Source organism: Clostridium isatidis (assembly GCF_002285495.1).
Taxonomy (GTDB): Bacteria; Bacillota; Clostridia; order Clostridiales; family Clostridiaceae; genus Clostridium; species Clostridium isatidis.
Map to the genome: position 1 here is coordinate 2,449,187 of NZ_CP016786.1, position 40,814 is coordinate 2,490,000.

At 28.9% G+C, this 40,814-nt stretch carries 33 protein-coding genes, 1 tRNA gene and 1 rRNA gene (1 of these 35 cut by a window edge); 7 read left to right on the forward strand and 28 right to left on the reverse strand.

Annotation, left to right across the window (positions count from 1 at the left end):
- Positions 1–85: 85 nt before the first annotated feature.
- From BEN51_RS11580 to BEN51_RS11620, 9 genes are all read right to left on the reverse strand, one after another.
- The gene (locus BEN51_RS11580; protein WP_119866205.1) at positions 86–502 is read right to left on the reverse strand and encodes a YwiB family protein; all 417 of its coding nucleotides are present in this window, start codon (positions 500–502) and stop codon (positions 86–88) included.
- A gap of 175 nt (positions 503–677) precedes the next feature.
- On the reverse strand, positions 678–1,385 hold the full coding sequence (spoIIR, locus tag BEN51_RS11585) for a stage II sporulation protein R (RefSeq protein ID WP_119866206.1): 708 nt from the start codon (positions 1,383–1,385) through the stop codon (positions 678–680).
- 60 nt (positions 1,386–1,445) lie between these two features.
- Positions 1,446–2,288, reverse strand: a complete 843-nt coding sequence (gene ispE / locus BEN51_RS11590) for a 4-(cytidine 5'-diphospho)-2-C-methyl-D-erythritol kinase (protein ID WP_119866207.1) — start codon at positions 2,286–2,288, stop codon at positions 1,446–1,448.
- 112 nt (positions 2,289–2,400) lie between these two features.
- Positions 2,401–5,016 carry a cyanophycin synthetase gene (gene cphA, locus BEN51_RS11595; RefSeq protein ID WP_119866208.1) on the reverse strand — a complete coding sequence of 872 codons (2,616 nt, stop codon included), beginning with the start codon at positions 5,014–5,016 and terminating at the stop codon, positions 2,401–2,403.
- A complete protein-coding gene (locus BEN51_RS11600) occupies positions 4,997–5,833 on the reverse strand; it encodes a cyanophycinase (RefSeq protein ID WP_119866209.1) in 837 nt (278 codons plus the stop codon). The genes cphA and BEN51_RS11600 overlap by 20 nt, the downstream gene beginning before the upstream one ends.
- Before the next feature lie 254 nt (positions 5,834–6,087).
- Positions 6,088–7,671: a DUF3794 and LysM peptidoglycan-binding domain-containing protein gene (locus tag BEN51_RS11605; protein WP_119866210.1), complete on the reverse strand. Its 1,584-nt coding sequence runs from the start codon at positions 7,669–7,671 to the stop codon at positions 6,088–6,090.
- A 339-nt stretch (positions 7,672–8,010) separates the two neighbouring features.
- Entirely contained in the window at positions 8,011–8,247 is a 237-nt protein-coding gene (locus BEN51_RS11610) for a Veg family protein (protein ID WP_119866626.1), read from the reverse strand.
- Between the two features lie 332 nt (positions 8,248–8,579).
- Positions 8,580–9,470 (reverse strand): sporulation peptidase YabG, encoded by an 891-nt coding sequence (gene yabG, locus BEN51_RS11615; RefSeq protein ID WP_119866211.1) that lies wholly within the window; start codon positions 9,468–9,470, stop codon positions 8,580–8,582.
- 84 nt (positions 9,471–9,554) lie between these two features.
- Complete coding sequence (locus tag BEN51_RS11620; RefSeq protein ID WP_119866212.1) at positions 9,555–10,556, reverse strand: CotS family spore coat protein; 1,002 nt, start codon at positions 10,554–10,556, stop codon at positions 9,555–9,557.
- A 105-nt stretch (positions 10,557–10,661) separates the two neighbouring features.
- Here BEN51_RS11620 and BEN51_RS11625 point away from each other — a divergent pair, with 105 nt between their 5' ends.
- Complete coding sequence (locus tag BEN51_RS11625) at positions 10,662–11,780, forward strand: glycosyltransferase family 4 protein (RefSeq protein WP_119866213.1); 1,119 nt, start codon at positions 10,662–10,664, stop codon at positions 11,778–11,780.
- Between the two features lie 51 nt (positions 11,781–11,831).
- Here the strand turns inward: BEN51_RS11625 and BEN51_RS11630 are convergent, their stop codons facing one another.
- From BEN51_RS11630 to BEN51_RS11640, 3 genes are read right to left on the reverse strand one after another with little or no spacing between them, the layout of a single operon-like run.
- Positions 11,832–12,878, reverse strand: coding sequence for a CotS family spore coat protein (locus tag BEN51_RS11630; RefSeq protein ID WP_119866214.1), 1,047 nt, complete (start codon positions 12,876–12,878; stop codon positions 11,832–11,834).
- Positions 12,871–13,650 carry a hypothetical protein gene (locus BEN51_RS11635; protein WP_236906215.1) on the reverse strand — a complete coding sequence of 260 codons (780 nt, stop codon included), beginning with the start codon at positions 13,648–13,650 and terminating at the stop codon, positions 12,871–12,873. Before BEN51_RS11635 ends, BEN51_RS11630 begins: the two co-directional genes overlap by 8 nt.
- 5 nt (positions 13,651–13,655) lie before the next feature.
- Entirely contained in the window at positions 13,656–14,648 is a 993-nt protein-coding gene (locus BEN51_RS11640; RefSeq protein ID WP_119866215.1) for a CotS family spore coat protein, read from the reverse strand.
- A 148-nt stretch (positions 14,649–14,796) separates the two neighbouring features.
- Between BEN51_RS11640 and BEN51_RS11645 the strand changes: the two genes are divergently transcribed.
- Both BEN51_RS11645 and BEN51_RS11650 read left to right on the forward strand, forming a co-directional pair.
- Positions 14,797–15,918: a glycosyltransferase family 4 protein gene (locus BEN51_RS11645; RefSeq protein WP_119866216.1), complete on the forward strand. Its 1,122-nt coding sequence runs from the start codon at positions 14,797–14,799 to the stop codon at positions 15,916–15,918.
- A gap of 152 nt (positions 15,919–16,070) precedes the next feature.
- A complete protein-coding gene (locus BEN51_RS11650) occupies positions 16,071–16,943 on the forward strand; it encodes a LysR family transcriptional regulator (RefSeq protein WP_119866217.1) in 873 nt (290 codons plus the stop codon).
- Between the two features lie 140 nt (positions 16,944–17,083).
- Here the strand turns inward: BEN51_RS11650 and BEN51_RS11655 are convergent, their stop codons facing one another.
- The 4 genes from BEN51_RS11655 to BEN51_RS11670 all read right to left on the reverse strand — a co-directional run bounded on the left by BEN51_RS11655 (position 17,084) and on the right by BEN51_RS11670 (position 20,997).
- Positions 17,084–18,049 carry a polyprenyl synthetase family protein gene (locus BEN51_RS11655; protein WP_119866218.1) on the reverse strand — a complete coding sequence of 322 codons (966 nt, stop codon included), beginning with the start codon at positions 18,047–18,049 and terminating at the stop codon, positions 17,084–17,086.
- A 46-nt stretch (positions 18,050–18,095) separates the two neighbouring features.
- Positions 18,096–18,614: a Gx transporter family protein gene (locus BEN51_RS11660; protein ID WP_119866219.1), complete on the reverse strand. Its 519-nt coding sequence runs from the start codon at positions 18,612–18,614 to the stop codon at positions 18,096–18,098.
- A gap of 9 nt (positions 18,615–18,623) precedes the next feature.
- Entirely contained in the window at positions 18,624–19,004 is a 381-nt protein-coding gene (locus BEN51_RS11665) for a NusG domain II-containing protein (RefSeq protein ID WP_119866220.1), read from the reverse strand.
- A gap of 97 nt (positions 19,005–19,101) precedes the next feature.
- Entirely contained in the window at positions 19,102–20,997 is a 1,896-nt protein-coding gene (locus tag BEN51_RS11670) for an FAD-dependent oxidoreductase (RefSeq protein ID WP_119866221.1), read from the reverse strand.
- 473 nt (positions 20,998–21,470) lie between these two features.
- On the opposite strand from BEN51_RS11670, the gene BEN51_RS11675 reads away from it, so the two are divergent.
- Positions 21,471–22,526: an FAD:protein FMN transferase gene (locus tag BEN51_RS11675; RefSeq protein WP_119866222.1), complete on the forward strand. Its 1,056-nt coding sequence runs from the start codon at positions 21,471–21,473 to the stop codon at positions 22,524–22,526.
- Positions 22,527–22,621: 95 nt separating this feature from the next.
- Here the strand turns inward: BEN51_RS11675 and BEN51_RS11680 are convergent, their stop codons facing one another.
- The 3 genes from BEN51_RS11680 to tsaD all read right to left on the reverse strand — a co-directional run bounded on the left by BEN51_RS11680 (position 22,622) and on the right by tsaD (position 25,930).
- The gene (locus BEN51_RS11680) at positions 22,622–23,788 is read right to left on the reverse strand and encodes a S1C family serine protease (protein ID WP_119866223.1); all 1,167 of its coding nucleotides are present in this window, start codon (positions 23,786–23,788) and stop codon (positions 22,622–22,624) included.
- 92 nt (positions 23,789–23,880) lie between these two features.
- Positions 23,881–24,897 (reverse strand): alpha/beta fold hydrolase, encoded by a 1,017-nt coding sequence (locus BEN51_RS11685; RefSeq protein ID WP_119866224.1) that lies wholly within the window; start codon positions 24,895–24,897, stop codon positions 23,881–23,883.
- 22 nt (positions 24,898–24,919) lie between these two features.
- Positions 24,920–25,930: a tRNA (adenosine(37)-N6)-threonylcarbamoyltransferase complex transferase subunit TsaD gene (gene tsaD, locus BEN51_RS11690; protein ID WP_119866225.1), complete on the reverse strand. Its 1,011-nt coding sequence runs from the start codon at positions 25,928–25,930 to the stop codon at positions 24,920–24,922.
- A 188-nt stretch (positions 25,931–26,118) separates the two neighbouring features.
- Here tsaD and BEN51_RS11695 point away from each other — a divergent pair, with 188 nt between their 5' ends.
- Together BEN51_RS11695 and BEN51_RS11700 are read left to right on the forward strand one after the other, a co-directional pair.
- On the forward strand, positions 26,119–26,772 hold the full coding sequence (locus tag BEN51_RS11695) for a RusA family crossover junction endodeoxyribonuclease (protein ID WP_119866226.1): 654 nt from the start codon (positions 26,119–26,121) through the stop codon (positions 26,770–26,772).
- Positions 26,769–27,338 carry a GDSL-type esterase/lipase family protein gene (locus tag BEN51_RS11700; protein ID WP_119866227.1) on the forward strand — a complete coding sequence of 190 codons (570 nt, stop codon included), beginning with the start codon at positions 26,769–26,771 and terminating at the stop codon, positions 27,336–27,338. Before BEN51_RS11695 ends, BEN51_RS11700 begins: the two co-directional genes overlap by 4 nt.
- An 81-nt stretch (positions 27,339–27,419) precedes the next feature.
- On the opposite strand, the gene BEN51_RS11705 is transcribed toward BEN51_RS11700, so the two are convergent.
- Positions 27,420–28,370, reverse strand: coding sequence for an NAD(P)/FAD-dependent oxidoreductase (locus BEN51_RS11705; protein ID WP_119866228.1), 951 nt, complete (start codon positions 28,368–28,370; stop codon positions 27,420–27,422).
- 169 nt (positions 28,371–28,539) lie between these two features.
- Here BEN51_RS11705 and BEN51_RS11710 point away from each other — a divergent pair, with 169 nt between their 5' ends.
- On the forward strand, positions 28,540–30,396 hold the full coding sequence (locus BEN51_RS11710; RefSeq protein ID WP_119866229.1) for an LTA synthase family protein: 1,857 nt from the start codon (positions 28,540–28,542) through the stop codon (positions 30,394–30,396).
- 151 nt (positions 30,397–30,547) lie between these two features.
- On the opposite strand, the gene BEN51_RS11715 is transcribed toward BEN51_RS11710, so the two are convergent.
- The 8 genes from BEN51_RS11715 to BEN51_RS11750 all read right to left on the reverse strand — a co-directional run.
- The gene (locus BEN51_RS11715; protein WP_119866230.1) at positions 30,548–31,891 is read right to left on the reverse strand and encodes a TldD/PmbA family protein; all 1,344 of its coding nucleotides are present in this window, start codon (positions 31,889–31,891) and stop codon (positions 30,548–30,550) included.
- An 11-nt stretch (positions 31,892–31,902) separates the two neighbouring features.
- Positions 31,903–33,282 (reverse strand): TldD/PmbA family protein, encoded by a 1,380-nt coding sequence (locus BEN51_RS11720; RefSeq protein WP_119866231.1) that lies wholly within the window; start codon positions 33,280–33,282, stop codon positions 31,903–31,905.
- Between the two features lie 12 nt (positions 33,283–33,294).
- Positions 33,295–34,767, reverse strand: a complete 1,473-nt coding sequence (locus tag BEN51_RS11725; RefSeq protein ID WP_119866232.1) for a hypothetical protein — start codon at positions 34,765–34,767, stop codon at positions 33,295–33,297.
- Positions 34,764–36,173, reverse strand: a complete 1,410-nt coding sequence (locus BEN51_RS11730; protein WP_119866233.1) for a sensor histidine kinase — start codon at positions 36,171–36,173, stop codon at positions 34,764–34,766. Before BEN51_RS11730 ends, BEN51_RS11725 begins: the two co-directional genes overlap by 4 nt.
- Complete coding sequence (locus BEN51_RS11735; protein ID WP_119866234.1) at positions 36,161–36,835, reverse strand: response regulator transcription factor; 675 nt, start codon at positions 36,833–36,835, stop codon at positions 36,161–36,163. Before BEN51_RS11735 ends, BEN51_RS11730 begins: the two co-directional genes overlap by 13 nt.
- Positions 36,836–36,938: 103 nt before the next feature.
- Entirely contained in the window at positions 36,939–37,895 is a 957-nt protein-coding gene (locus BEN51_RS11740; RefSeq protein WP_236906216.1) for a polysaccharide deacetylase family protein, read from the reverse strand.
- Positions 37,896–38,085: 190 nt separating this feature from the next.
- Positions 38,086–38,160 (reverse strand) — tRNA-Asn (locus tag BEN51_RS11745).
- Between the two features lie 61 nt (positions 38,161–38,221).
- Positions 38,222–40,814: ribosomal RNA gene (locus BEN51_RS11750) — 23S ribosomal RNA — on the reverse strand (it continues 313 nt past the right edge of the window).

Genomic DNA, 40,814 nt, shown 5'->3' on the forward strand with positions numbered 1-40,814 from the left:
GCTTTTATTAATGATTAATGAGCTAAATCTTATAAAAAATGCACAATATAGAACAATATTATCTACTCTATATTGTGCATTAATACTAATTTATTTTTACACTTACTGTTAAATTTGTTTTAATAGGTGGTTGTCCACCAAGTGCCATTGAATATTTTGCAAAAATATCTCCGCCATTTTCATCAATATCTAGTTTTAATTCATCAGTATGAATTTGTAAATCTAAAACCCCATAAGGTGTATTGTACATTGATATAGAAGTCTCACCTTCTTTAAAATTCATTCTAGCACTTGTACTTCCTTCTCTTTCAAGAACTAATTCATTTTCTAATATTTTTAATGTAGTTGTTGTACCTTCCATACCAGATAATTCAGTTTCATTATATATAGCTTTATATCCATTTTCTATTTTTTCAAATTCACCAGGTGTAATAACTTCTATTACTTCATTAGTATCTAATTCATTAAAACTTTTTAATGATATAAATGCATTTTTCCCCATACTAATCCTCCATTATATTTTAATATAACCTTTATCTATATTAGTTCCTTATCTACAAAGAAATATCTTGCTTTTAGTTATTATATTATAATAAAATTCAAATTATTTATCAAATTATATATATTTTAATTATATTATCTATATAAATCAATAATAAGTTATTGTATTTTATAGTTTATTTATCCTTATTATTAAAAATATTTTTTATAAAATCAAAAATTTTAAATTTGAATTCTACTTTATTTTCCTGATCTTTATCATTTTTTTCATCATTTATTGTTTCCTTTTTTTCATTTTCTCCTTTTTTATCTTCATCTTCTAATGAATTTTCACCTTCATATTTTTCTATAGTTTCTTTAACATTATCAGTATCTATAGTTTCTTTAGTCTCATCTAAGAAGCACAAAGGCGGGAACATGACACACCACCAATTTTGTCCCTTTGCTTCGCCTATTAATATTCTATAAGCTTCATATTCCCCCTGTGGAAATATTACATCCCCATAAACTTTATCAGGAAAATTTTCCTTAGAAAGAGTACTAGTTACTACATAATTATATCCTTTTCCTTTAATAACTTCTTTAGCTACATTTTCTATTTTCCCTCTATTTTCGATAATGAATTTTCTTGATTCTTCAAGATTTTTACTATCCTTTAGTTTATCATATACATAATCGATAACTGCATCTCTTACTTCTAATTTAAGTTGCTGATCTTCTTCTGTGTCACTATTTGCTATTACATGAAATCTAATAATTTTATCTGCAATATCTTCATAAACTAATTCCTTATTCTCTATATCATTATTTTTATAGCTGCTTGTACAACCAAAAAAACTTAATAAACTAATTATAAATATAAAAACAACAAAAATTTTTTTCATAATAAAACCTCCATTTCATTCTAATTATTTACATATATTAGGAGGTTTATTCATTATATATTAAAATGTTCTTGTTATATGTACTTCTTCATACCTTTCTTTCATTTTCTCGAAGCATTTTTGAGCTTTCTGCATATCTTCAAAAAATGCAAAAATTGTAGGCCCGCTTCCACTCATCATAGTTCCAATTGCACCTAAACGTCTCATTTCTTCTTTTATATTTATCAATATTTTATATTTTCTTAAAGTAACATTCTCAAGTAAATTCTTCATATTCTTAACCACAAGCTTTAAATCATCTTGCTCAATAGCCTTAATTAATTCATCAGTATTAGGATGATTTCTAACTTTTTCTAAATCAAAAGCTTCATATACACTTCTAGTAGAAATACCAAAAGGCGGCTTAACAATCACTATTATTTTATCCTTAAATCTCTTTAGCTCTGTAATCTTTTCTCCTATACCTTCGCATAAAGCAGTTCCACCTTTTATACAATAAGGAACATCTGCACCTAATTGTAAACCAAGTTTCATTAATTCATCATCATCTACATTTATATTAAACATTTTGTTCATTATTTTTAAAACAGCAGCTCCATCTGTACTTCCACCTGCTAAACCTGCAGAAACAGGAATATTCTTTTTAATATATATATTAACCCCTTGTGATATATTATATTTTTCCATAAATAATTTCGCTGCTTTATAAGCTAAATTTCTTTCATCACGTGGCACATAACCTTTATTACACCCTATAGTAATGCCTTGTTCTTGTTTTTCTATAGTTATTTCATCATATAAATCTATGGTTTGCATTACCATTTCTAATAAATGATATCCATCTTCTCTTTTTCCTATAATATCTAAAGATAAGTTAATCTTTGCATAGGCTTTTGCTCTCATATTATTTTTCCTTTCAACTATAAACATCATTTTAAAATAAACTTCAGAATATAACTTCTGAAGTTTATTTTAATTATATATTTTTTTGATCTTATAGTAAACCAGGAAATCTTTAAGCTTTTAATTCTATATTTTCATTTTTATAACCTTCAATTATTTTTATTAAAGGATCTATTTTTTCATAAAAAACTATTATATAGTCACCTTTCGAAGCAAGACTAATAGCCTTAGTTAAGGCCTCATCTTCCCCTAGAATAATTTCATATTTTTTATTTCTACTATATTGTTTAACCCCCTTTTCTATAAGTTCTGCTATTTCGCCCCTTTTTCTTCCTCTCAAACATCTATCTTCTTTTATAATAATATAATCTAAAAATTCGCTTGATATTTCTCCTATTTTTATTGCAACATCATCTTTTCTATCCCCTGGTATTCCTATTACTCCATATAATTTAGCAGTACATAAATTTTTAATAGAAGATAATACTGCCTTATATCCATCGATATTATGGCCATAATCTAATATTATATTTATGCCATTTACATTGTGGCAATTAAATCTTCCTAAATTCTCTTTTGAATTTAATTGGTAACTTGTTATTCCATTTCTTATCATAGAATAATCTACATTCAACCCAATTAAAGCACTACAAGCTGCTAAAATGTTTTCTATATTAAATTTTAATTTTCCTTTCAATGTAATCGGAACATCATTTAAATGACATATTTTATATCTTTTATTTTTATTTATTGCTATTATTTCATCATTATCTACATAAACGCAAATAGAATCAGACTTATTTTTTAATAAAATTTCATTATTAGCATCTATGCTAAAAAATATTTTTTGGGCTTTTATTCTATTTAAAATTGTATTACTCCAATAATCTTCTGCATTTATGACAACATATCCATCTTCTTTTACAGCTTCTCCTACTAAAGACTTAACAAAACATAAGTCTTCCATTGTATTTATACCATCTACACCCAAATGATCTTCTCTTATATTGGTAATTACAGCAACATCAGCTGTATCATATGCTAAGCCATTTCTAATGATTCCTCCTCTAGCAGTTTCTAAAACAGCTACATCAACATCAGGATTTAAAAGCACTGCCCTAGCACTTTCAAAGCCTGTATCATCCCCAATATCAATTGCTTCGTTATTTATAAAAATACCATCTGTACTAGTCATACCTGTACAATAACCCATTTTTTGAAGAGTATGACTTATTAATCTTGTAGTAGTAGTTTTTCCATTAGTTCCTGTTATTGAAACTACTGGTATATTAACAGGATTATTATTATATAACATATTTACTATATGTTTACCTATATCTCTTGCTTTACCTTTACTTGGGTTTAAATGCATTCTAAGTCCAGGTGCTGCATTTATCTCCATTATTATTCCATTTATATATCCCTTATCTATTATTGGTTTTGAAATATCCTCTGTACATATGTCTATCCCACAAATATCTAATTTTAATGCTTTTGCTGCTCTAATACATATTTTTTTATTTTCCTCACATATAATATCTGTACAGTCTATAGCTTCTCCTCCAGTTGAAAGATTAGCATTTTTTCTTAAAAAGATTTTTTTATTTTTTTCTAAAACTTCATTTAAAGACTTACCTTGTTCTTGTATATAATTAATAACTTCACTATCTATCTTTATTTTTGTTAAGTTATTTTCATGATCATTTCCTCTTTCTGGATTGCTGTTTAATATATCTATTAGCTCTTTAATAGTATTTTTTCCATTGCCAACAACATATGGAGGTATTCTTAAAGATACTGCTACTACTTCATAATTTATCATACAGACTCTATAATCTTTGCCTTTATGATATTTTTCAATAATTATATCCTTATATTTTTTTATTAAATTACTATATGCATTTAATAATTCTTTTTCATTTTTTATATTTAAAATTACACCCTTACCTTTATTTCCAAATTGAGGCTTTAAAACAACTGGATAACCTATTTTTTCAGCTGCTTGTAATAAATCTATTATATTATTAACTTTACTTCCTTTTGCTACTGGTATATTTTGAATTTTAAGAAGTTCTTTTGTTAAAAGCTTATCACAGGATATATCAACGCCAACACAATTAGTATTACTTCCTATCGAAGCTTCAATTATTCTTCCCTGCTTTCCGTATCCTATTTGATAAAAATCTCCCTTACCAAGTTTAATTACTGGTAAACCAATCTTTTCTGCATATTTACATATTGATTTGGTACTAGGTCCCATCATTTCATCTTTTAAAATTTTATCTAATAATTTTATTCTTTCATCATAATTTATTGGGACTTTATTTATTAATGCATTTATTATATCTATAGCTAAATTTGCAGCTTCTAAAGCAAACTTCTCATAAATATATTGAAAAATAACATAATATCTATCTCCTTCTATTTCCCTAGCCTTTCCATAACTAACATCTACGCCAAGTTTGTTTTGCAATGCTATAATAATATGTTCACAAATATGAGCTAGGTAAGTTCCTTCGTATAATCTTTTTACAAAACCTCCCTCTTCATCTATTCCGCATCTGTGAGTTTTTAATTCTGGAAGCATATTAACAAGATTATTACTAAAATCTTCTATAACTGAACTTGGAGTTTCACTATATCCTTCTAAATCTACCTCCAGGCTAATACATTTCTTTAGTGAATAAATATTCTTTCCTTTAAAGACCTTAGTCTCTGTTATTTTCATTTTGATAATTTTCCTCCTCAAAAGGTAACTTAGTCAATAAATTAAATTTATTCCCTTCTTTTAAGACATGCAATTTAACATTAAACATACTTAATACTTCATCAAAATTTTGTTCAGATACATTATTATAAGTAATATCTCTAGCATCTAAAAAGTACACAGCCCCACTTCCTATAACCTCTGCTTCTCCCGTATCCTTAACAACTATAGCTGTATCTTCATCTATGCCCATTCCTAATACTTCAGGATTCTGGGCTATACCTGTAAGTAATCTCCCTATTCTTCCCCTTTGAGCAAAATGCTGATCTATCATTATACCCTTAACAAAACCAAGGCCTGGAGCCATTTTTAGTGTACATTTTCTTGGTGATTCTTCATCTGGCCCCATAACTATCATTGTATCACTCATAACAGAGGCTCCTGCTGAAGTTCCAACCATTATACATCCATTCTCAACAGCATCTTTTAAGGCCTTATTAATCAAAGTCCCTCCTACTAAACTGGTTATTCTAAGCTGATCTCCTCCAGTAAAGAAAATTAATGAAGCTTCTTTAATAAGATTTATATTATAATCATTAAAAGAATCCTCTCGTTTCTCAATATTAAGGCCTTTTATATTATTAACTCCTAATTCCCTGAAAATTTTAGAATATCTTGCAAAAGCTTCTTTAGGATATTCTGTTGCTATTGTTGCAATTAAAATAATATCCTCTTTCTTATTTATAGAATTACATACTATTTTTAATATTTCTTTATCTCCTTTTTTATCTTCTGCCCCTCCAATGATTATTAAATCGCCTTTAATCTTTTCCGACATAAAATCACCTCTTAATCATGCATTTTTTATTTTAACCATACTTTTCTTATATTATTCAAAAACTGTAACTCCTAAAAATATTAATAGATAACTTACCTGCTTCAAGTAAGATACTTTTTAATTAAAAAACAAAAAAAGCTGTCCGCCTTTATTTGAACAACTTCAATAAAAAAAGAAAAGTGCCCAGCACTTTTCTTATAAAAACATATTCCAAGATTTTCAGCCCCCTGAAAATCCTCCTAAACTGTGAACTGTTAAAAAATTGCTCTTCCAGGAATTATTAATTTCATACCTTCTTTAATTTCTACATCCTCATCTAAATCATTAAGCTTTATAAGGTCTGCAACTGTAGTATTATATTCCTTTGCTAATTCCCAAAGAGTATCATTTTCTCCTACTACATATATTGTGATTGATGCTTTCTTTTCTTTTTCCTCGATTTCTCCCCCTACTACATCTGCTACTGTTTCTATTGTTTTATTGCAATATATCTTAATTGTTAATCCAACTGTTGCTCTAACTGATATAGAGTTTCCTTCTATAACTGTATCTAAATTTTCTAAAGAACTTTTTACAACAGATTTTAATTTATTATTTGAATCTTTTATATCTACATATGTAGAAAATGGTACTTCTGTATTTAATATTCCATAATTTAATTCTTCATCTAAAACCTTATAAATAATACAGATTTTTATTAATCCTTCAATTTTTAATCTATCATCTTCTATATTTTTATCTAAAATATAAGGATGAGCTGAAGTACATACAATTTCTTCTATTCTTCCTTCCTCATTATTTAGCTTAATATTATCTTTAACCATTATATCTGTATTCATAATTGAAAGGATGTCTCCAAAATTCTTTTCTTCTCTCTTTATCTCAATGTTAGAAGTTGGAGAATATGCATCTTTTATCATTTCAACTTTTTCATTTGTATATACCTTAACTTTTCCTCTAATCATAAATTCAATATTTATTACCCTGCTTTCTCCTAAATCATCTAGTTCTACATTATAATTATAATCTCTTACTTTTAAATCTATAGAAGGTATCATATCTTGAGTTGTTCCAGGCATTTCTTCTTCCTTTGAAAGATAAATATCATCCTCTAAATGTACTAACTCATTATTTTCTCTAGATTTATACAGTACTATAATTTTGCAATAACATCCTACATAAAACTTATCTTCTACTAATTTTATTTCTTTCTTATGAATATTCATATCACATTTTAATATCTCATCTATTTCTGGCTTGTCCATAGTTACTTTCAACATAGTTTTACCTAATAAATCTACGTCCTTTTCACCTTTTATACCTGTTAATTCTTCTTCTTTTTTTAATGTTTGAATATCTTCTTTTCCTTCAATATCCTTAACACATTCGAATTCTCCATTTTTAAATACTTGCCACTTTAATGTAATCACACCATTAATTCCAACTTTTCTCTCATTCATCCAATTAGCTTCAATATGTTCTATTTCGCACTCAACATCGACCCATGTATTATTTTCATCATTATTAAGATCTAAATAATTTGCAAACTTATCTGTAAATATAACAGACTGTATTTTATTTGTAGGGTGTTCTAAAACTGCATCATCTTTTGGAAGGTAAAAAACAATATAATTTAAATTCCCTTCCACCATTACTTTATCACCAAGTATTTCTTTATTAGTGATATTTGCTGTAGCATCTACCCCCAATACTTCTTTCATATCAGGATATTGTGAATCTCTTATTAAATACTCTCCCTTTAGTACATGATTTGTTGAATTTTCCCTAAGTAATTGTTCATAGTGAACTATCTCTTTAATTGTATCTATTTGTGACATATAATCCCTCCCACATATTAACCTACTATTAAATATATTCTAACTGTATACATTTATTCATCTATTGTGAGAAAGTTTCTTCAATATAATCGTCAAACTTCTTCTAAATAATAAAGTTTTGTCGAATTATAAATATTTTTCTAAAATTTTTATATATTTTTTTAAAATTAATGTTGACAACAATAAAAATATGTCGTATTATAATTATGGTTATTGACCATATAACCTCTCATAAATTCTCAATACCCTTTTATACCATAGTTGAAAGATGGAAACCCACCATCTTTCTTTTTTTATTATTTTTTAAATTAAAAAAGAGCTTCTTACCTGAAGCTCTTTTTATAAAGAAAAATCTAACTGCACTGTCTTAGTTAAAACGTCTGAATAACTGTATGATACTGTTCTTTGATCTTCACTGTCTAATCTTACTACAAAAATGCTTGGATGTGCACTTTCAATAATTCCATTATTTATTAGTACTTTCTTTCTTCCGCCATTTGCCTTTAAAGTAACTTTGTCTCCTACATGGTCTTGTATGTTTCTCTTTATGCTTGCGATAGTTTTCATATTTTCCACATAAGCACCTTCTTTCTTGATTTTATTATACACTATTTTCCGCCTTCCGTCAAATGAAACAAATATTTTATCACTACAGGAATGGGTTGTCAATATATTTTTTAATTTTTCTCAATTACACACATTTGTTATTATATCTATTTTAATTTTTTTTATGCATTTTTTACTTATATATAATTTTCTAATAAATATAAATCTTTAGTAATAATAAAAAGCATGAAACAATTTTAATCAACAATCTAAAATAGACAATTAAGAAACTAATTCAACTTTAGCTGAACTTTTTCCTTAATTGTCCATTGTATGATTTCTTTGAAATCTATTAAAATTACTTATATATATGGTGATCTTGGATATCCTTCTCTATATTTTCCTCTGGTTTGAAGACCTCCTATTCCCTTTATACCAGTAATTGTATTGTTTATTACATCAGTAATAGATATAATCTTATCTATTCTTGTATAAGCTATTTTTTCGCATACCAAAACTGGATCTAAGCAATGTATTAGTACTCTACTTGGAGAACTAGCAAAATTTGCTCCTGCATCTAACATGCATTCATAACAACTTTGACATGCTCCAGCAAAAATTACTAATTCATCATAACTGGAATTGTAGTCTCTTAAAGCTCTAACAGCTTCTATATAATACCTTGAATTTCTATAATTATTTAAATCTAAATAATCATTTGTATTCCTTTGTATACTATCATGTCCCGTTAAAACTACAATATCAGGCTTTATCTCCCTGACTAGATCCACTATAATCTCTGGCTGCTTCTTCTCTTCTATAGCAAAACCAACTGCATCTAGAGATAATTGCTTATAAACTTTAAGACACATTTCTAAATATTCGCTATCTCCATCTACATGAAGTATTTTTCCTGGTCTGCCAAAAATTAAATCCTTATTTTCCTTTAATTTTTGGCTTTTACTCCCACGAGATGCATTATCTACAACTTCACTAGCTAAGCTATCTCCTCTTAAAGAAATTGCTCTTTTTATGGCAGCATTAACTCTGCTATTTAATATTTTTTCTTTTTTACCAACATATCTATCACTTACTTTTTCTAAATCATCACTTCTAGAATCAGCTATAATTCTTATACTAATTCCTTTTAATACATAAATATCATTACCATCCTCGTCTTTTTTAATATCTATTATTTTAAATGTAATATCTTTATCATAAGATTTTCTAACTACTAAATCGCCTATCTCCATTTTTTCCCTCTAGTTTATTGTTTATTTCATATTATGTTTTATTTTTAATATTTGTACATAAAAAAAGTGCCTATAGCACTTTTTTTAATCTATATTATATTTATTTTTGAAGTAATCTAAAAATTTTAGCATATTATCTTGTTCTGCAATTATTGTCTCTATTTTATTACCAAAGGCATTTTGTCCCCAATTAACCTCATTATAGTAATATCTATTTGCAAGTCTCCAATATCTTTGTGGAAATTGTAAAAAAGCATATAATACCTTATATTCACAATCTAATAAAGGAGAGACTTCATTATAAGATTCTAATATAGTATCTGCAAATTCAGGATTCCACTCAACTCTTTTTAAAACCTTTATCATAAAGTTAGATATATCAAAAGTTCTTATTTCTCGCTTACAATAATCAAAATCTATAATATGATAGTTATTATCTTTATCTATCACAATATTATGGTAAGTATAATCGTGATGGCAAAAGCTTTTTTCTTTTTCTGCTAATACACATAATTCTTCATATTTGGACCCTTCTAAAGTTTCTAATGCCTTTCTACCTAACTCCTTATAAAATTCCATAGATTTTATATAAAGCAAATCAAAATTACTCTTATTATTTTTCTTTCTAACCATATCTCTCATTTTGTCGAGAGACTTTATTCTTTTATTCATAAGGTGAGTCCATCTTCCTAAATCACTCTTCAGCTTTGAATTTTCTGGTGGATCGTATCCCTTTGAAGCCTCATGTAATTCTGCAAGAGTCCTTGCTGCCACTTTAACCTCATCAAGATTATGAAAATCACACTCTCTTCCTTCTATCCATTCAGAAAGTGTATATAAATCTTCATTTACCATAGCATATGGTTCTCCATCTATGTTTAAAAAATACCTGTCCACATTCTTGAAACCATTTTTTATTAAATGTTCTTTAGCTCCATAAACAAATAATAATTTCTGTGGCCCATAATTTATCTTTTTTAAACACCTCTCTCCCTTATTACTTTTTACATAGTATATGCCTTTACTTGGTTTTATAGTTTCAATTTTAATATTAAATTGTCTTTCTATTTCAAATTCTCTCATCATAATGCCCACCTCCCTTTATATTTATATGATTATATCTATTCTTTTATTAACATTTTATTCCTCAATTTAATATAATAAATTAAAAATGATGTGAAAGGATGCGTCATGAAAATAGGAATAGATGGTAGAGCTGCAAAATGGTATAGAGGCACAGGTATTGGAACTTATACTTATCAGCTTATCAATAGTCTAAATAAAATTGATAGAATAAATGATTACCTTGTTTTTTTGCCTGAAAATACAGCTCTAGATTTAGGAGATAACTTCCATATTCAATCAGTAAAGGCCAATTCAGATTCAAATTTTTGGGATGAAGTTAAAGTTGAAAATAGTTTTTATAATAAAAATTTAGATATATATCATGTTCCTCAAAATGGAGTTGGACTTTCAAAAAACTTAGACTGCTATAAAACTATTACATTACATGATATAATTCCCTTGAGGATGCCTGAAACTGTTAGCAATAGTTATCTGAATATATTTAATAATGAAATACCTAAAATATTAGATAATTGTGATGGAATTATAACTGTTTCTGAATTTTCTAAACAAGATATTGCAAAGGGTTTTAATTTTCCTTTAAATAAAATTTTTGTAACCCATCTTGCTGCTGAAGATATATATAGGCCTTTAAATAAGAAAAAATGTAAAGAAATCATAAAAAAAGAATATGGTATTAAAGAAGAGTTTATTCTGTATGTTGGCGGTTTTAGTCCAAGAAAGAATATAACAGGTCTTATTGAAGCCTATTCATTACTTTCTAAAAATAGACGTAAAAATTTAAAGCTTATTATAACAGGAAGAAAGGGTATTTCTTATGAAATATACAAAAATCGTGCAATAAGACTTAATGTTGAAAATGATGTAATCTTTACAGATTTTATCCCTCTTGAAAAATTACCAATTTTCTATAATGCTTCAAGTTTGTTAGCTTATCCTTCCTTTTATGAGGGGTTTGGGCTTCCACCTCTAGAAGCAATGGCCTGTGGAACTCCAGTAATAGCTTCTAATGTTACCTCTTTACCTGAAATTTGTGGTGACTCTGCTTTATTGATTGATCCCCATAATATTAATGAATTATCTAATTCAATAGAGAAGGTTTTAGTTGATCAAAATCTAAGAGATAAATTAATATTAAAAGGCTTGGAGAAAAGCTCAAGCTATTCCTGGAATATTACTGCAAAAGGAACTTTAGAAGCTTACAAAAATATTATAAAATACTAAATAAAAAAATATAGGGAAGTTTTTAATTCTTCCCTATATTTTTATTTATTATTAATAAAAATAGTCCTTCATTTCTTTAATAAAATCTTTTAAAAACTCTGCTCTATAAACATCTTTATTAAGTTTATCTTCTAATCTGCTTTCAAAAACTTCATAATCCCAAAGCTTTTCTTTATAATAATAACCAATAGATATATTATAAAAGTCCCTTGGAAAATTAAAAATGGTATAAATTAACTTTATTTCTTCTTTATCTAATTCATTTACTGAGTTATAAGCATCTATAATAGACTTAAATTTTTTCATTTCATAGCAGTTATTTTTTATTGCCTTTAATGAAAAATTAGCAATATCAATAGCTCTAGTATCAATTTTACAATAATCAAAATCTATTATTTTTACTTTGTCTCCATCAATTATAAAATTATGATTAGCTAAATCATTATGACATAACACTATTTTATCAATATCCTTTAATAATGAACTATAATTAGTTAAAGCTAATAGTTCTTGTGTCTTTTTTATTTGATCTATATACTTGTCCGCATTTTCAATAAAAAGCTCATCAAATCTATTTCTATACCTAAATCTTTTAACAAAGATTTTTATATTTTTTAATTCCTCCTCTGCTTTTTTATAGGCCTCTGCTAAATTATCTCCTATATTTTCTTTAACTAAATCTATACTTAAATTTTCACCTATTCCTTTTGATGCCTTATGCATATTTGCAATAGCTTTAGAGCATATTTCAATTTCTAAAGGATTTGTAAAGGTTGCTTCTCTACCTTCTATCATATCTAATATAACATAAGTATTTTCATGAAAATAATGAGCAATTTTTCCATCTTTGCCTCTATGATAGTTCAATACATCTTCGTAATTTTTTTGTATATATTTTAAAGCATCATCAATAAAATTAATTCTCTTTTCTTTAGAATCTGTCATCTTAAGAATTTTCTTTCCATTACTTGTTATTAAAACAAAAACTTTTCTTAATGGTATTATCTCTTTAATCTCAATTGATAATGTTTTTAAAAATTCTTCGCTTAAATCATATTTACATAATGTTTCCCTGTCTATATATCTAAATTTATTCATTATATCCCCTCCCATTAGTAATTGAATATTTATTATCTAAAATTTCAGCCTTATAAATAAGCTCTAATATATCCTCTTCTCTCAAATCATATTTCCCCTCTATATACCTTTTAAAAACCTTCAACTGTTCATTTGGATAATTACTAAGTCCCTCTAAGTATTTTCTACTAGTTTCTTTTAATCCTTCCTTTACAATGTAATAATCTATTATTTCTTGAAAAGAAATATCTATATCCTTTCTTTTTATTCTTTTTATAAGAGAATATATATCATGCTCCTTTATGTTATATGTCATATATTTTATTGTTCCAACTATAATTTTATTATCTTCTAGCACTAAGTTACTTTCATCAACCCTGCCTAAGCAAATTTCATAATTACTCATACTTCTTTCAATTATTTCTCTATAATCTTTTAATGCAATATGCTTTAACGAAATTTGAGCCTTATATAAAATTTCTTTTTCTTTGCTTTTTATATAATCATCTATCTTATTTGAGTTTTTCTTATTTTGAAGATTTTTTATATATCTCTCAACTAATATTACTTGAGATTTATACTCCTCTAATTCTTTTCCAATAGAGGCTCTAATTCTAGGCAATAAATTTTCTTTATAAGCTCCAACACTTCTTTGAAAATAAATTATATTATCTATTTGCCTAAAAACATCTTCTTTATTTTCTATTTTATAAGAAGTTAACTTACACTCTTTAACAATTATATTTTTTCTTTCAAGATATTCTTTTAACTCAAAAACATTAATTTTAATCACCTCTATTAAAAAAAGTTATCTAAAAATATTTCTCTATTGTTTCTATCATTCAAATACTTTTTAATTTTCTTAACAAAAAAATCTTCTCCCCAAGGCTGTTGCTCCCAATAATATTGAAGTCCTATTTGCCAAAATCCTTGAGGAAATCTCATAAATGCAATTATTAATCTTAATTCCTCGTCCCTTACTGGGTAAATTTTTTGATAATTATCAATTACTAAATCTGATATTTCTCTATTCCAATTTCCATCCTTCATACTTCTAATTAATAAAGAAGCAAGATCATGTATATGACTATCTAATATACAATAATCAAAATCAATTACATTAATTTCTCCATTTTTATCTATTAATAAGTTATGATGAGCAAAATCATGATGGCAAAATCCTCTTTTGAAAACTTCCTTATCCATAACTTTGAAATAATTATTCTCTTTTAATTCACTTATAGATTTTTTTCCCCTTTCTAACTCTTCATTTATTGCACTTAAATATATTTCATCAAATTCTGATCTATAAGCCTTTTGAAATATTCTTTTTTTAAAATCTAGTATCTCCTCACATCTTGTTTCAAAGGTTCTTATCCAAGTGTACCAATATATTCTTGCTTTCATATGTTTATTTAAAATAAAACCTTTACTACACTCATGTAATTCAGCTAATTTTCTTGCTGCCATTGCAAGATCATCTAAATTTTTATAATTACATGTTCTTGAATCTATCCATCTATTTATATAGGCATATTTATCTCCAAGTTTTATATATCCTTCACCATTTTTTGTTTTTATTATTTCTGGTATATTTCTAAAGGATTTTTTATTTAAATGGCTTATAGCAGAAAAAATAAAATAAAAATGAGGAAATTGATATTTAATAATTTTAATACCATAATTCCCCTCTTTTGTTTCAATTTTATAGCTATTTTTAATTTTTTCTATGTTATATATACCTAAAGAATAGTTTTTTTCAATTTCTTCTTTTATATATTCTGTATTCATGTATTTCTCCTAATGACTTGTTCTATGCCATTATATGAAAAAAACTTATATTTTGTTTATGTTAGAAAATAAATATTAATAATAATTTGTTATATATATTTCAAAATATAATATTTATAATATATAGGATATTTTTAGGAGGATTAAAATGAAGATATCAATTGATGCTAGAGGAGCAAATTTATATAATGGAACTGGTATAGGAACTTATACTGAAAATCTAATTCGAGAATTATTAGAAATAGACAAAAATAATAGTTATTTATTATTTTGGGTTGGTGATAATTATGAAAAATTTAAAAGACCAAATAGCAAAATAATATTAACTGCAAGAAAACATGGCGGATTTTATGAAAATTATTATTTTCCAAACTTTATAAATAAATATAATATTGATTTACATCATATACCTCAAAACGGAATTGGCTACTGCGAAAATTATAGTAATAATTGTGTTGTTACTATACATGATTTAATTCCTTATGTTTTACCTGAAACTACTGGAAGAGGTTATTTGGAAAAATTCTTAAGAAAAATGCCTTCTATAGTTTCTAATGCTAAAGGGATTCTAACAGTATCTGAATACTCAAAAAAAGATATTCTTAAATTCTTCAATCATATTCCTGAAGACAAAATTTTTGTTACTCCTTTAGCTGCAAATTCTACCTTTAAACCTATGAATAAAAATCATTGTCAAAAGCTAATACATGATAGATTTAATTTCAATAATCCCTATATATTATACATAGGTGGTTTTAGTCCTCGTAAAAATGCTAGGGAATTAATTTTAGCTTTTAATGATATTTATAAAGATTTAAAAGAACCTTATACTCTAGTGTTAGCAGGTTCAATTAAAGATGAAGGAGCAAAACTTGTTGAATTGAAAGAAACTCTACCTTCAAAGGATAGTATCATCTTTACTGGCTTTATAGAAGATTCTTTGCTTCCTATTTTATATAACGGCTCAGAAGCCTTTGTTTATCCCTCTCTTTATGAAGGATTTGGACTTCCACCATTAGAAGCTATGAGCTGCAAAACACCTGTCATCACTTCTAATGCTACTTCCATTCCAGAAGTAACAGGAGATGCTTGTATTTTAATTAATCCATATAATAGAGAAGAATTAAAAAATCAACTTGTAAATTTATTAAATAATGAGGATTTAAAATTAGAACTTGCTGACAAGGGCTATAAAAGAAGTTTAGAATTTTCATGGAAAGAAACAGCAAGAAAGACTTTAGATGCCTATATAAAAATATCACAGATGTAATGGATTTTCAGATTTTCTGAAAATCCTTTTTATTTTATAAGTTATTATTTTACAATATTGATTATTAATTAATTGTTTTTGATTTTTTATTGAAATTAGAATATAATTTTTTTAATGGAGTACTAAAATATTATTTCAAAAAAGGTGATTAAATGAATTTAGATAGCTTAAATTATTTTTATGAAGTTGCTAAAGCTAAAAGCATTTCAAATGTTGCTAAGAATTTTCATATATCTCAGTCTGCTTTAAGCCAACAGATTGCAAAACTTGAAAATTACTTAGGTATCAAATTGTTTAACAGAAATAATAAAGGTGTTACCTTAACTAGTGAAGGTGAAATCTTATTTAAATATTCAGAAACAATTATTAGCATTTTAAACAGGATGCGTCAAGAACTATATAATTCTATTAACGAAAAAAAATCAGTAAATATAGATTGTATTGAACCATTAAGTTATAAAATATTATCTAGTACATTACCTAAATTAAAAAATAAATTTCCCACATATAAAATGAACTTAAATATAATATCAGATTCTCATATTAATAAGGGAGATATTTCATTAGGCTATAAAAAACCTTTAAAAGAAGAAGGAATAATTACAAAATTAATTGGCTATGATGAAATTATATTAATTGCTAATATAAACTTTAATAAAGATTCTATCAGCATTGAAGAATTATTTGAATTACCTCTAATATTAATTGATGATAAAAACACTCTAGATAATACTATTTTAGATAGATTAAATTCTACGGCAAATGATTTCAAAAAATTCAATATAATATTTTCAACTAATTCCTTTTTGGCTGCAGTTAACGGCGTAATAAATAGTGATGCTTTAACTTTTATACCAAAAACTATTTATAAGGACTTTAACGAGCCCTTGATAAAGAAAATAAAAATAGAAAACTTTTCTGCTTCATTGCCAGTATATATTAGTTATTTAGAGTCTTATTATCAAATAAATTCAGATTTTGTGAAATCCTTTAAAAATACAATAAAAAAACACCTTAATAATTAGTGTGAAATTTGGAGTTTGGAGCGAAGATCAGATATCAATTTTCAGATTCCAAATAAAAATAAAGGTAGTTAATTTTATCAACTACCTTTATGATTTTAATTTATAATGAAAATCTTACTTAAATGACACTTGAAAACTATTTAATATGTTCTTATCAAGATCCACTCTGCTAATTCTTTTAAAACCTTCTTGTATTTATTCTCTGGTAATCTATTTATTCCTTTAAAACATTTTTCTATATATTTATTAGCTAATTCTTTAGCCATTTCAATTCCTTTATTTTCTTCAACTATTTTTATTATTTTTTCTACATCTTCATCAGTATAAAATTCCTTTTCCATTATCTCTGAAAAAGCATTTTTATTATTTCTATAAGCATATATAAAAGGTATTGTATAAATTCCTTGCTTTAAATCATTAGCAGCTGATTTTTTTATACTTTCATCATTACCTTCATAATCTAATATATCATCAATTATTTGAAAAGCCATCCCTAAATTATGTCCAATATTTTTTAGTTCCCTACTTACTTTCTTATCAGCATTACATTCTGCTGCACCTAAAAATAATGAAATTGAAAATAATTCTGCAGTCTTTCCAGATATTCTAGTTAAATAATCTTTAACTGACAGCTTAGTTGAAAATCTTGAATTTAACTGATCAACTTCTCCTATACAAATTCTTGTCATAGCGTTAGAATCAATTTCTAAAGCTCTTAAAGATGAGTGAGTAGCTAAAATTTTAAAACAGCAGCAAAACAAATAATCTCCAATATAAACTGCATAGTCCTTTCCATACTTGGATTGAATTGTTAACTTTCCTCTTCTAAGCTTAGATTCATCAATTACATCATCATGAACTAAAGTTGCCATATGTAGCATTTCTATAACAGCAGCAGTTGGTACTGATTTTTCTCTATCTCCATCTCCAAACTTTGATCCTATTAAAACAAAGGCAGGTCTTAATAGTTTTCCTCCTGATTCTATTAAATCTAAGATAGAATTTTCAATTTTTTTATCCTTACATTTAGTATATTTTTTCATAAGAGCAACTACTTCTTTAAGCTCATTTTTTATTTCAGGATAGTTGTTCCAAATCTTATTCATTATATTCCACCTTCTTAGTGATACTCTAAATTGTGCTTTAACACTTTTAATACTCTTTAAACATAGGTAATTTTGTTAAATGATTTACTGCAAAATTTGCAGCTATACCTACAAAAATTCCTGTTCCTATTCCTATAAATGATAATATAGGTAAATACAACATCACTCCTATATTCTTAACAATTAATGATGCAACCGCTAACTGTCCAACATTATGAAATATAGCACCTGCTGAGCTGACTCCTACAATGCTTACCTTTTCCTTAAATATATCTTTTACTAATATCATAGAAATAAAACTTAATATTCCCCCAGCTGCACTATACATAAATGCAGATATACTTCCTCCAAACATAGTTGCCAAAGTAATCCTTAATAATATAACTAAAAATGCATCTCTCTTTTTATCCAATGTGTACAATGCAATTACAGTAATTAAATTTGCTAATCCAAGCTTTGCTCCAGGAGTGAAAAATGGAACGGGTATCATTCTTTCAATTATATGGAGTACTAATGCTTGTGCCACTAATAATCCAATGTATACAATTCTGCTAGTTTTCCTCATGAATCCCCCTTAATATGATAATATAATATCATCATCACTAATTCCTTTTATTTCTATCATAACTTTATGTGGAAGACATACTAGACTTTCACCCGCTTTTTCAATATATGGAGGGTTCATACATACCTTATCCGGACAATCTGCATCTATTATTCCAATTGTATTATCTTTAATAAGTACAGTATTATATCCATGTTCCGTTTCTATATTTATTATTTCTTCACCTTTATGTTCTGATAAAGGTATAGTTTTATAGAGCTCTCCTGCTATTGTTATTTCTGCATATGTATTTTTTAATCCCTTTCCTACTGAAGCACCAAGTATTATTTCCGGTAAAAAGGAAAGTAACATTAACACACCTATAATAACAAAATCTAATTTTTTAAACATTTTTATCTCCATGATGTTATTTTAATATTTTATAAGGTAGAGTAAACTACTCTACCTTATATTTTAACATTATCACTATATTCTTCTCAATTGTAATTTATTTATATACTGGTTTTCTTTTACCATGCCAGAAATTATCTGCAAGCTTAGTAATCCATGGAATTACCCAATAATCTAATCCTAAAGTTCTTCCTGCTCCACCCATTAAAGCAATTGCTCCGAAGAAGTACCATAGTATGTCCCAACCAGCCATTGCACATAATATAAAGTTAACAACCATTCCAGCCGATACAGCACTTGCTATGAATGTAAATAATCCAGCTATTAAAGCAAGACCCATTCCTATTTCAATACATACAACTATTCTTTGGAACCATACTGCTACTTCTGGATTTGGCATCATAAATTCCATTATTGCAGAATACCAACCTGGCATTTTGCTAATAATTGGAGTTGCCCATTCAGTTGCTGTTTCTGCTGCTTGTGAAGCACTTGATGCTGCATCTGCTGCTGCACTTGCACCTGAAGTTCCGTTTTGTAACCATTCAAATGGCATTTTTACATTACCAGCCTTAATCCAGCTATCAGCACCAATCTTAATTTTACTAAAGAAACCTGTACCGTCAAAATTCCACATTGATTCCCAAACAGTAGTGCCTACTAATTTTTCTAATCCTTCAATTAACCATAGAACACCTATATAAATTCTAAGTGGTACTAACCATAATCTGTTAGCCTTAGATGATAAATGACCTCTTACAAAGGATCTCTTATGTTCCATATTAAAGAATTCATGTTGTAAATAGTTATAGCATGCATTTATATTGTTTACTCCCCATAGGTAGTGTAAATTAACTAAATGTTTCATTAACATTGCAAAGAAACCTGATAACTTCACTCCCATTAAGTTAGCAACGCAGTATCTTCCTCCAATAGAAACCATAAATCCATGATATTTTCCTTGGAATTTAACCATTTCTTTATTTTCTATTGAAGCAATTATATTCTCAACAACTGTATCTGCAGTTTGAATAGCAGCTTCAACTATTTGAGGAGTTCCCTTACCTTTTTCTTCTTCAAAATAAGCCATATCTCCAACTACAAATACATTTTCCTTACCAACAGCTTGCATATATTCGTTTGTTTGTAATCTTCCTGCTCTTGCTGTTTCTAAACCATATTCTTTTGATTCTTGGTTAGCTTGGATACCACAAGTCCATATTAATGTATTAGTTTTTATTCTAGTTCCATCTTTTAAAATTACTTCATTCTTAGTAACTTCAACTATAGGAGAATTCTTTAAAATTTCCATTCCATGTTTAGCCATGTATCTTTCAGCCTTATCAGCTTGATCTCTGTCTAACATGTTTAGTATTGTTCCCATAGCTTCAACAACTTTTAAAGTTACTTCGCTTTCATCAACATTGTACTTTCTTGCTAATACAGTTTTCCACTCTAAAAGTTCTCCAGCCATTTCTATACCAGTAAAACCTGAACCTGCTACTATAAATGTTAGCATTTCTTTTCTCTTATTAGCATCTTTTTCTATGCTTGCTTTAGCAAACATTTCTTGAATATGTTCTCTTATTCTTATTGCGTCTTCAAAAGACCATAGAGTAAATCCATTTTCTTTTACCCCTGGAACGCCGAAGAATGCTGGTTCACTACCTGTACCTATAACTAGGTAATCATAATCATATTTTCCATTAGTTGTAGTAATTAATTTCTTATCAGTATCAACTTTTTCTATATAATCTATAACTACATTAACTTTTGTTTTACCAAAAATTTTAACTAATTCTACTTGTACTGATTCAGGGTGAACTCTTCCTCCCGCAACTTCATGTAATTCTGTCATTAAAGTATGATATGGATGCTTATCAATAAGTGTTATTTCCACATCATTATTCTTCTTATATTTCTTTGCTAATTTTTTAGCAGTTTGAACACCACCGTATCCAGCTCCAAGAACAACTATCTTATTCTTTGACATGTTGTACACCTCGTCCCTTCATAAAAAATAATTCATAAATCGCATATTTTATTCTATATATAATATTATCATATGTCCATATAAAATAGTTATTTATTTTGTCGATTTTTTAACGATAATTTTTTATCAATTTTTCTTTCAAATGTTTGAAAATGGCTTATTAAAGCCACTTATTCCTACATTCTATTATTTACAGCAATAAGTTTTTCTTATAAGGTATAAGTTTTTTGAATATCAAAAGCAAATTTATATGTGTATAATTAGTCTGTAAATAATTCCATTTACGAAAAGATGCAAATATAATACTAAAATGAAAGAGAAGAGCGGATGCAGCCCAAAGGAAGCTTATCCAGCTAGAAACTGCTAAATAGCATTATTTAGTTTAGGACTTTAGGTTTTTGCCCTAAAGTCTTTTATTTTTATCATATTATTCTTTATAATATAAATAGTAAATCTTATAGGAGGATGCTAAAATGAAAAAATACTTAAATTACTTTTGCTTAACTATTTCATTAATCTTTTCTTTTGCATTACTTAGTGGTTGTACAAATAATTCACAATCCAGTGAAGCAAATAACGAACCTATTGAAAAAAGTGAAATCTTAATGGGTACAGTAATTAGTGTAAAAATTTATGATAGTAATGATGAAGCAATATTAGATGATGTTTTTAATAAAGTAAGAGAATTAGAAAGCAAATTATCAATCAATGATGAAGGAACATTAATAGATAAAATAAATGAAGCTTCTGGTATAAATCCTGTTGAAATTGATGAAGATACATATTATCTTTTAGAAAAAGGATTAGAATATGGTAATATATCTGATGGTCGTTTTGATATTACAATAGGACCATTAGTAAAGCTTTGGAGTATAGGATTAGAAGGTCAAAAATTACCTACACAAGAAGAAATTGATGCAAAACTTCCACTTATCAATTATAATGACTTGATTTTAAACGATAAAGAAAAAACAGCCTTTCTTAAGAGAAAAGAAATGATAATTGATCTTGGCGGTATTGCAAAGGGTTATACAGCTGACGTAATTTCAGAAATGTTATCTGAAAGAGGAGTTAATAGTGCTATAATAAATCTTGGTGGAAACATTCTTGCAAAAGGAAAGAATACAAACGGAAATCTTTGGAAAATAGGAATACAAAATCCAACTTCTGAACGTGGCGATACAGTTGGAATTATAAAAATTGAAAATAAATCTGTTGTTACTTCTGGAATTTACGAAAGATATTTTGAAGAAAATGGAGTAAGATATCATCATTTATTAGATCCAAAAACCGGCTATCCTTATGAAAATAACATTGCCGGTATAACTATAGTAAGTGATAAATCTATCGATGGTGATGCTTTATCAACTTCTGTTTTTGCAATGGGAATAGAAGAAGGCTTAAAATTTGTAAATTCAAGAGATGACATAGATGCAATCTTTGTAACTACAGATAATAAGATTTATTTAAGTGATGGAATTAAAGATAATTTTGAATTAAGTAATGAAGACTTTACAATAGCAAACTAATAACTCAGTTAGTAGTTTGGAATATGAAGTTTATGACAAAACTAAAAGAAGCTAGAAATTTTCTAGCTTCTTTTAGTTTTGTCATATTGATTATTTTACTCCTCTAATTGAAGATTTACTGTCTTCTTTTCACCATTCCTTATTAATTCTATAGATACAGTATCACCTGCCGATTTTGAATCCCTAATCTCTCTTAATTCATCAAAAGTTTTCACTCTTTTATTATCAAATTTTATTATTAAATCACCATTTTGTATTCCTGCTTTTTCTGCAGGTGAAAATTCTGACACTGAAACTATATAAAGTCCTTCTTCCATGTCAAATTGTTTAGCTAAATCTTCATTAATTTCTCTTATTGTGATTCCTAGCTTTAAAATAGGCTTTGATAAAGATTCAATTCTATCTTTAACTTCATTGATCGGAATCGCAAATCCAATTCCTTCCACTTCACTATCAGCAATTTTTAAGGTGTTAATTCCTACAACTTCTCCCTTTGTATTAATAAGAGGTCCTCCGCTATTACCAGGGTTAATTGCTGCATCTGTTTGAATTAAATTAACCTTTACTCCTGTACTTGTTTCTACTTTTCTGTTCACTGCACTTACCATACCACCTGTTACAGTTTGATTAAATTCTTTTGATAAAGGTGTTCCTATTGCTAATACTTCTTCTCCTGGCTGCAATACTGATGAATCTCCTAGCTCTACAACTCCAGGAACCTCTACTGTATCGTCCTTTATTTTAAGCATTGCAACATCTTGATTTTGGTCATAATTTACAACTTTTGCGGCTACATCTCTACCATCTGATAAAGTAACCACAACTTCTTGGGCTCCTTCAACAACATGATAATTAGTTAATATATACCCTTCTTCATTGATGATAAATCCTGAGCCAATTCCAGAAACTTCTTTAGGAAGAATTCCACTATAATCAATAACTCCATTTACAGATACAACAACAACTGCAGGAGCTACTTTTTGAAATGCCTCACTTGCTGTAAGGGCTCCTTCTGTTTCTCTGAAACTTTGAGGATTTAAAGTAATAGTTGTAGTTTGATTAATACCTTTCTCCTTCAATAAATAATAAGTACCATAGCCACCAATAGCACCACCAATAATTGCTCCAATCAGCATAATTGCTACTGCTCCAAATATTCCTCTTCTTCTTTTCCTATTTTTATTGCCATTTTGATAAATATACTCATTATTATTGCTATCTTTCATTACAAAATTAACATCATATACCTTGTCATCATCCATATTAAATACCTCCAAATAATTTGCATATTATTTCTATAATTTAATATAGCACCTCATTATGACAATTATATGACACATTTAAAATATATATTTTATTTTTTCATTCTTTCTATTTCATTTGCTTTTTTAATAACTTGTCTTATTCCATTTATTACTGAATCTTTTTCAGTAATTGATAGAAAATTGCTTTCTGTATTAACTTCATAAAGCTTCGTTAATTCCTCATCCCCTAAGGATTTTAATTCTACCTGATTATTTTTTGCTATTAAATAATAAGGTTTTCCGCTAAAAACTCCAGCTTCCTGACTGCTGTTGTTACCACTTGTAATATTGCTTATTTCATTATATACTGCCTTTGTATAACTTGTCTTTGTCCTATGAGCTTTAAACTCTTTTAAATCCTCTTCTTCTAAAGAATTTTCAAATTCCTCTACCTTACAATCAATATCTAGTTTATCAATTATAGAAGTTAATCCAATATAAGATCCAGCCTTTTCTATACCTCTTCTAATCTTTTCTAAAGTCATTTCCTTTAAAAAGTCTTCAGAATTTATTTCATTTTCAACCAAGGGATTTATTAATACTACTCCAGCAACTAAATCTGGATAAGCTTTTGCAAATTCAGTTAAAACAAGACTGCCATACTCTTCTCCTACTAATATATATGGATAAGGTGCTGCTGCTTTTCTTAGTAATACTCTTAAATCTTCTGCTTGCTCCTTAATAGTTCTATTTGATCCTCCATCACTAAATCCATAACCTCTTCGGTTATACACAAAGGTTGAAACATCATCATAATTTGTAGTTAAATCTTCAATTACTAAATCCCATTGATTTAAATTGGCTCCTATATTCCCATCAAAAATTACTGTATAATCCCCTCCATCTCCATCTATCAAATAATCTAATCTTTTATCATCAACTCTAATATAATCTACTCTTTCTTTAAGAGTTTCCTTTGAAATAAAATTAGTTATTCTTTGATAAACAAAACCTATGAGAAGTAAGATAATAAATATAGTCAATACCTGTTTAAAAACTTCTTTTGAGCTTTTTTTACTTCTCATATTAACCTTATGTACTCCGTTTGAATATGGTAAAAGTTTCATTTAATCTATCCCCCCCACTAACCTAAAGTTTTAAATTAGGCTTTGCGTTAAGATTAAAAGGACTCACTTTACCCTTCATTAAATTAAAATATGCAGCACTTCCTATCATTGCAGCATTGTCTGTACATAATACTGGTGAAGGAAAAAGTACCTTTATTCCTTCTTTTCCTGCTACATCTATTAATGTTTTTCTTAATGACGAATTAGAAGCTACACCACCTGCTATTGCTATTTTATTAACGCCTTTTTCTTTACAAGTTTTTAATACATTTTGTGTTAAAACATCAATCACAGCCTTTTGGAAAGAAGCTGCTACATCAGCTTTATTTATTTCTATATCCTTCATCTTACATTGATTCAAATAATTTAGAACTGAAGACTTAAGTCCACTAAAAGAAAAATCTAAAGAATCATCATGAAAATTTGCCCTTGGAAATTTAATTGCATCTTCATTTCCTTCTTTAGCCAACTTATCTATTTTGGGTCCTCCTGGATATCCAAGACCAATAGCTCTAGCTACCTTATCATAAGCTTCACCTGCTGCATCATCTCTAGTTTGACCTATAACTTCATATTCTCCATAATCCTTAACATAGACAATAAAAGTATGCCCCCCTGATACTACAAGTGATACAAAAGGTGGTTTTAAATCTTTATGTTCTATATAATTAGCTGATATGTGTCCTTCAATATGATTTACTCCAACTAAAGGCTTCTTTGATGAATATGCAAGTCCTTTCCCATATTGCAGACCAACCAAAAGGGCACCAACTAATCCTGGGCCATATGTAACTCCAATTGCATCTATATCTTTTAAACTAACTCCTGCTTTTTCTAATGCTTCCTTAACTACCTTATCAATTACTTCAATATGAATTCTTGAAGCTACTTCTGGTACAACTCCCCCATATACTTTATGTGTTTCTATTTGAGTTGCAATTATATTAGATAATACTTCTCTTCCGTTCTTTACTACAGCTGCAGCAGTTTCATCACAACTAGATTCTATTGATAATATTAATTTATCTTCCATAATTCTCCTCTTCCATATAACTATTTTTTATTTTATATTTTTTTGATAAAATATCTATAATACAATATAAAAAATTATTTATTATTAGTCTATTTGTTATTATATAATGAATGAAAAAAATATTCATTATATTTTATTAGAATTAATGGATTATTAAGGATTTACTAAGGTTTCTAAAGGAGTTTTTAATGAATATTTACGCAAAAGTTATAGTACCTGGATCACCAATTTCTAAATCTAATTTTAAATTACATAATAAGGATGGCAGAGCTATTCTTCCATATAATACGGGTAAGTCCTATGACAAATATGCTCTTTATGAGGAAGAAATAGCTTATCATGCAAGGTTGCAAAACCCAAATGTTGTTTTAGAGGAAGCCTTAATAGCTGTTTTAAAAGTTTACTATAAAAGTGAAAAAAGGCATCCTGATACTGCTAATATAACTAAAAGTATTTTTGATGGGGTTGAAAAAAGCGGTTTAATAGTAAATGATGCTCAAATTACTAAAATTATTACTGAGGAATATTACGATAAGGTAAACCCTCGATTTGAATTAGAATTTTTTGCAGAGAGCGAATTTACTCTTTCCTATTCTATTATTAAAAAAGATATCCCTAGTGATAAAAAAATATACACTTCTTTAAAAAAGAATATTAAAAATAAAATAAATTCTTCTGCTAAAAAAATCCCTAAGAAAAAGGCTGACTCTGAGGATTTAAATATAGGCAGCAAAAATAACACTTGCCATTTCTGCCAAAAAGAATTCTCTAAGGAAGATTTACTTAGCGCTGATAATGGAAAAACTATTTTTTGCAGAAATTGTTTTAGGAGGATGTTTTGAGTAAGAAAACTATAGTACTACTAGGTGATAGTTTAACTTATGGATATGGTGTCCATAAAAAAGAAAGCTGGGCTTATAAGTTGAATTACATTGAAAATCTTAATGTAATAAATAAAGGTGTTAATGGAAGCACTACTACAGATATGTTAAATAGATTTACAAAAGATGTTATTAATTTAAATCCTGATATAATATTTATTATGGGTGGAACAAATGATGTTTTATCTAATAAGAATTTATCCTTTGCAATAAATAATATAAGGCTTATGATTAAGGAAGGATTAACAATAACAAAGAATATTATTATTGGAATTCCACCAACTGTTTATAAAACAAATAACTCATATTTTATAAGCTTTGAAACTTATGACTATGTCTTTGAAAACCTAAAAAAATTACGCTTAGATTTAATAAATTTATGCGAAGAACTTAAAGTAAGCTATATAGATTTCTTTACAGAAACTAGTTTAAGTGAATATTATAATGATATTTTCATTGATGGAGTTCACTTAAATGCTTTAGGAAATAATTTAATATACGAAAAAATACTAACTACAATAATGTAGAATGAAGGAGGATTTTCAGCTGCTGAAAATCCTCCTTCATTCTACATTCTAAATTGGACATTAAAAATTGCTAATCGCTTTTTAGTAGATATATTTCTTAATATATTCTGAAGCATTTTTACCTACTATATATCCATTTTCTCCGCTGCTAAATACACTTTCTTCTCCTAATACTAAAGTTCCTGTAGCAAAAATTCCTTTTTCTGATGTTTGGAAATCTTTATTTACAACAGGATGACCTTTATCATCTAAAATCATATTTACTTTTCTTATTAAGAAAGTTTCTGGATAATAACCTATTTTCAGAACTAATGAATCACACTCTATATTTTTTACTGTATTATCTTCTAAATTTCTAATATCAACGCTTTTTATTCTTTCATTTCCATAGAGTTCAATAACCCTATGTTTTTTTATTATGTTTATGTTAAAGCCTTCTATTATATCTAAATATTCCTCTAAGCCATTTTTAGAAGTATCTAAAAAAGCTTGAATTTCTGCTCCTTCAATTTCTAATCTTCTTGCAAAAATTAAAGACCATTTATTATTTCCAACTACCACAACCTTCTTTCCTGGAAGATACCCTTGAAGATTAACAAGCTTATGGGCTGAAAGTAAAGTAAATATTCCTGTATATCTATGGATAGGAATATTAATATTGCCTGTGAATTTTTCTCTACATCCTGAAGCAAGAATTATTGAACTAGCTTTTATTTCTTGTATTCCCTCTTCTGGATTTACATAAGTTAACACTTTATTTTTACTTATTTCTAAAAGCTCTGTATTTAATTTAAAACTCCCTTTTAAAGCTCTATATTCTCTTATTAATTCACTAGATAATTCCGGGCCAGTAACTTCTGTTCCTAGAAAATACCTTCCAAAACCATTATGAATAAATATGTTTAAATTACCACCTAATTCATTATTTCTATCTAAAATCAATACATTTTTTATTCCATTTCTTAAGGCTGAAACTCCTGCTGAGAGGCCGGAAGCTCCACCTCCAACTATTACTAAATCATATTGAAGCATAATTTATCCTCCATAATTTTTGAAAATCTATAAATATTATATCATATAGAAAAAGCTTCTAATCTTAAGAATTAATTTATATTTTATAATTTGATTTATATAATATGCTATATTATAATTAAGACCTACAATTAATATAATTATTTCATGCATTGACTGAGGTGAAACAATGAAAAGAATTTATAGTAAGTTTAAAAGCCATTACGAAAATATTCTTACATATAATAGTTTAATAAAAATAATATTATTTTTAATTCCTTTATTAGGTATATTTCTTAAAACAATAATCTTTCAAGGCTTTATATCAAATGAGGATCCCTATTCATTAAATTTATTATTAGGCTTCAATAAGGTAAAACCTTTTATAGGGTATTATTTTTCCTTCATTCTGGTATTTCTTAGCTTTTCCTTATTGTTTAAAGCTAAAGGTAGAATAATATATTTATTTATTATTGATGCCTTTATTACAGCCTTAATACTATTAGATTTAGCTTACTTTAGAGGTTTTCAGACCCTTCCTTCAATATTATTGATAACACAAATGGCAAACTTAGATAATATGGGTGGGACAATATCCTCAATGTTTAGTAATAAAGATTTTTTACTATTCATTGATTTCATTTTGCTAGGATTATTTGTATTCTTTACAAGAAATTCTTATAGAAAACTAAAAAGAAGAGCTCCTATCTCCTTTGCAGTAATTTTTATATTAAGTGTTTTTTACATACAATATGTTCCAATTAATATTTATGTATTTAATAATGAAGATGTAAAGAATGGATATTTATTTTCAAATTACGATCCAACTGATACTGCTAGATATTTTTCATCAGTAGGATATCATATATTTGATCTTATTAATACCTATAAAGATTCAAAACCTTATAAGTTAACAGATGATGATAAAAATCAAATAAATCAGTTTTTTAATGAAAAAGAAAAACTAGAAAACAATGAATATGCAGGAATATTTAAAGGTAAAAATCTTATTATTATTCAAGTTGAATCCTTAGAAAGCTTTGTTATAAATAAGGAAGTTAATGGACAAGAAATTACTCCTACTATGAATAGTTTAATTAAAGAAGGATTATATTTTCCTAATATATATGAACAAGTAAATGAAGGGACAAGCTCTGATGCAGATCTTATGATAAATACTTCTATGTATCCCTTAAGAAGAGGAAGTACCTTCTTTAGATATCCAGCTACGAACTATAACTCTCTTCCAAATTTACTAGAAGAAGAAGGATACAATACAGTGGCAATACATCCAGATAAGGGTTCCTTTTGGAACTATGCTGCTGGTTTAAGAGGTATAGGCTTTAATAATTTTATTGACTATTATTCTTTTAATATAGATGAAGAAATTGGACTTGGCTTATCGGATGAAAGCTATTTTAAACAAGTTACTCCAATACTTAAAGATTTAAATAATCCATTTTATGCTTTTACAGTAACCTTAACCAACCATGGTCCTTTTGATTTACCAGCAGAGAAAAGAACATTAGAAATAGATAAAACTTTAGATGAAAATATACTAGGCGGATACTTCCAAAGCGTAAACTATACAGATAGACAGATAAGGAACTTCCTTTCCCAATTAGATAAAGAAGGTTTACTTGATAATACAGTAGTTGTAATTGAAGGTGATCATACCGGTGTTCATAAATATTATAATAGCGCTATAGAAACCTTGGCTAATCCAGAAGACTGGTATTTAGATAATGGTCATCATACAGTACCTTTTATTATTTGGTCTAAGGGAATGAACAAAGCAAAAAGCTTTGAAACAATTGGTGGACAAATAGATATTATGCCTACAATCTTATATTTGATGGGTATAGATAATGAAAAATATATAAATACTGCTTTAGGAAGAAATCTTCTTAATACAAATAAATCCTTTGCTGTTTTAACAGATCTTACTGTCATAGGAGAAAACCTTACAGAAGAAGAAAAAGAATTATATAAAAATATGGTTGAAATGTCGGATAAAATGATTAGAAGCAACTATCTTGATAAGTAAAATTTGATAATTTATACTTTAACTTTAATCTATAAAATTAGAAGCCTATTTGTGAAATCACAAATAGGCTCTTTTCCACTCCTTAACTCCAAACTCCTAACTACTAACTACTAACTACTAACTCCAAACTCCTAACTACTAACTAAAAACTCTACTTTCCTGCAATAGATAATTCCTTAACTATTACCGATGGACTTCCTACACTGCTCATTGGAAATTTTAAGTCATTACCCACCTCTTCAATATTTTTTAATAAATCAAAGAAGTTACCAGCTACCGTTATTTGTTCTACAGGAAAATCTTGCTTACCATCTTTTATACAGAAACCCTTGGCTGCTAAAGAAAAATCTCCTGTTATAGAATTCGCTCCTGAATGTAGTCCTGCAAATTCAGTTATTATAACACCTTCACCTACTTCTTCTAATAATTCCTTAAAGGCTTTATCTCCTGGTTTTAAATAAAAATTAGTTGGAGATACTCCCACAGAAGAGGCATAGGAAGATTTAAATCCATTTCCTGTTGTCCTTGTATTTCCTTTATGGGCTGTTTTTAAATTGTGTAATAAGGTTATTAATTTACCTTCTTTTATTATATCTTTCTTTCTTGTGGCAACTCCCTCATCATCAAAAGGAACTGATGCCAATCCATCTTCAAGATGTGGATCATCTATAATAGTAACTTTTCCACTTGCGATTATTTCTCCTTCTTTATCTTTCAATAAACTTAATCCCTTTTGGGCTGCATCTCCACTAAATACTCCACAAAAAGTTCCTAAAAGAGAAACCATAGCTTCATTATTTATAACAATTTTATATTTACCTGAAGCTATTGACCTTGCTCCAATTTTTGATATAGCTTCCTTTACTCCGTCTTCAGCAAGTCTCTTAGGATTTATTTCATTAACTGATTTTGCCACAGTATAACCCATACCATCTAGCATATTTTCTTCAGCTTTTATAATAGGTATAACATAAGCACTCAAAAGATTAGATTTATTTTCAAGATTAAGTCCTTTAGAATTTACTATTCCATACTTAGCATTTGAATAACCTATACCACATCCTTGGAAGCTAACTACTCTATCATCTAAATTTTTGGCTTCTTTTTCCATAGCTAATGCTAAATCTATTAATTTATTCGGATTTACATTTTCTAATTCCTTATGATAAGTATTAACATTGGCATATTCCCTATCTCCTTCATAAATAAACTGAAGATCATTATTTTCTATTGCTAAGGCACTTTCCATAGAATTCTTAACTAACATATCAATTGCATCTTCATCTAATATTTCTGTATAAGAATATCCTATTTTACCATTAACTTTTCCTCTAAAGGATAATCCGTAGGAGCTTGTTAAATTATATTTTTCTACTTCTTCCTTATAAACATTAATACTTAAACTTTCTTTATCTACATAGTAAACTTCATATTCCTCAAAACCAGCTCTTTTTGCTTTTTCAAATAGCTTATCTATAAAAACCTTCACTTCCATATATATCCCTCCTATCTTCCACCTACTGTTATTTCTTTTACTCTTATCATAGGTTGACCTACATTAGTTGGAATACTTCCTGATATAGAACCACACATTCCTTGTCCTTGTGCCAAATTTGTACCTACCATATCTATATTCATTAATATTTCGCTTCCTTTTCCTATTAAGCTGGCCCCTCTAACTGGTTCCTGAATAGCTCCATTCTTAACAATATATCCCTCAGAAACTGCGAAATTAAATTCTCCTGTTACTGGATTAACTGATCCTCCACCCATCTTTTTCGCATATAGTCCATTATCAATTGATTTTATTATATCTTCTTCTTTATCAGTTCCTGCTGCAATATAGGTATTAGTCATTCTTGAAGTAGGAGCAAATTTATAGCTTTCTCTTCTCCCACTTCCTGTAGGCTCCATCCCCATTCTTCTTCCATTTAATTTATCTATTAAATATCCTTGTAATATTCCATCTTTTATCAAAACATTTTTTCTTGTTTTATTTCCCTCATCATCAATATTTAATGATCCCCAGGCATTTGGTATAGTTCCATCATCAATAGCTGTAACTTTAGTAGATGCTATCTGCTTTCCTATCATATTTGTAAATACTGAATTTCCCTTTGCTACAGCAGTTGCTTCTAGAGAATGTCCGCAAGCTTCATGAAAGATTACCCCTCCAAAACCATTATCAATGGCAACTGTCATCTTCCCTGCCGGACAAGGTCTTGCATGAAGCATAGTATGCGCAACCCTTGAAGCTTCTCTTCCATAATACTCAGGATCAACAGTTTCAAATAATTCAAAGCCTTTATGAGCTCCTGGTCCCTCAAAACCTGTTTGATTTTCACCATTAGCTGAAGCTACTGAACTAATAGCTAATCTTGTCCTAACTCTTCTATCCTCAGTTAAAAGACCTTCTGTATTTGCAATTAAAACATTTTGTACTTTATCTAAATAAGTTACTGAAACTTGTTTGATATCATCACTATATTCTTTTGCTGATTTATAGCCTCTTTTCATTATCTCAATTTTCTTATTTGTTGAAACTGATGAAGGAAGATATAAAATAGGATGATTATTATAAGAAATTTTATCATTTAAAACAATGCTTATGTCTTCTTTTAAATCTCCAAGGGCTAATGCTGCCTTTTCAGCAGTATCTAATAATGATTGTAAATTAGTATTATTTGTATAAGCATATACACTCTTTAATCCCTTAAATATTCTAATTCCAATACCATGGATTCTTCCTGATATTGTATTTTCTACAACTCCATTTAATAGATTAATTGAAGTATTTAAAGTATCTTCTTCAAATATTTCTGCAAAATCACCGCCTGTTATTAAACATCTAGCTAGAACGCTAGATAATATATCCTTTGATAACATAATTTATCCTCCCTATTTTAAATTTTTAAATGCACTTTCCCAATATTTTACGTAATCTCCATTTGCCCATTCTGCCATTATTATTTCTTCATTTTCTTCTATTTCTATAGTTAAGATAGGAGTTGAATTTATAGTTCTATCTTTAATTTCATAAGCCAATAATTTATCCTCTAATTGAACTATCGCAATTCTTCCATTAGGAGAAGTAAAAGCATCTTTAAGAAATGGGGTTTGTGCCTTAAGCTCCTTCCAAGATATTAACAAAGTATCATAATTCAATAGTTTTTTTAATGGATTAATATTAATTCGATAATCTAAACTATCTGAATTTTGTAATTTTATATTCCCTATCAATACCCACTTGCCTTTTACTCTATCTAATTTAAAATTACTATAATCAATTTTATAAGCACTTATAGTTTTATCTTTAAGGTATTCCGTCAAAGCTACTTTATAATCAATTTCGTATTGATTTACTTCCCCTTCTGAATATATATCTCCAATCTTTAATCCTTCATTAGAATTAATATTATCTATAGGTATTGTTTGATATCGTTGAAATTTATTTTGAAAATTATCTCCTTCATAAACTTCCATTGATATATAATCATTTGATATAAAAGTTATATTTTTATAAATACTGCTTTCAAAGTTATATATTTCATCTATTTTATAAAGATCACCATCTATTTTTCTTGCATTAAAATATTCATAATGAATTCCATTTTCATCTAAAACTTTATTATTTATTTCCCAAATTCCATTCATTCTAGGAAAAACTATATAGTTCTTTTCTAAAACAGGCTGAATATTCCCATTATACATAGATATCCATAATGTTCTATAACTTTCATTACTATAATTTCCCTTATCATTTAATTCCCTATTTTTCTTTAAAACAAGCATAACTCCAACAGGACTATTATAATCTTCTAAAATAAATTCAGGCTCTATAACTTCATCTTCATTTGTCTTCTCAAAACTTTCCTTATTTACCTGAATTTCAACAGCCTCACTTTCTGTTTTATTTAAATAAAACAATATTCCTTGATAATATAAATAACCCTTATTATCATTATCAATTATGAATTCACCTATTATATTATTTTGATATATTATAGTAATTACTTCAATTTTTTCTTTATCTTTGATTATATCACTTATTTTTAATTTAAATTCATAGGAAACATTATATGACGCATTTACTAGCTTGAGTTTATAGGATGTATCTTTATAAATTTTATTTGCTATATCAATACTATTATTAGTGATATTTATAGTTTCATTTTTTAATGCTAATATTTCAGATTTATTTTCTATATTATCATCGATAAGATTAATATCAATTATTTTCCAATTACCTTCTATAATTAAACTATCATTTGAAGGAGCATTTATAGATTGAATTTCCCTTGAATTTACTTTACTACATCCACTGTTCAATGTAAATAATCCTATAAGAAGGAATATTATAATTTTTCTCATTTTTTATCCTCCTTGGTTTTATTTAATATAACATAAACTTCTGTGCCTACTCCTTCTTCACTTAAGATTTTTAATTCTCCATTATGAAGTCTAATAATTTCATCACAAATTGAAAGTCCTATACCATTCTTAGATTTTGAATTTTTTCCCTTAAAGAATTTTTCTTTAACCCTAGGTAGATCTTCTTTTCTTATACCGCATCCATTATCTTTTATTAAGAAGATTATATTTTTATCTTCCTCAGAAACATCCACTTTAACTTCTCCATTTTCACCAGTGAAATTAAAAGCATTGTCTAATAAATTAATAAATACCTGTTTTATTCTGTTAACATCAATATCTATAGTAGTCTCAATGTTACAATTAACTGTAAAATTTATTTTTTCACTTAATGCCCTTCTTTCCATTATTGCCTTTACTTCATTAAGCAATTTTGATATCGATATAGTTTCTATATTTAACCTCATATTTTCATTTAATAGATTTGAAAAATTAAGAAGCTCTTCAACCATTACTGTCAGCCTATCTGCTTCTTTTTCAATAATATTTAGTCCAAGTTCTAATGTTTCTTTATCAGTTTCATCATCCCTTAAGGTTATGCTCCATCCTTTTATTGCTGTTAAAGGAGTTCTAAGTTCGTGGGATACAGATGAAATAAACTCATTCTTAAGTTGTTCCCTGCTCTCTACCTCTCCTGCCATGAAGTTAAGAGCATTAGACAGCTGTCCAATTTCATTTTGACTTTTAATACTACTCCTTATTTTAAGATTACCACCAGCCATTTCCTTTGCTACTTCTGTTAAATATTTTATAGGTTTAATTATTTTATCAGCTAATAATATACTAAGTAGTATTCCAATTACAAAAGCAATAATAGATATTAATGAAAATCTTAAAATAACATTAGTAATTATTTTATTTACATCATCAAGCGATGTTATTAATCTAATTATACCAATTATTTCTCCATCTATAATAATTGGAGCTGATACAGCCATAACCTTACTTTTTGTATAATTAACTTTTCCAATCCATCTTGATATTTCACCCTTAGAAGCTTTTATTACATCTTCTTTTTTTATAAAATCTTCATCTTTTGCACCAATTGAATCCATTATAAGTTCTCTATTCTTATCAAAAATTTCAACCTGAACATTATTATCCTTCCAAAATATATCTACATCATCATTAATTATTTCATTTAAATTACTATTATAAAAATACTTCTCATATATACTTAAAGAAACATTAATTCTGCTTCTCAACAAATCTTCAGTATTATCATAATAGTATTTTGTTAAAAATATCATTAATAAAATATTTAATATTAATATTATTAAAGAAATAGTAATTAAAATTATTCTAACTACTTGTACTTTAATACTTTTCCTAGTTATTGCTTCCATCTATATCCCATTCCCCATATTGTTTCTATATATTTTGGCTCAGAAGGATTATCTTCAATCTTTGCTCTTATTCTTCTTATATTAACATCAATAATTTTACTATCTCCAAAATAGTCCTTCCCCCAAGCTGAATCTAATAGTTCATCCCTGCTAAAAGCACGATTAGGATTTTCCATAAAAGTTTTTACTATTAAATATTCCTTTGGTGTTAAATATATTTCCTTTCCATCTTTATAAAATTTCTTAGAATAGGGATCTAACTTATATTTATCGATCTTTATAACAGCAGAATTATCCTCCTTTAATCTTCTTAATATAGCCTTTATTCTAAGAACAACTTCCAAGGGATTAAAAGGTTTTACTATATAATCATCTGCTCCATATTCTAAGCCCATTATTTTATCCATATCTTGTCCTTTTGCAGTAAGCATAATTATTCCAATATCTCTATTTTCTTCCCTAATAATTCTGCATACTCTAAAGCCATCAATTCCTGGAAGCATTATATCTAATATAACTATATCTGGTTTTTCTTTTCTTACAAGATTCAACCCTTCTTCTCCATTAACTGCTTCTATAACTTCAAAATTATTTCTTTTTAAATTTATCTTTAAAAACCCTCTAATACTTTCTTCATCTTCAATTAATAATATCTTGTTCATATTCTCTCCTTAAAGCAATTATAAAAATTATTATTATATCAAAATAAATTAAGATATAAAAAAGCCCTTTAGCTAATTATATCTTAATTTATATTAATATTCCCTATTTTAAAGTTCTAAATTCAAAACCTTTCGATTTTAAAAAGTTTATATATTCTTGGAGGCCATTAACGGTATCTTTTTTATCATCAGTATCATGCATAAGAACAAAAATAATATCCTTATCCCCAACTGTATTAATTAAATTATTCATAAACTGTTCTTTTCCATGACTCTTGCCATCTGCATCTCCATTTAAAGCATTCCAATCCATTTGATATAGGCCTAACTCTTTTAATTTTATATACAATTCTTCTCTGCCCTTCCAGCTATAATATCCTCCAGGTAATCTAATTATTCTGCTGTAGAAATCATTTCCTAAAATTCCTTTTAATATACTAGTATTCTTATTCATATCTTCTATAACAGCTTGTACATCTATTATCCCATTAGGATATAAAAGACTATAATTATGAGAATAACCATGGTTAGCAATTGTATGTCCTTCATTATACATCCTTTTTAATAATTCATCAGCTTTTTCATTTCTTTCTATTGAAGTTCCTAATACAAAAAAAGTTGCCTTAATATTATTTGCTGCTAAAATATCTAATATTTTGCTTGTAGCTTCTCTTGATGGACCATCATCAAAAGTTAAATAAGCTATTTTTTTATGATCTTCACGATAGAATTTCCATTGGTAAAGTGTTTCAGGTAATACCTTTGAGACATCATCTATATAGTTATTTGATGCTGTATTTATCTCTTTAATATTAGAACTTTTATTTTCTTCTTTTAACTTTTCTTCATTATCTATTAATTTATCCTCTGTTTTATTATTTAAAGCTTTATTATCCTCAAAATCATTATAATGCTTGTCCTTATTCGAAATAGTATATTTCATTTCAGAAACTTTTTTAGTTATATATTTGAAACCACCTAGTTTTATTATTAACACCATATCTATTATTAAGAATACAATTAATATAAATAAAATAATCTTTAATGTTTTATCTTTCATAGTCATCATTCTTTCTTACATATTCTTCATATTTTTATTATATATTTTTAATTCCAACAAAACATTACAAAGTATTTACAATTCATTATAAACTTAATATAAAGAAGAATAGTTTAATATTATACAAATAAAAAGAGCCTTATAACAATAGATAAATTAATCTATTCTTATAAAGCTCTTAAATAAAAAATGGCTCCGCGGAGAGGGCTCGAACCTCCAACCTATCGGTTAACAGCCGAGTGCTCCACCATTGAGCTACCGCGGAATATTATTTTTCAGAAAAATTTGTTCTCTGAAAATTGCACATGAATATAGCCATTATTATTTTGGTCAAGCCCTCGACCTATTAGTATTAGTCAGCTAAATATGTTACCATACTTACACCTCTAACCTATCAACCTTGTGTTCTTCAAGGGGTCTTACTAGCTTATGCTATGGGAAATCTCATCTTGAGGGGGGCTTCACGCTTAGATGCTTTCAGCGTTTATCCCTTCCCGACTTAGCTACCCAGCTATGCTCTTGGCAGAACAACTGGTACACCAGAGGTCAGTCCATCCCGGTCCTCTCGTACTAAGGACAGCTCCTCTCAAATTTCCTACGCCCGCGACGGATAGGGACCGAACTGTCTCACGACGTTCTGAACCCAGCTCGCGTGCCGCTTTAATGGGCGAACAGCCCAACCCTTGGGACCTACTTCAGCCCCAGGATGCGACGAGCCGACATCGAGGTGCCAAACCTCCCCGTCGATGTGGACTCTTGGGGGAGATCAGCCTGTTATCCCCGAGGTAGCTTTTATCCGTTGAGCGATGGCCCTCCCACGAGGTACCACCGGATCACTAAGCCCGACTTTCGTCCCTGCTCCACTTGTGGGTGTCGCAGTCAGGCTCCCTTCTGCCTTTACACTCTACGAACGATTTCCGACCGTTCTGAGGGAACCTTTGGGCGCCTCCGTTACTTTTTAGGAGGCGACCGCCCCAGTCAAACTGCCCACCTAACAATGTCCTGTCACCAGCTTCATGGCGTCCAGTTAGAATCCCAATACTATCAGGGTGGTATCCCAAGGACGACTCCACTGAGGCTGACGCCCCAGTTTCCTAGTCTCCCACCTATCCTGTACAGACAATATCGAAACTCAATGCTAAGCTACAGTAAAGCTCTACGGGGTCTTTCCGTCCAATCGCGGGTAGCGAGCATCTTCACTCGCACTACAACTTCGCCGGATTTGCAGTTGAGACAGTGCCCAAGTCATTACGCCATTCGTGCGGGTCAGAACTTACCTGACAAGGAATTTCGCTACCTTAGGACCGTTATAGTTACGGCCGCCGTTTACTGGGGCTTAAGTTCACACCTTCGCTTACGCTAAGTGTTCCCCTTAACCTTCCAGCACCGGGCAGGCGTCAGCCCCTATACATCAGCTTACGCTTTAGCAGAGACCTGTGTTTTTGCTAAACAGTTGCTTGGGCCTATTCTCTGCGGCCTGCTCTCGCAGGCACCCCTTCTCGCGAACTTACGGGGTCAATTTGCCTAGTTCCTTAACTGCAATTCTTCCGATGGCCTTAGGATTCTCTCCTCATCTACCTGTGTCGGTTTGCGGTACGGGCACTACTTCTCTCTCTAGATGCTTTTCTTGGAAGCATGGAATCAGATACTTCGGTCATAATGACCTTCCCCATCACACCTCAGGATTGTCAGAACGGATTTGCCTATCCTGACTCCCTAAATGCTTAGACTAGCACGACCAACGGCTAGCACATCCTATCCTTCTCCGTCACACCATCGATAATAACGATAATAGTGGTATTGGAATATCAACCAATTGTCCATCACCTACGCCTTTCGGCCTGGGCTTAGGTCCCGACTAACCCTGGGCGGACGAGCCTTCCCCAGGAAACCTTAGATTTTCGGCCTGTAAGATTCTCACTTACATCTCGCTACTGATGCCAACATTCTCACTCGTAATCAGTCCACCGCTCCTTACGGTACGACTTCAGCCCGATTACGACGCTCCTCTACCGCTCACACGAAGTGTGAACCCGTAGCTTCGGTGGTAAGTTTGAGCCCCGGACATTTTCGGCGCAGGATCTCTCGACTAGTGAGCTATTACGCACTCTTTAAATGAGTGGCTGCTTCTAAGCCAACATCCTAGTTGTCTTAGAAATCCCACATCCTTTACCACTTAACTTACACTTTGGGACCTTAGCTGACGATCTGGGCTTTTTCCCTTTTGACTACGGACCTTATCATTCGCAGTCTGACTGCCGGACTAATAGTATATGGCATTCGGAGTTTGATAAGGTTCGGTAAGCAATATGCCCCCTAGCCCATTCAGTGCTCTACCTCCATTACTCATATCCGACGCTAGCCCTAAAGCTATTTCGAGGAGAACCAGCTATCTCCGAGTTCGATTGGAATTTCTCCGCTATCCACAGCTCATCCCATGCTTTTTCAACAGCAACGTGGTTCGGTCCTCCACGGGGTTTTACCCCCGCTTCAACCTGGCCATGGATAGGTCACCCGGTTTCGGGTCTACGGCATGCAACTAGTCGCCCTATTAAGACTTGGTTTCCCTTCGGCTCCGTACCTTAAGTACTTAACCTTGCTACATACCGTAACTCGTTGGCTCGTTCTACAAAAAGCACGTCATCACCCTCATAAGGGGCTTTGACCGGTTGTAGGCACACGGTTTCAGGTTCTATTTCACTCCCCTCCCGGGGTTCTTTTCACCTTTCCCTCACGGTACTGCTTCACTATCGGTCATCAGGTAGTATTTAGCCTTGGGAGGTGGTCCTCCCTGCTTCCCACAAGGTTTCACGTGTCTCGTGGTACTCTGGATTAGAACTTGATTATTATAACTTTCACCTACGTGGCTATTACACCCTGTGGCTCAACTTTCCAGTTGTATTCGGTTAGCTATAATTT

Bases quoted from the DNA above. Each gene is read 5' to 3' on its own strand.
- BEN51_RS11580 (WP_119866205.1), bottom strand. From the start codon at position 502: ATGGGGAAAAATGCATTTATATCATTAAAAAGTTTTAATGAATTAGAT.
- spoIIR (WP_119866206.1), bottom strand. From the start codon at position 1,385: ATGAAAAAAATTTTTGTTGTTTTTATATTTATAATTAGTTTATTAAGT.
- ispE (WP_119866207.1), bottom strand. From the start codon at position 2,288: ATGAGAGCAAAAGCCTATGCAAAGATTAACTTATCTTTAGATATTATA.
- cphA (WP_119866208.1), bottom strand. From the start codon at position 5,016: ATGAAAATAACAGAGACTAAGGTCTTTAAAGGAAAGAATATTTATTCA.
- BEN51_RS11600 (WP_119866209.1), bottom strand. From the start codon at position 5,833: ATGTCGGAAAAGATTAAAGGCGATTTAATAATCATTGGAGGGGCAGAA.
- BEN51_RS11605 (WP_119866210.1), bottom strand. From the start codon at position 7,671: ATGTCACAAATAGATACAATTAAAGAGATAGTTCACTATGAACAATTA.
- yabG (WP_119866211.1), bottom strand. From the start codon at position 9,470: ATGGAGATAGGCGATTTAGTAGTTAGAAAATCTTATGATAAAGATATT.
- BEN51_RS11620 (WP_119866212.1), bottom strand. From the start codon at position 10,556: ATGATGAGAGAATTTGAAATAGAAAGACAATTTAATATTAAAATTGAA.
- BEN51_RS11625 (WP_119866213.1), top strand. From the start codon at position 10,662: ATGAAAATAGGAATAGATGGTAGAGCTGCAAAATGGTATAGAGGCACA.
- BEN51_RS11630 (WP_119866214.1), bottom strand. From the start codon at position 12,878: ATGAATAAATTTAGATATATAGACAGGGAAACATTATGTAAATATGAT.
- BEN51_RS11640 (WP_119866215.1), bottom strand. From the start codon at position 14,648: ATGAATACAGAATATATAAAAGAAGAAATTGAAAAAAACTATTCTTTA.
- BEN51_RS11645 (WP_119866216.1), top strand. From the start codon at position 14,797: ATGAAGATATCAATTGATGCTAGAGGAGCAAATTTATATAATGGAACT.
- BEN51_RS11650 (WP_119866217.1), top strand. From the start codon at position 16,071: ATGAATTTAGATAGCTTAAATTATTTTTATGAAGTTGCTAAAGCTAAA.
- BEN51_RS11655 (WP_119866218.1), bottom strand. From the start codon at position 18,049: ATGAATAAGATTTGGAACAACTATCCTGAAATAAAAAATGAGCTTAAA.
- BEN51_RS11660 (WP_119866219.1), bottom strand. From the start codon at position 18,614: ATGAGGAAAACTAGCAGAATTGTATACATTGGATTATTAGTGGCACAA.
- BEN51_RS11665 (WP_119866220.1), bottom strand. From the start codon at position 19,004: ATGTTTAAAAAATTAGATTTTGTTATTATAGGTGTGTTAATGTTACTT.
- BEN51_RS11670 (WP_119866221.1), bottom strand. From the start codon at position 20,997: ATGTCAAAGAATAAGATAGTTGTTCTTGGAGCTGGATACGGTGGTGTT.
- BEN51_RS11675 (WP_119866222.1), top strand. From the start codon at position 21,471: ATGAAAAAATACTTAAATTACTTTTGCTTAACTATTTCATTAATCTTT.
- BEN51_RS11680 (WP_119866223.1), bottom strand. From the start codon at position 23,788: ATGGATGATGACAAGGTATATGATGTTAATTTTGTAATGAAAGATAGC.
- BEN51_RS11685 (WP_119866224.1), bottom strand. From the start codon at position 24,897: ATGAAACTTTTACCATATTCAAACGGAGTACATAAGGTTAATATGAGA.
- tsaD (WP_119866225.1), bottom strand. From the start codon at position 25,930: ATGGAAGATAAATTAATATTATCAATAGAATCTAGTTGTGATGAAACT.
- BEN51_RS11695 (WP_119866226.1), top strand. From the start codon at position 26,119: ATGAATATTTACGCAAAAGTTATAGTACCTGGATCACCAATTTCTAAA.
- BEN51_RS11705 (WP_119866228.1), bottom strand. From the start codon at position 28,370: ATGCTTCAATATGATTTAGTAATAGTTGGAGGTGGAGCTTCCGGCCTC.
- BEN51_RS11710 (WP_119866229.1), top strand. From the start codon at position 28,540: ATGAAAAGAATTTATAGTAAGTTTAAAAGCCATTACGAAAATATTCTT.
- BEN51_RS11715 (WP_119866230.1), bottom strand. From the start codon at position 31,891: ATGGAAGTGAAGGTTTTTATAGATAAGCTATTTGAAAAAGCAAAAAGA.
- BEN51_RS11720 (WP_119866231.1), bottom strand. From the start codon at position 33,282: ATGTTATCAAAGGATATATTATCTAGCGTTCTAGCTAGATGTTTAATA.
- BEN51_RS11725 (WP_119866232.1), bottom strand. From the start codon at position 34,767: ATGAGAAAAATTATAATATTCCTTCTTATAGGATTATTTACATTGAAC.
- BEN51_RS11730 (WP_119866233.1), bottom strand. From the start codon at position 36,173: ATGGAAGCAATAACTAGGAAAAGTATTAAAGTACAAGTAGTTAGAATA.
- BEN51_RS11735 (WP_119866234.1), bottom strand. From the start codon at position 36,835: ATGAACAAGATATTATTAATTGAAGATGAAGAAAGTATTAGAGGGTTT.
- BEN51_RS11740 (WP_236906216.1), bottom strand. From the start codon at position 37,895: ATGAAAGATAAAACATTAAAGATTATTTTATTTATATTAATTGTATTC.